The sequence below is a fragment of the Campylobacter sp. genome, assembly GCF_019423325.1.
GTDB lineage: Bacteria > Campylobacterota > Campylobacteria > Campylobacterales > Campylobacteraceae > Campylobacter_B.
Genome location: NZ_JAHZBQ010000005.1, coordinates 1 through 45,370 on the forward strand (window position 1 = coordinate 1; position 45,370 = coordinate 45,370).

Annotated in this window: 42 protein-coding genes and 1 pseudogene; 27 read left to right on the top strand and 16 right to left on the bottom strand. The window is 44.3% G+C overall.

Annotation, left to right across the window (positions count from 1 at the left end):
• From QZ367_RS10140 to QZ367_RS10185, 10 genes are all read left to right on the top strand, one after another.
• The coding region (locus QZ367_RS10140) for a hypothetical protein (RefSeq protein ID WP_291940314.1) at positions 1–1,100 on the top strand (1,100 nt) is incomplete at its 5' end.
• Position 1,101: 1 nt separating this feature from the next.
• Positions 1,102–1,461, top strand: a complete 360-nt coding sequence (locus tag QZ367_RS10145; RefSeq protein ID WP_291940316.1) for a hypothetical protein — start codon at positions 1,102–1,104, stop codon at positions 1,459–1,461.
• Between the two features lie 79 nt (positions 1,462–1,540).
• Positions 1,541–1,960 (top strand): hypothetical protein, encoded by a 420-nt coding sequence (locus QZ367_RS10150; protein ID WP_291940318.1) that lies wholly within the window; start codon positions 1,541–1,543, stop codon positions 1,958–1,960.
• Between the two features lie 62 nt (positions 1,961–2,022).
• Positions 2,023–2,370 carry a hypothetical protein gene (locus tag QZ367_RS10155; RefSeq protein WP_291940320.1) on the top strand — a complete coding sequence of 116 codons (348 nt, stop codon included), beginning with the start codon at positions 2,023–2,025 and terminating at the stop codon, positions 2,368–2,370.
• 3 nt (positions 2,371–2,373) lie between these two features.
• Positions 2,374–2,688 (top strand): hypothetical protein, encoded by a 315-nt coding sequence (locus QZ367_RS10160; protein WP_291940322.1) that lies wholly within the window; start codon positions 2,374–2,376, stop codon positions 2,686–2,688.
• Positions 2,689–3,081: 393 nt separating this feature from the next.
• A complete protein-coding gene (locus QZ367_RS10165; RefSeq protein ID WP_291940324.1) occupies positions 3,082–3,471 on the top strand; it encodes a phytanoyl-CoA dioxygenase in 390 nt (129 codons plus the stop codon).
• A 210-nt stretch (positions 3,472–3,681) separates the two neighbouring features.
• Positions 3,682–4,083, top strand: coding sequence for a hypothetical protein (locus tag QZ367_RS10170; protein WP_291940326.1), 402 nt, complete (start codon positions 3,682–3,684; stop codon positions 4,081–4,083).
• A 207-nt stretch (positions 4,084–4,290) separates the two neighbouring features.
• Complete coding sequence (gene trpB / locus QZ367_RS10175; protein WP_291940328.1) at positions 4,291–5,472, top strand: tryptophan synthase subunit beta; 1,182 nt, start codon at positions 4,291–4,293, stop codon at positions 5,470–5,472.
• Positions 5,465–6,211 carry a tryptophan synthase subunit alpha gene (gene trpA, locus QZ367_RS10180; protein WP_291940330.1) on the top strand — a complete coding sequence of 249 codons (747 nt, stop codon included), beginning with the start codon at positions 5,465–5,467 and terminating at the stop codon, positions 6,209–6,211. Before trpB ends, trpA begins: the two co-directional genes overlap by 8 nt.
• A gap of 10 nt (positions 6,212–6,221) precedes the next feature.
• Entirely contained in the window at positions 6,222–7,373 is a 1,152-nt protein-coding gene (locus QZ367_RS10185) for a hypothetical protein (RefSeq protein ID WP_291940331.1), read from the top strand.
• 219 nt (positions 7,374–7,592) lie between these two features.
• On the opposite strand, the gene QZ367_RS10190 is transcribed toward QZ367_RS10185, so the two are convergent.
• Positions 7,593–9,683: a TonB-dependent receptor gene (locus tag QZ367_RS10190; protein WP_291940333.1), complete on the bottom strand. Its 2,091-nt coding sequence runs from the start codon at positions 9,681–9,683 to the stop codon at positions 7,593–7,595.
• 420 nt (positions 9,684–10,103) lie between these two features.
• Between QZ367_RS10190 and yedE the strand changes: the two genes are divergently transcribed.
• Positions 10,104–11,165: a YedE family putative selenium transporter gene (yedE, locus tag QZ367_RS10195; RefSeq protein ID WP_291940335.1), complete on the top strand. Its 1,062-nt coding sequence runs from the start codon at positions 10,104–10,106 to the stop codon at positions 11,163–11,165.
• Positions 11,166–11,477: 312 nt separating this feature from the next.
• Here the strand turns inward: yedE and QZ367_RS10200 are convergent, their stop codons facing one another.
• The 6 genes from QZ367_RS10200 to QZ367_RS10225 all read right to left on the bottom strand — a co-directional run bounded on the left by QZ367_RS10200 (position 11,478) and on the right by QZ367_RS10225 (position 19,774).
• A complete protein-coding gene (locus QZ367_RS10200; protein WP_291940337.1) occupies positions 11,478–12,371 on the bottom strand; it encodes a hypothetical protein in 894 nt (297 codons plus the stop codon).
• Positions 12,372–12,388: 17 nt separating this feature from the next.
• On the bottom strand, positions 12,389–13,261 hold the full coding sequence (locus QZ367_RS10205; RefSeq protein WP_291940339.1) for a hypothetical protein: 873 nt from the start codon (positions 13,259–13,261) through the stop codon (positions 12,389–12,391).
• Between the two features lie 62 nt (positions 13,262–13,323).
• Positions 13,324–15,099, bottom strand: a complete 1,776-nt coding sequence (locus QZ367_RS10210) for a hypothetical protein (RefSeq protein ID WP_291940341.1) — start codon at positions 15,097–15,099, stop codon at positions 13,324–13,326.
• Positions 15,083–16,204, bottom strand: a complete 1,122-nt coding sequence (locus QZ367_RS10215) for a DNA adenine methylase (protein ID WP_291940343.1) — start codon at positions 16,202–16,204, stop codon at positions 15,083–15,085. The genes QZ367_RS10210 and QZ367_RS10215 overlap by 17 nt, the downstream gene beginning before the upstream one ends.
• On the bottom strand, positions 16,205–17,818 hold the full coding sequence (trpD, locus tag QZ367_RS10220) for an anthranilate phosphoribosyltransferase (protein ID WP_291940345.1): 1,614 nt from the start codon (positions 17,816–17,818) through the stop codon (positions 16,205–16,207).
• Positions 17,819–18,127: 309 nt separating this feature from the next.
• Entirely contained in the window at positions 18,128–19,774 is a 1,647-nt protein-coding gene (locus tag QZ367_RS10225) for an anthranilate synthase component I family protein (protein WP_291940347.1), read from the bottom strand.
• Between the two features lie 127 nt (positions 19,775–19,901).
• Between QZ367_RS10225 and QZ367_RS10230 the strand changes: the two genes are divergently transcribed.
• Positions 19,902–20,633, top strand: coding sequence for a YaaA family protein (locus tag QZ367_RS10230; protein ID WP_291940348.1), 732 nt, complete (start codon positions 19,902–19,904; stop codon positions 20,631–20,633).
• Positions 20,634–20,809: 176 nt separating this feature from the next.
• Here the strand turns inward: QZ367_RS10230 and QZ367_RS10235 are convergent, their stop codons facing one another.
• Positions 20,810–20,956, bottom strand: coding sequence for a hypothetical protein (locus QZ367_RS10235; protein WP_291940350.1), 147 nt, complete (start codon positions 20,954–20,956; stop codon positions 20,810–20,812).
• A gap of 637 nt (positions 20,957–21,593) precedes the next feature.
• On the opposite strand from QZ367_RS10235, the gene QZ367_RS10240 reads away from it, so the two are divergent.
• Both QZ367_RS10240 and QZ367_RS10245 read left to right on the top strand, forming a co-directional pair.
• A complete protein-coding gene (locus QZ367_RS10240; protein WP_291940352.1) occupies positions 21,594–22,325 on the top strand; it encodes a sulfite exporter TauE/SafE family protein in 732 nt (243 codons plus the stop codon).
• Between the two features lie 383 nt (positions 22,326–22,708).
• The gene (locus tag QZ367_RS10245) at positions 22,709–23,089 is read left to right on the top strand and encodes a CrcB family protein (protein ID WP_291940354.1); all 381 of its coding nucleotides are present in this window, start codon (positions 22,709–22,711) and stop codon (positions 23,087–23,089) included.
• Positions 23,090–23,668: 579 nt separating this feature from the next.
• On the opposite strand, the gene QZ367_RS10250 is transcribed toward QZ367_RS10245, so the two are convergent.
• From QZ367_RS10250 to QZ367_RS10270, 5 genes are all read right to left on the bottom strand, one after another.
• Positions 23,669–24,826 (bottom strand): hypothetical protein, encoded by a 1,158-nt coding sequence (locus QZ367_RS10250; protein ID WP_291940357.1) that lies wholly within the window; start codon positions 24,824–24,826, stop codon positions 23,669–23,671.
• A gap of 68 nt (positions 24,827–24,894) precedes the next feature.
• Positions 24,895–25,884: a glycosyl hydrolase gene (locus QZ367_RS10255; RefSeq protein WP_291940359.1), complete on the bottom strand. Its 990-nt coding sequence runs from the start codon at positions 25,882–25,884 to the stop codon at positions 24,895–24,897.
• Positions 25,885–25,960: 76 nt separating this feature from the next.
• Positions 25,961–26,554, bottom strand: coding sequence for a hypothetical protein (locus QZ367_RS10260; protein WP_291940361.1), 594 nt, complete (start codon positions 26,552–26,554; stop codon positions 25,961–25,963).
• Positions 26,555–26,824: 270 nt separating this feature from the next.
• Positions 26,825–27,037 (bottom strand): 30S ribosomal protein S21, encoded by a 213-nt coding sequence (gene rpsU / locus QZ367_RS10265; protein ID WP_005869392.1) that lies wholly within the window; start codon positions 27,035–27,037, stop codon positions 26,825–26,827.
• Between the two features lie 51 nt (positions 27,038–27,088).
• Complete coding sequence (locus tag QZ367_RS10270; protein ID WP_291940364.1) at positions 27,089–27,721, bottom strand: hypothetical protein; 633 nt, start codon at positions 27,719–27,721, stop codon at positions 27,089–27,091.
• Positions 27,722–27,892: 171 nt separating this feature from the next.
• Between QZ367_RS10270 and QZ367_RS10275 the strand changes: the two are divergent.
• The 9 genes and pseudogenes from QZ367_RS10275 to QZ367_RS10315 all read left to right on the top strand — a co-directional run bounded on the left by QZ367_RS10275 (position 27,893) and on the right by QZ367_RS10315 (position 39,172).
• A pseudogene (locus QZ367_RS10275) lies at positions 27,893–30,205 on the top strand (ribonucleoside triphosphate reductase).
• A 17-nt stretch (positions 30,206–30,222) separates the two neighbouring features.
• The gene (locus tag QZ367_RS10280; protein ID WP_291940365.1) at positions 30,223–30,945 is read left to right on the top strand and encodes an anaerobic ribonucleoside-triphosphate reductase activating protein; all 723 of its coding nucleotides are present in this window, start codon (positions 30,223–30,225) and stop codon (positions 30,943–30,945) included.
• A 438-nt stretch (positions 30,946–31,383) separates the two neighbouring features.
• Positions 31,384–32,406 carry a ribonucleotide-diphosphate reductase subunit beta gene (locus tag QZ367_RS10285; RefSeq protein WP_177387058.1) on the top strand — a complete coding sequence of 341 codons (1,023 nt, stop codon included), beginning with the start codon at positions 31,384–31,386 and terminating at the stop codon, positions 32,404–32,406.
• A 279-nt stretch (positions 32,407–32,685) separates the two neighbouring features.
• Positions 32,686–33,321 carry a protein-L-isoaspartate(D-aspartate) O-methyltransferase gene (locus QZ367_RS10290; protein WP_291940369.1) on the top strand — a complete coding sequence of 212 codons (636 nt, stop codon included), beginning with the start codon at positions 32,686–32,688 and terminating at the stop codon, positions 33,319–33,321.
• 155 nt (positions 33,322–33,476) lie between these two features.
• A complete protein-coding gene (locus tag QZ367_RS10295) occupies positions 33,477–35,279 on the top strand; it encodes a hypothetical protein (RefSeq protein WP_291940370.1) in 1,803 nt (600 codons plus the stop codon).
• A 127-nt stretch (positions 35,280–35,406) separates the two neighbouring features.
• Positions 35,407–36,360 carry a hypothetical protein gene (locus QZ367_RS10300; RefSeq protein WP_291940372.1) on the top strand — a complete coding sequence of 318 codons (954 nt, stop codon included), beginning with the start codon at positions 35,407–35,409 and terminating at the stop codon, positions 36,358–36,360.
• A 19-nt stretch (positions 36,361–36,379) separates the two neighbouring features.
• Complete coding sequence (locus QZ367_RS10305) at positions 36,380–37,525, top strand: FAD-dependent oxidoreductase (protein WP_291940374.1); 1,146 nt, start codon at positions 36,380–36,382, stop codon at positions 37,523–37,525.
• 8 nt (positions 37,526–37,533) lie between these two features.
• The gene (locus QZ367_RS10310; RefSeq protein WP_291940376.1) at positions 37,534–38,268 is read left to right on the top strand and encodes a glycosyltransferase; all 735 of its coding nucleotides are present in this window, start codon (positions 37,534–37,536) and stop codon (positions 38,266–38,268) included.
• Positions 38,258–39,172, top strand: a complete 915-nt coding sequence (locus tag QZ367_RS10315; RefSeq protein WP_291940378.1) for an aldo/keto reductase — start codon at positions 38,258–38,260, stop codon at positions 39,170–39,172. The genes QZ367_RS10310 and QZ367_RS10315 overlap by 11 nt, the downstream gene beginning before the upstream one ends.
• 12 nt (positions 39,173–39,184) lie before the next feature.
• Here the strand turns inward: QZ367_RS10315 and QZ367_RS10320 are convergent, their stop codons facing one another.
• From QZ367_RS10320 to QZ367_RS10330, 3 genes are all read right to left on the bottom strand, one after another.
• Positions 39,185–40,474: a hypothetical protein gene (locus QZ367_RS10320; RefSeq protein ID WP_291940379.1), complete on the bottom strand. Its 1,290-nt coding sequence runs from the start codon at positions 40,472–40,474 to the stop codon at positions 39,185–39,187.
• Between the two features lie 87 nt (positions 40,475–40,561).
• Positions 40,562–41,071 carry a molybdenum cofactor biosynthesis protein MoaE gene (locus tag QZ367_RS10325; protein WP_291940381.1) on the bottom strand — a complete coding sequence of 170 codons (510 nt, stop codon included), beginning with the start codon at positions 41,069–41,071 and terminating at the stop codon, positions 40,562–40,564.
• Positions 41,072–41,086: 15 nt separating this feature from the next.
• Positions 41,087–41,308: a MoaD/ThiS family protein gene (locus QZ367_RS10330; protein ID WP_291940383.1), complete on the bottom strand. Its 222-nt coding sequence runs from the start codon at positions 41,306–41,308 to the stop codon at positions 41,087–41,089.
• Positions 41,309–41,395: 87 nt separating this feature from the next.
• Between QZ367_RS10330 and nspC the strand changes: the two genes are divergently transcribed.
• The 4 genes from nspC (at position 41,396) to selD (ending at position 45,306) form a co-directional block, all read left to right on the top strand.
• Positions 41,396–42,550 carry a carboxynorspermidine decarboxylase gene (gene nspC, locus QZ367_RS10335; protein WP_291940385.1) on the top strand — a complete coding sequence of 385 codons (1,155 nt, stop codon included), beginning with the start codon at positions 41,396–41,398 and terminating at the stop codon, positions 42,548–42,550.
• Between the two features lie 95 nt (positions 42,551–42,645).
• Positions 42,646–43,605, top strand: coding sequence for a formate dehydrogenase subunit gamma (locus QZ367_RS10340; protein WP_291940387.1), 960 nt, complete (start codon positions 42,646–42,648; stop codon positions 43,603–43,605).
• Positions 43,606–43,690: 85 nt separating this feature from the next.
• Complete coding sequence (gene yedF / locus QZ367_RS10345) at positions 43,691–44,287, top strand: sulfurtransferase-like selenium metabolism protein YedF (RefSeq protein WP_291940389.1); 597 nt, start codon at positions 43,691–43,693, stop codon at positions 44,285–44,287.
• The gene (gene selD, locus QZ367_RS10350) at positions 44,287–45,306 is read left to right on the top strand and encodes a selenide, water dikinase SelD (protein WP_291940391.1); all 1,020 of its coding nucleotides are present in this window, start codon (positions 44,287–44,289) and stop codon (positions 45,304–45,306) included. Before yedF ends, selD begins: the two co-directional genes overlap by 1 nt.
• Positions 45,307–45,370 lie beyond the last annotated feature (64 nt).

Genomic DNA, 45,370 nt, shown 5'->3' on the forward strand with positions numbered 1-45,370 from the left:
TAAACTCTAACGTCGATGCAAGCGTAGATATGAGGTTGTTTAGCGAAGGGGGAAGAAATGAGATAAAGGATGAGCTTAATAGGGGGAGTGCGATAGACGAAGCGATAAATTTAATAGCCACTACCGAGAATGCAAAAGTCTCTAAAATATTTGACTATATCGGAGGCTTTACTAGCGGATACGATAAAGATAGCATATCGCTTGCGGCAAATCTTGACGTGCTAAACGATCCTAGTGCCGATATATTTAAAAAGCAACGAGCCGCACAGGATATAGCAAATCAAATGGGGGTAAAAGTTAAATTTGCCAATCTAAACAAAGGAAGCGGAGGAGAATTTAACTCAGACGATCCGAATTCTGTATATATCAATACGAAGCACATTAGCAATGCAAAAGAATTTATGACATTCTTACGACACGAGCTCGTTCATCGCAGCGATAATAAACGAGGTACTTTCATACCTAAAGATCCCGCACAAAATCAATTCGCTACTAATTATGCCTTAGGCATGCTAAGCATGTCGGAAAAGGCTTTAAGATTAAACGGCAGAAGCCTTAACGACTATTCGCCCAAAGTAAATCCTAACGACAAAACTGTCATAGCCGATACCAAATACTTTTACTCGCTGGATCAGAGGAAGAGTGATGATGTTATAAATTATATGCTTCGGGATGAAGATGGTTCATGGGTATCTATTGCGCAGGTGCAAGGAGAATTAGTAGAATTTGTTAGCCGCGGAAGAACTTTATTTATAATAGCACATGGTGGAGCAGTTACTAGCGATGGATCAAAAAATATTATTGGAAGCCGTAGTCACGTTATTAGTAAAACAGCCGATGAAGTATATGGAGATATTATCAATGATAAAACTTGGCAATCTGGAAATGTAGAAGAGATTTATCTAGGTGTATGTTATTCTGCAAGACCTATTACATCTTCAGGTAAATCTTTTGCTGAGGAGTTGCACGATGTTATTAAAACCAATACGGGCAAATCCGTCAAAGTTAAAGGGTTTAGGGGGTCGTATTACTATCGTCCGTACGGTAACGGTCCAGAGAATAGAGATGATACTGTAGTTATAGGAGATAAGGAGAAGTGAAATGAAAAGAATACAAAAGCAAAATATTACTAAATTGAGACGATGTCTCTATGTGATAGTATTGAGCTCAATTCCAATACTATTAATAAGATGGTATATCTTATATCAGCAGAATTTGCCTTGCTCAATCGAGAATATTCATAGTATGAAATTAGAAAAATTTATAATATGCATAGACCATGCATCAAGCTACTCAAAAATGCACATAAGAAATGCATTAAGACGCTTCCCGCACATATCGGATGAGCTACAAACATTAGATGATAATCAAACAAAAATACTTAATGAAGGATTGAGAATACTCAATGATGATGATATGGAGAAAACTATAAGGGGCATGATGATTAATTCAAAGAAATAATAGTATGTATCTTTAAAGTATAAACGCGACGGGCGAATGATAGAAGCCCAGTAAATTTGTAAATTTATGAGGAGCATAAATGACTACTATGTATGTTGCTTTTTATTTATCGTCGGATAAATATAACTTTGATTTTTCGGACTTGATCCTAGATGAGAAGATCAATGAATATAAAATTAGTTATATAAAAAAATATAAAATCGGCGACATAGATGAAAGGCGCGGCAAGGTTAGAAATAGCTGTAGCTGGCTATGCTATACTGCCAAGAAAGAGCACGTATACACGGACGATGCGTTAAAAGATCTGTATGAAATTTTAAAAGCAAACTTTGGCGATATTAAAAAGAGGATATCGGCATTAAAGTTAAACGTTAACATCGATATAATGATAGACGCGGCGGAGAAGGACGATGTATATTCTATCGACTTTAGTAAAGAAATGCTAAAAATGTGCGCCGAACTAAATGCCGATGTGTGCGTAGATGGGATATATTATTAATTTGTGCAGGAATAAAGATAGCGTAGAAAATAAATTTCTAATACTCCACTCAAAAGGTAAAAATGAATAAATTTATAAAACGACTTTCTTTCTTTGTCCTTGTTCTTTTAACCGCCGCTCTCATCTTCCAGGGATCTGCCGCATACACACCAGAAGAATTGTATGAAAAATTTATAAAAAATGATAGTACCTGGAAAAAGGGGAGGATAATAGCTATCCATTCGGCTGCATGTAGCAGTGCAAATTATGCGCAGGAGCTTTCTAATTTAATCTATACAAAAACAGGAAGATCCGTCGTTGTATATGGAACAGGGGGGGGGGGGGGGGATATGGCTACAGCCCTATATTTTTTCCACCAAACATTGCCGACGAAGGCATGGAGAAATTTAAATCAAATATACAAGGAGTAAAAAATGAAAAATAGCTTTCAACAGGCGTTTTTGACGCTGGTAACTTTGATCGCCGGCGGTCTAATGTATTGGGCATTGGATTATCGGTTTTCTCAAGATGCCGAAAGGAAAGATCCTTGCTACTATGAATATTTTAAGGTTTATGATAATAATAAAAGCAGATTCGCTTATTGCATAAACAAAGAGCTAAGGAGGGCGGCTTCTCAGATAAAATATTACTTAAAATTTCTGCCCGAGGATATTAATTTTACATCAGAAGAAGAACACGTAATAGAAAAAGGCAGAATGTTTTCAAATTCGCTTAATGAATTGAAATAATATAGTAAAAGTAGATTTTATAGTAGACGGAAATGGCTTACACTAAATGTCAAGAAATTTAAAATGGCTGGTTAGACAGGAAACATCGACTAATGTAGGAGATTTTGCCAGCCTAACAGGCGCATCATTGAAGAGATATTCTCAAGAGCGCCGAAAGACTGGAAAGTAATGCTACAAAATGACGGTAAAGGAATAAAATTCGTTGATAAAGATGGTGTAGATAGAGTCAGAATACACGCGCCAGAAAATAATCCAAAATTCCCAAGCACCGCAAATACTAATAGTGGATGGATTTTAAGAATTCCGTTTAGTAGAAAAAATATTTTGATGATTCCGGTAAAATATTACCATATGATACTGATGAAACCCACATCCCAATAAAAGGAAACCCAAATGCAAATTAACGGAAAAGAGATATTTGAGAAAGGCGGTCTTGTGTTTAATTTAAGCCGAATGACTTCTTTGGAATACCAGGATAAATATTTAGTACATGCCACGGCAAAATATTATGAAGACCCCGTGGAGATGATAGATTTGTTATATGATAATTGCAAGAATGCTTTATTGGAGCAATTCGAATTTTGCTTCCTGCCATACGAGAGGGATGCGCTAAGAGAGCTTATGGAACTTATAGATAAATATACTGAAGACAATAGTATATTAAAGAGAGATACTTACGATTATCTAGTCTATCAGAACAAATCCTGGATAGAGGTCAGAGAGCTAGCCTTAAAGACTTTGTATACCTTCGGGTATGATTTGGAAGACTTCGACTATGATTAAACCCGGATTAGACCTGCTAGAATGAAATTTATCCTATATATCTTTAATCTGCTGCTATGCCTAAGTGCCTGGGCTTCTATAGATATTATAATGGTATAAGCGATAGCAAATCAAGCTCTATAGGGGCAGGCATAGGCATAAGCGGCAGTAAAAGACAAAAATCAAGGGTTTTTATCCGTAAAATTTAAAAATTCTAAATAAGGAAATAAGATGAAATTTTTAAAACGATACAAAAATATTATTCTATTACCATTTTTCCTGATTATTTCGTTTTTTGTTTTCCGTATGATTTATACGGAAATAATTAGTGAGTGCGCTCCAATGAGGCTTTTTTCAAAAAATTCTCTAAGCAATAGCGGTTATGTTGAGTTAAAAGCAAAATGTATAAAAAAGGCTTTGGAAAATGACGATAGTCACCTTATTATGCAGTATTTTAAAAGAGAAACGAGTGAGTGTCTTAAAATTATTGATGAACCGTCAAAGATCCCACATAATCTGATTAGAGTTAATAGCTTTGAAGAGTGGAAAAAATTAAGGCTTACAGATACTGACAATATAATTTGTCCTATCGGTAATTATAAAAAGAGCGATATTAGCAATGAAAGCAAATAAATTCACAAATCATTCAAATTTACGAAGCTAAGGCTACTCATCAAGCAAAATATTAGCTACAATTTTAAAATTTACTATCTTGCGCCGCGTGTTTTTTGCGGCCATATATCCGATAAATTTAGAAGAGCGCCGCAAAAGGTGCCGTCAAAAAAGCGAAATTTAACGCGAAATTTTATATAATCTTGCGATTTAATGCGAGGAGATAGGATGAATAAAAAGGCGTATTTCGGGAGTTTCGGCGGGCAGTTCGTGCCTGAGACGGCGATGTTTGCGCTCGAGGAGTTGGAGGATGCGTACAGCACCATAGCGCAGACGAAGGAATTCAAAGATGAGCTAGGTTGCTTGCTGCGCGAATATGCGGGGCGTCCGACGCCGCTGTATCACGCCGCGCGTCTTAGCGAGCACTACGGACATGAAATTTATCTAAAGCGCGAGGATCTTAACCATACGGGCGCTCATAAGATCAACAACGCCCTAGCGCAAGCGTTGCTCGCCAAAAAAATGGGCAAAAAAAAGATCATCGCAGAAACCGGCGCGGGCCAGCACGGCGTGGCGACGGCGACGGCAGCGGCGCTATTTGGGCTTGAATGCGACGTGTATATGGGCGAGACCGACGCTGCACGCCAGCAGCTCAACGCCTTTAGAATGCAGCTTCTGGGTGCAAATTTAATCAAAATCGACACCGGCCTTAAAACGCTCAAAGAGGCCACCACTGCGGCGATTCAGGCGTGGGTGAACGAGATCGAGAGCGTATTTTACGTCATCGGCTCGGCGGTCGGACCGCATCCGTATCCGAAGATGGTTAGGGATTTTCAAAGCGTCATCGGCGCCGAGACCAGATCGCAGCTCGCAAGCAAGGGGATCAAAGCCGACTACGTCCTAGCCTGCGTGGGCGGCGGAAGCAATGCGATAGGAATTTTTAGCGCGTTCGTGGATGATCCTAGCGTGCAACTCATCGGCGTCGAAGCGGGCGGCTTGGGCGCGCATACCCCTTATCATGCAGCGACCATTACCAATGGACGCGCGGGCATCATCCACGGCATGAAAACGATCGTATTGCAGGATAAATTCGGCATGATCGAGCCTGTTCACAGCATCTCGGCGGGGCTTGATTATCCCGGCGTAGGCCCGGAGCACGCGCATCTGCACGAGATAAGTCGCGCAAAATACGAAGCGGTAACCGACGATGAGTGTATCACGGCGCTTAAACTGCTCTGTAGGCTTGAGGGCATCATCCCCGCGATCGAAAGCGCGCACGCGTTAGCGTATTTGCAAAAGCTCTGTCCGCAGTTAAAAGGCAAAAAAACGATCGTCGTAAACGTAAGCGGCAGGGGCGATAAGGATATGGATACCGTGATGAATTACAAAAAAGGAACGATTTATGGATAAGATCAAGGCGGCCTTTGCCGGCAAAAAGGCAAACATCGGCTACATCGTGGCGGGCTACCCGAGCCCCGCGCACACGAAGGAGTTCTTGTCAAATTTAGACGAAAGCGTGATCGATCTGCTTGAGATCGGCATCCCGTATTCCGATCCGCTCGCAGACGGCCCCGAAATTTTTAAGGCGAGCTTTTCCGCGGTGCAAAACGGCGTAAACGCGGAGAAGGTATTTGAAATTTTAAAAGGGGTGCAAACGCGCAAGCCGCTTGTGTTTTTGGTCTATTACAACGTGATCTTTGCCTACGGCGCGCGCGAGTTTGTATCTAAGGCGGCGAGCTACGGCATCAGCGGGCTAATAATCCCCGATCTGCCGTATGAGGAAAATGAGGAAATTTTCGCGCTTTGTGAGGAGTTCGGTATCGCGCTCATTCCGCTTATTAGCGTTACGAGCGAGCACCGCGCCGCGCGAGTTTTGAGCCGTGCTCGAGGCTTCATCTACGGCGTGGGCGCTATCGGCGTGACAGGAAGCAAGCAAACTCCGATCTCGCGCCTAAAAAATATGGTCGCCGATCTTAAAAAAATGAGCGATCTGCCCGTAGCGATCGGCTTTGGTATTCGCAGCTCTAGCGACGTTCGCGCCACGAAAGAATACGCAGACGGCGCTATCATCGGCACTGCGATCGTAAATTTATGCGCAAACTATGGCGGGCGCGAGCTGCAAGACAAGATCGCCGAACTTTTTAACTAACGGAAAGAGCATGAAAAAGATATTTTTGATTTTAATCGCAAATTTTTGCCTCGGCGCCAATCTGATGCAATACGATCTTTTCAACCACGACGATAGCGTGGATATCGCCTTGGCGTTTGACTCCGCATACAAGCCAGACATCGTACGCCGCGTCGATGGGCAGTCGATGAGCCTTATTTTAAAAGGGCTCGGCGGCGATGAGAAATTTAACGAGATGCGCACCAACCAAAAGGTCTTAAAAAGCTTTACGATAGCGCCTAAGGGCAAGGATATCGAGATAAATTTCCCCACCGGAGCCGATCTGTCGGTCGATGCTCTTACTCAAGACGGCAATCTCAAGCTCATTTTGCGCGTAAAAAATCCTGCTTTCGATCAGAGCAAGATGAGCGTAAAGAGCGAGGCGAATGAAACGGCGCAAAGCAGCAGCAGCGGGGTTTCCGTGATGCCGATAATCGTAGCATTACTGCTTGCGGCTGCGGCTTTCGTCGGCGTACGAAAATTTTTATCGCATAAGCCGCAAAAAAGTATCGACGAGACATGGCGGGTTTTTGAAGACGACGCTAGCATAGAGGAGGCCGACGTGGACGAAGCGGGCATAGATGAAATTTTAAACGACTCCTCTTTTAAAAATCAGAGCGGATCAAAGAACGCAAATTTTACCAATTATTCTGACTCGCAGGAGTTTGCGAAGAAAGATGAAGCTTCTGCTTTAAATTTAAAAAATTCTAACGACTCGAAAAACGTAGATAGCGCAGATTTTTTAAGAGGCGAGAACGTGAGCGAAGAGAGTGCACACGATAAATTTTACGATGAAGTTGCGCGTGCCGAGCGTTCGGAAGCTACGGAGGCGGACGAAAGCTCTGAGAGCGCCGAGAATATAAGAGCAGAGGATAAAATTTCGCCGCTTAAAGTAGGCCCTGCCGAGAGTGGCACGATGGAATTTCGCGAGGGAGCAAAAGAAAGATCGGATGCAAAAGAGCCCAAGGTTTCGGCATTTAGAAGCATTTTAGAAAATGAGCTGCTTAGCTCGGATACCGCAATACCTAGCGACGTGCGAGTAGAGCTTGTGCGCGAGATCGACGAAAATAATGCTGCCGTAGTGCTAAGCTTCGCGGGCAAAAAACATCTAGTGGTGTTAAAAAGCTCCAACGCTATCGATTGATGAGACGAGAAATTTCGTAACTTGCGGGCTTTGCGACCCATAAAATTTTGCAGTTTGTTAAATTTTAAAAATTATGGAATTTTATAGCGCTAGAAATTTATGCCACATTTAAGCCTCATCGCCAAAAGGTCGCGATGGGGCTTAAATTTAAAAAGAAAGAGGACGCAAGCTCGGGTAAGTTTTAAAATTTAACCCGCGCTTCGCCCATATAAGCTTAATCTAAAATCTTACTTCCAAATCGACGTAGAAATTTCGTCCAGCACCCACCACCACAGTCTCGCGCGTGCGGTTTGCGTTGATATAATGCTTATCGAAAATATTATTTACGCCAAAGCTCACGTCCGCGCCGTCAAGGACTGGAATAACGCCGTTTTTGATCTTGTAGCTTCCTCTGAAATTTGCGATCGTGAAGGACTTATCTACATAAAAATACTCCCTCCCGCGTACAAAATAGGAAGCGGGTTTAGAATGAGGCTTAAAATAGTGGCTTACCTCAAAGCCTAAATTTAAATTGTGCAGAGGCGAGTAGAAAGCGTGCGCGCTTAACTTTTTGGCGTGATTGTTTATGTTTTCGTGCGTCTTTTTATTGTAAATTCTAAGTCGTTCGAAACTCGCGCCGAAATCAAAGTCCTGCGTTTGGTAGTTTGAGCTTAGCTCAAAACCATGCCTTTTGGCTTGATCGATATTTTGATACTGCCCGTATTGTTGCGAAAAGCCGCCCGGCGGTACGCCAAGATGCGGTAGCGGCTTAACGTCAATCATATCTTTGATATTGCCGTTAAAGTAGATAAATTTCATATTGAAGTGATCGTCCGTAAAAATTTCATCCTGTTTAAAACTAAATCCGACCTCGTACTCTTTGACGGTTTCAGGCTTTAGATCGGGATTTGGGATGTAATAATACATTCGGTTTATCGGTCCTGATTGCGATGTTTCGTGCGGCGTAGGCGCGCGGAAACTCTCGCTATATCCCGCTAAAAGAGTAAATTTATCAAAGAGAGTGTAGGCAATTGCCGCGCGTGGAGAAAATCTGGAATCTTTAAATTTCGCGGGTTTGCCTTTGATGTTGCGATCGAATCTATCGTATCTACCGCCCAAGGTAAGCTCTAAATCATCGTGCAAGCGGATCAGATCCTGTGCAAAAAGCCCGTAGCTATTGTATTCGTTCGGAAAGGAGGCGAAATCTCTTAGCGCTCCATTTTGGATAAAGATCGCATCCTCCTGCCTATTTTCGTAATCGCCGCCGAAAGCGAAGCTATGATTTAAAAAGCCCGTATCAAATTCCGAGATATTTTTGATCTCTAGCCCCTTACGATCGTCTTTGTTCGTGTAACTGCCGGTATCTGCGCCGCTGGTATAGCCGCGTTTATACTCAGCTCTGCTTTTATAGGCCTTAAAAGACATATCAACTAGCGGGCTTTGCGGCGTAAAGCTCCAATCAAAAACGTAATCTCTCTGGCTTAAATTTCCGCTTACGAAGAGATCTGCATCATTTTGCCATAGTGTCTGCCACATCGTGTGTAAATTTTCGTCGTAATCAAAGGCGCTGAAGCTTATGCGGTGATCGTCTAAATTTGCGCCGATCTTAAAAAATCCGGTATCGATATGCTCGTTATTAAAGCTCTTATCGTAGTCCGGGGCGTAGTGCGTGCCGCCGTCTGCGAACTTGATATTGCCGTAGCTTGCGCGCTTGCCGTAGAGTAAAACATCAATCGGAATCTCCTCGCCCTTGCCGTAGACCGCGCCGCGCGTGCTATGCATATTGTTTGATTCAAGCCTCTGTCCTAGCATCAAACCTACGCTTTTGCCCTCGCTTAGATAATCGCTCGCGCTTTTGGTCTGCATATTTACGATACCGCCGATCGCGCCTGAACCGTGAAGCACGGACGAGGCGCCCTTTATGACCTCGACGCGCTTTAAAATGTCGCTATCGGTGCGAAAGGATGAGATCATATTTGAGTACATCCCCGCGCTTCTGCGCACGCCGTCTTGCTTGATGATGACGCGCTCGTCGCTTTGATATCCGAATCCGCGGATCTGAAACTGCCTGCCGATCTGACGCCCCATATCCATGCTGCCATCAACGCCCGGTATCTGCATGATCGAATCGATCACGTTGGTTTTGGCTTTCATATCCTTGGGGGTTAAAATTCCGGCCGAGCCCGCGTATTTTAGGTTATCGACCGCGCTTACCGTCGCTTGTACGACGATTTGGCCTAGATCCTGCGACTTCGTGGCGTTATTTTCGGCCGCATTCGCTCCGCCTATTGTGCCTATCGCAAGCGGCACCAATAAAATTTGCTTTTTCATGCCTCGACCTTTGAAATAAAATTGAAATACATTATTATATATCTACACACTTAAATAAGGTTGAAATTTAATTTCAAAAACATTTGAAATTTGTTTTTATTGGCGGTAAGTATGCGCTCTTTCTGAGCTACTTCTGCGTTTTGACTGCGTCTTGTCCGCACCCTGTCCGCGCCGCTCCTGCACTGTTTCCGCACCTTGCCTGCGCCGTATTTGGACGGATAAATTTGGCGTTTTTATCTCAACAAAGAGTCTAAATTTAAACATCAGCGATTCGTTTACGTCTAAATTTAGCAATTGCCCGAGCGACTTAAATTTCTTGCTTTTCATAAATTTAGATCGAAATTTATTAACTTTTTATTTTACAAAGGATAAAATCGCGCCTAAGAGATCGGTCGATCTAGATTATTTCAGGATTTTTTCATGAATAACGTTAAATGGTACATCATCGCAGGCGCCGTGCTAGGCGTGCTGGGTGCGACGCTGGTGCATTTCGGAAACCCGGGCAATATGGGCGTTTGCGTCGCTTGCTTTTTACGCGATACCACGGGCGCGCTGGGCTTTCACCGAGCTGCCGCGGTGCAATACATCCGCCCGGAGATCATAGGGCTTGTGTTCGGCGGCTTTTTAGCAAGCGTATTTTGGACGCGCGAGTTTGCGCCGGTTACCGGCAGTTCGCCGTTTGCGAAATTTTTCCTAGGGATTTTCGCGATGATCGGTTGCCTCGTATTTTTGGGATGCCCTTGGCGCGCGTTTTTGCGCCTAGGCGGCGGCGATTTGACCGCGCTAGCCGGATTAGCGGGTCTGATCTGCGGCGTACTCATTGGGTTTTTGCTTAAAAAGCGCGGCTATGAGGCGAGTAAAGAGGCAAGGCTTAGCGGCGCGATCGGAATTTTGCCCGTGCTACTGGGCGCTGCGCTGCTTGCGGCCTTGATTTTCGGACTCAAAACGGGCGAGGGCGGCGCGCTTTTTATCTCCGCTAAAGGCCCTGGTTCGCAACACGCTGCGGTAGGCATCTCGCTGGCTGCGGGCATTATCGTGGGTGCGGTGATGCATAGAAGCAAATTTTGCAGCGTCGGCGCGTTCGGTAGAATTTTTCGCGGCGATTTCTCGATGTTTTGGGGCGTGCTAAGCGTCATCGCGTTTGCAAGCATCGCAAATATCGCATTCGGACAATACAAACTCGGCTTTGACGACCAGCCTATCGCACACAACGATTTTGTTTGGAATTTCTTAGGCATGGTGCTCGCAGGTCTTTGCTTCAGCCTCAGCGAAGGCTGCCCGGGCAAGCATCTGGTGCAGGCCGGCACGGGAAATTTAAGCTCGGGCATATTCGTCATCGGCATGGCGGCTGGCGCTGCAATCGCGCACAATTTCTTGCTCGCAAGTTCGGCTAAAGGCATCACCGAGTTCGCTCCTTACGCGGTTGCGATCGGTTTTGTTTTTGCGCTTTACGTGGGGATTTTTCAAAGACGCGGCGCTTAAGGCTGATATTTAATCTCAGAGATCAATCTATACAGAGGCGGTGTATCTAGTCAAGCTCTGGCGGCGTACTTATAAAGAAATACGCTGCCGGAGCGGAGTGCTCGCTGCAAGACTGGCGCAAGCAGCTAGAGATGGAATTTAAGAATTTGTAGCCGTATTCATAACGCGATAAAGCAAATGATAAAATAGATTCTGCGCAAGAAAGATTACGATCAATTTTTAAGAGTCGCTCCTTTAAATTTTAAAATTTAAAGGCTTTGCCGTTTGAGGCTTTTTTCATTTAAAACTCTTTAATTATTAATTAAAATCCAGTCATACGTGGCGCTGAGTCTTATCCAAATCAATGTCTTTTGTCCTCATAAAAAATTCTTTTATCCTGGCGTAATCGTCCATAGTTTCTATCGTAAAGGCGATATCTTTATCCTTGCCTCGAATTATTATATTATCGTAGAATATAAGTCTAAGACGGAATTTAAAAACTAAAAAATATATAAATTTTAAGATGAATAAAAACAAAAACGTCAATATTAATATAAAAATTACTTTGGAACTACCTGTTTCTATATATTTTCTTACGCCGATAGCTAATACCAATATGCAGATCAATAAAAAAGCGATTATCGTAGCATACGGATCAAATTTTAAGAAAAATCTATAAAAAGCGCCTTGCCTCCTAAGCCACTCATTATCTCTTGCAAAATAGGCTCTTTTTACATCCTTAAGATCATCTAAGAATATAGTTTTTTCGGGCATTTTATTTGTATAATAAGTAACTCGATCATTATAAATTTTTACAAATTTCTTATTATAAAAATTTGTAAAATATTCCATTATGATAGGCAATCCGAAAAATGGAAATACTATAAAAAGCTGATTATATCTAGTTTGATTGGGTTCGTATGAATACATAAAAATCATAATCGCAAGCGTGCATACCGTAGCAAGAACTATATAAAAATTCGTCCTATCTTTGAGCACTAAAGGCTCTTTATTATAATCACTAGCGCAACTCGGATTTTGTCTGAACTTAGTAAGACTTATGCTTTCGTTTGAATTTATAGCGGAGCCATTCGTGAGTTTTTCAAATTTAAAATTTTTACTGTCAGAATTTTCGGCATCAGAATTCCTCTTCGAGCTCTGCTCTAAATTTTGACGCCGTTCATTTAAAATTTTATTTAGCTTCTCAAGCCTCTGTTTTTTATTCATCTTTTATTCTTTATAGTCTACACAAAAATTTGCGGCGGGATTTTATCTAAATTTTTCCCTATTTTGAGTAGAAAATAGGCTTTTAGCTCTTTGTATTCTTTACTTGTTAATATGCTTACTTCGATATAATTACCATTGCTCATAAAAATAAGGCTGTCGTTTCCTATGTCAAATCCCAAATTTTTCTTAAATCTAAATATGATTAAGGGCGCAAACGCTAAAAATAAGGAGATCGGCACAATTAAAATTCCATAAGAAATTTTATTTTTAAAAGTTACTACCAAAGATAAAAGGATTATCCACACGAACGCGACAAAAAATGTTGAAATTTTACCTTTTTTCGTCATTTTAAAAGTAGACGGTCCAAAGGTGCGTTTTATCGCAATTATTTCGGATAAATTTATAGAGTATAGAGTCGCCTTCTTTTTCTCTGAATAATATTCGATAACTGAATTTTTAAATTTCATATAGCAGGTGCTAAATTTATCCGAAAGTTCTAGCCAGCGTTTAACGGATCTTGGCGAGTCTTGCCTTGTTCCAAAATCTATGAAATTAAGAAAATACAGAAATGGCGAATAAAATTTAATCATCTCTATTGAATTATCTTTTATGATTATCGGCTCTTTATCGTAATCCCTTGCTTGAGTTTTATAATTTCGCAAGGGCGTATCAGCGGCGCAAGAGAGATCGCTTTGCGATTTTTGTTCAACGGCATTCGTAAAATTTCGTTCGCTGACATTTATAGAATTTCGCCTGCCATCGCTCGTAAATTTTAGCCCACCACCCGCCAAATTTCGCTTATCGCAATTTTTATTTTGCAAGAAGTCCTTTATATTTTCATCATACCGCGTTTTGCTTATGCCAAACCTAGCAATTTCGTCATTACGCATTTGGTTCCTCCTTATACGCGCTTGATTTAGATATAACTATCGCGCGAGTTTGCACGCAGAGATCAGCCTTGCGCATTTTTTAAAATTTGCAAAATTTCGCTTATCTTTTGCGGATCTTTGATGCCTCGCGCATCCTCCACCCGGCTGTTTAGATCGATAGCGTAAGGGCGCAGCGCGAGCGCTTCAAGGATATTTTGCGCACCGATGCCGCCTGCAAGAATAAAAGAGATCGCGTCGCCTTTGGAAGCGGTGCTACACTTATCCGCGCTATCATCCTTTGCGGCACCCAACTTGCCCACCTCACTGCCGTCATTCGTAATATTTGGCGCGCTCGCCTCATAGTCGTTTACACCTTGATTATTGACGCCTTCGCTTGTGGGTCTTACACCACTCAGCCGAGCGGTAGCACACGCACTAAATTTGCACTCATCGTCATTTTTTTCGGCGCGACGATCGGCGTTCGTTTCTTGTTTCGTATTGCTCGATCGAACAATATCATGTGTGCGTTCGCTCACTTCATTGCTATTAGAGGCACGGCAGACGTCGCTTACTATCTCGAGCTTTAAATTTCCGTTTTCGTTATGCTCCGCGCAAGAATTGCCGCAGCTGCCGTTTTTATCGCGCTTTAAATTCCCCTCGCTATATCCGTTACAGATCGCGCTATGTTTAAGATAGCTCCTTGCGCTGTCTGAGCCTTGAGCCGTGCCTGCTGCATAGCATTTTTCGTCACTTGTTGCGTTATTTTGCGTATCGCAGTGCCCGCTAGCCGAGTCGTATTTTGTGTCGTCTGTATTTTGAGCCGTGCTGCCCGCGCAGTATTTTTTACTGTTCGCCCCGTCGTATTGTTCTTCGTAGCCAAGCCCTGCGCGTCGCAACAGATACCAGTCGAAGCTCACGCCGTTGCCGCCCAGGCTCACTCCTTTGGCATCGAATAATATCCGATCGAAGCTCAAACCCTCAAGCGGCGGCATCTCAGCGCCGATACTTAGCACCTGCCACGCCTCGATGCCCGCCGCGTTAAGCCGCGCTTTAAAATTCGCGCTTATGCGTCCATAAATCTGAGCGCAATCCAGCTCGCAAAGGCTGCAAATTTTTAAAATTTGCTCTTCGCTTAGGGTTTCCGCATCTAAAATTTCAGAATTTAGATCTTTTACCGAGGCGGACACAACGCAGTTTGCGTTTAAATTTACGCTCAAATACTCGCGCTCGTTTTCGTAAAATTTTAAGCCGCCGCTCTTGCTCACGTAAATTTTATCTTTGCAAATTTCATCGCTGCAGGCTTTGCCTCTAAAATTTTCGCTCGCGGCGACGCTGTGTTTTTCGGAGCTCAAAGCAAAAACTCCGACGCACTTTGCGCCGTTTTCATGCGCAATACGCGCGATCTCGCGCGCTGTCTCTATACTCACGCGGCGCTTAGAGCTTGATACGAATATCACGCCTAAAAATTCCGCCCGCAAGCTCGAGCCGTCGCCATGGCTTCGTAAACCGATATCGAAATTTTTATCGCAATCGGAATTTTGCTCAGACGTAAAATTTGCATGATTTTGCGCACGGCAGGTAAAATTCTCGCCGCCCTGATTAAAATTTTGTGCGAAATTTTGGCCGTCAGAATTGAAATTTCGCGTAGCATTCTCGGCATCCGAATTAAAATTCCGCCCAGAATTTTTGCCGCAAAAATTAGAATTTTTTATTGAGCTCTCGCCGCCTGATCGCGGTAAATTTTTAGCGTCGTCCGCGCTCTCTAAATTTACGCATAAAGCCGAGCTGCACGCCAGCACCGCACGGGCTTCTGCGGCGCTTTTGATGCCGCAAATTTTGATCTTACTTCTGTACGACATATAAAAATTCCGTCACGTAAAGCTCGCGCGCGTTTAAATTTCTGCTCGCGCGGTAGGTCGGATAGCGGATCTCTATCGTGCGCACGGAGCCGATTTGCGCGAGGTTTTTTAAAAATTCCGCCTTCGAGATAAAGCCCTCGGAATTAAAAGAGATTATTAAAAATTTCGCCGGAAATTTCGCCAGCAGCGCGAAAAATTCCTCAGCAGAGCTTGATTTTTTGTTGTAGGCAGAGCGGTTCCAGTCCGCGGGAATCCCAGAGACCTTGCTAAGCCCCACAGCATTTGGGCGCTTACCCTCGTTTATAAAATCCGTGATCAAATTTAGCATAAAATAGTTCGAGCCGTAGGGGTGCTGATTGTAGGGCGGATCAAAATACGCGACGTCAAGCTGCGAAAAGCACTCGCGCGCGCTCTGTGCAAAGCACGCGGCATCCTCTTTAAAGACCGCGCTTTCGCAGACGAAGCTTGAAAGCACGGGCAGGCGCAAAGAAATCTCGCCCATTATGCGAGCTAGCGCGTTTTCGCCGCTGCCGCCGAACTTGCCTACGCCCGCTTTGTCCTTGTAAAAGCCCTTAAAAACGCCGCCCGTGTTTGAGTGGATACTCGCCTCGCTAAGCAGCGGCGCGGTGAAAAAATCGCGAAATTCTTGCGGGATTTTACCGATCTGCTCGCAAAGCCCGCCCAAAATCAGGGCGTTTCGGCGCGTGTAAAAAGCGCGCTCGCCCACTTTAATATCCTCATCGTCCTTCGGCGCGTACAGCTCGCTAAAAAAGCTCTCCTTCGGCGTAAAATTTCTTAAAATTTCAGCGTGCAGCTCGTTTAAATCCCGCCACAGTTCGTCGCTAAAATTTGAAAGATAGCAGGAGTTTATCGCGCGCGAGTAGCCCTCCAGATCGTTTGCGATCACGAGGTTTGAGTGCGCTTTGGCCAGGCGCGCGACGATGCCGCTGCCGCTAAAGACGTCTGCGAAGCTGATCTTGCCCTGCCCAAGCTCCGCTTTGATTTCGTAGATCGCCCGCTCTATCGGCGCTAGCAGCGAGCGCTTGTTGCCCAGATAGCTGATGAGCTGCTCGCTTAAAAACTCCCTCTTTTCGCCGCTAGCCATCTAAGCTCTCGCTCCTACGTAGTTTTCGTAAAATTTCCACGTCTTGCCCGATTTGATCGCCTCTAAAATGAGCGGCTTAGCCTCCGCAGGGCTTGAAACGACATCCGCGCAGTATAGCGCAAACATCGCATTTAGCACGACGATGTCAAATTTTGGCCCGCTCAGCTCGCCTTTTAAAATTTGCTTTAAAATCTTGGCATTAGCCTCGCCATCGCCGCCTTCGATATCGCTGTGAAATGCCCGAGCGAAGCCGAACTGCTCGGGACTTACGCGGTATTCTAAAATTTTGCCGTCCTTGACCTCGTGGATTAGCGTCTCGTCGCACAGGCTGATCTCATCCATGCCGTCCATGCCGTGTACCACCAGAGCGTGCTTGCGCCCCAAAATCATCAGCGTTTCGGCGATGAGCCCGTTTACTTCCTCCAGATAATTTCCTACGATCTGATTGCTTAGGCTTAAATTCGGATTTAAAAGCGGCCCCATTATATTAAAGACGGTGCCGATTTTTAGGCGGTTGCGCACCTCTTTGACCTCGGCGGTGATCTTGTGAAAAAACGGCGCGTGAAAAAACGCTAGCCCGGTGTGATCTAGCAGCGCTCTAATCTGCGCCAGATCGCTAAGTAGCGGCACGCCCAGAGCGTCCAGCGCATCGGAGCTTCCCGATCTGCTAGTAATCGCGCGGTTACCGTGCTTGGCGACGCGCACGCCGAAGCTTGCCGCGATAAAGGCCACGGTCGTAGAGATATTGATCGTCTTTAGTCTATCGCCGCCCGTGCCTACGATGTCAAACATCGGGCTCGGATCGTCGTAGGTGATCGAGTATTTTAATATACTGCGCACGAGCGCCGTAAGGCTGCTTGGATAGAGCGATTTTTCGCTGATTAGCACGAGCAGCCCCGCAAGCTGCACGATGTCGTAATCCTGCTCGTAAAGCGCCTTGCAAATGACGGCGTAATCGTCGCTGTCTAACGGGAAGCCCTTTTGTAGCTTCAACATAAACGGGGCGAAATTTACCACGAGTTTCTCCTTTAAAATTATCTTTTTGCCGTAATTGATGAAATTTTCGATGATCTTTTTGCCGTATTGCGTAAAAAAGCTCTCGGGATGAAATTGGATGCCTAAAACCGGCTTACTTCGGTGTTTCATCGCCATTATAATGCCGTCATTTTCGCTCTTTGCTAAAATTTCAAACTCGCTCGGCAACGTCGCTTCGTCCACATAAAGCGAGTGGTAGCGCATCACTTCAAATTTACGCGGCAGCCCGCTAAAAAGTACGCCGTCACTAAAAATTTCGATCGCCGAGCTCTTGCCGTGCAGCGGCACCTCCAGCTGCTTTATCTCCGCGCCCGCCGCATATCCGATCGCCTGATGCCCCAAACACACGCCCAAAATCGGCACGTCCAAATCCGCGCGCAAAATATCCAGGCAGACGCCGCTGTCTTTTGGATGATTTGGTCCGGGACTTAGGATTATGTGCGACGGGGCAAGTTCGCGCACCCGCTGCAGCGTTATCTCGTCGTTGCGGAAGTAACGCACCTCCTCACCCGTGAGCTCCAAAATGTATTGATAAATATTAAAAACGAAGCTGTCGTAATTATCTATCATTAAAATCAAAATTTTATCCTTTTTTAGGGCGTTTGCGCCTCTTTCAAATTCTAAATAGTTTAAATTTAACCGCTTTGCGGCAGGTAAATTTAGCGCCGTTTTAGCGCCGCTGCGGGCTAAATTTAAATTCCGCCCGCGCCCGCGGCATTACTGAGTCGCGACCTTGTGCTGCTTTGCAGCCGATATGTATCTCGGCTTTGCGGCGCTTGATGAAGCTAGCCGTAAATTTTAACGCTCTCGCAGCGATCACGCTTTAAATTTAGCCGAATCAAACTCGCACCGAAAAGCGGCGCGCCCGGATGGTTAAATTTAAAACGTCTAAACTTCCTCGCATAGCTCCTCGATCGCCTTAAGCGGGCTTTTGCGCTTTTTGCAGATCTCCGCGTATTCGCTCTTTGGTGAGCTGTCGTAAACGATACCCGCGCCCGCGCCGATAAATACGAGATTGTTTAGCCCTTCGCAGCCGAAATTCTCCGCGCTAAATTTAGCGACCTCAAACCGCATCGCGCGGCTAAAGCTCGGCTCGCTTTCTAAATTTAGCGCCCCGCCGCTGCCCTTTTGCGCCGCGACACCGCAAAGCTCCGTCGTCTCGGGATTTTCGCCGTCGCAAAGTTCCGTCGCTTGGGAATTTATCCAGCCGCAAGTAGCGTCTAAATTTAAACCGGAATTTCGTTTAAAATCCTCGTCCGAGCAGGAATCTTGCGCGTCGCGATTTAAAAAGATCGCCGAGCGGATCAAGATCGCCTGCATCACGTCGCCGCTAAAGCGCCAAAACCCGATTCCGCCGCCGTATATACCGCGCTCGTAGCGCTCCAGCTCGTTTATGATCTGCATCGCGCGGATCTTCGGGCTACCGCTTAGCGTGCCCGCAGGAAAGATCGTGCTAAGCACCTCAAACGCGCTCACCCCGCGCGGCTTGGTGCCGTAGACCTCGCTTACGATGTGCATCACGCTTTCGTAGCGCACGACGCGCATCGCATTTTGCACCCGCACCGAGGCTGGCGCGGCGAATTTGCCGATGTCGTTGCGAGCTAGATCGATCAGCATCCGATGCTCCGCAAGCTCCTTTTCGTCACTTAAAAGCTCGCGCTCAAGCGCCGCGTCCGCTTCGGCATTTGCGCCTCTGCTACGGGTGCCCGCAATGGGAGCGACGAAAATTTCGTCCTTTTTGATCTCCATAATGAGCTCGGGACTGGAGCCCGCGACGCAGCCGTAGGGCGTCGGGAAGTGAAACATATAGGGACTCGGATTGTTCTTTTTGAGTCGCTCGTAAAACTCCAGGCTACCGAGATTCGTGCCGATTTTTAAAATTTCACCCAGCACGACCTGAAACACGTCGCCGCTTTTTATCTTTTCTTTCGCTTCTTCGACCATCTCGCTAAAATGAGACTCCTCGGCGCTAAGATCGGTTAAAATTTTAAATTTAAGCTCTCTTTTCTGCGGCGCGGGCTTCGCTACGTTTTGCGATTTTGAGCCGCCCTTTATAGCGGCGTCCGCTCTTGCAGCACTCTGGGACGCAGCTGCTGTTTCGACGGCGACCTGTTGTGAAGCCTGCGAGCTAAGCCCGCGCAGGCTTTCGTAAATTTGGGCGTCTTTGCCGTAAAAATCGTAAATTTTGCTGATTTTATCGTAGTGCAGGTAGTTTGCGGCGTCGGCGTAAAAAAACGGCGGGAAGTCATACAGCGCCTGCTTCGGCGCGCCGATATTTTCGAATGTGCGCACGATGTCGTAGCCCAAAACGCCGAAAAGCCCGGCAAAGCTCGCGTTTTTAAACTCGCTCGCGCCCTCTTTTGCGCCCTTTACCTCATCAAATTTAAGCCTCAAAGCCTCAAAACTCATCTTAAATCCGTCGAAATAATCGCAATCGATGCCGATGATGACCTGAGTGTCGTCCTCTGCGAGGTAGCTTTGCGGATGCGTCTTTAAAATTTCGCGGTAGTAAAACAGCGGCTCTTCTAAAAGCATTTTCGTCCTTGGAATTTTTAGCGCCATTATACGCTGCTTAGCTTAAATTTGAGCGGGCGGCGCGAGCTCAGGCTGGCTTGAATGCAAGCAAAATTTTAGTAAAATTAGCAAATTTCAAGGAGAACGTATGAAGATTTTATTTTCCCCAAGCGAGATGAAAAGCGAGCAAAGCGGCGACACGCGCATTTGCAAGCGAAATTTCATCTTTGCAGATCTTTACGAAAAGCGCCTGCAGATGCTGCACGCTTATGCGGATTTTGTGGATAAAGCAAGCGAGGCGGAGCTTTGCAAGCTTTTCGGGCTGAAAAAATGGGATGCGGCCCTGCGCGAAAATATCTTTGAAAAAGGCTGCGCGAAGGCGCTTTTGCGCTACACGGGCACTGCGTATCGCGCTTTAGGCTACGCGTCGCTAAGCCCCGGCGCACAGGAGTTTGCAGAGCGAAACACGATAATTTTTTCAAACCTTTTCGGCCCCGTGCTGGGCGGCGACGCGTTGCCGAACTACAAGCTCAAGCAGGGCGAGAAATTCGGCGACATAGACGCGGCGAAATTTTATCGCGATAGTTTCTCCGCCGCGCTGGATCGGTATCTGGCGGATGAGTGCGTCGTGGATCTGCGCGCGGGATTTTACGAGAAATTTTATGAGATGAAGCACGAATATCTGAGTTTTAGTTTCATTAAAGACGGCAAGGTGCTGAGCCACTATGCCAAGGCTTGGCGCGGCAAGGTGTTGCGCGAAATCGCTCTTGCAGGCGCTTGCAGCGAGGCGGAGGTGCTTGCGCTGCGCTTAAACGGCGCCTCCGTGCTAGAGATCAAACAGATCGGGCTAAAAAAGGAGATCGTGCTGGAAATTTCATAAACGCAAAGAATTTCGTCCGGAGAAATTTACTATAAATTTTGCAGGTTTAATGCGGATTTTTGCGTAAATTTAGCCCGAACAATTTGCCGCAAGTTCAAATCCCGCCCCATCCAAAGCGATTTTACCGGGAGAAATTTGCGGGCGAAATTTCATCGCGAGGATTTTGCGGCGGCTTTTTAGTCTTTTTGCACTCTTTTGGCGGGCTTTGGACGGGCTTTGGACGGCGAAATTTTACCGTAAGGATTTTTCAGAGCAAAATTTATGCTCTTTGCGTTTGCCCGCTCCGCATAAAATTTTACGGCGATCTTGCCGTGACTTTGCACCGCTTTTGCGGCGATTTTTAGGATACGGAGCGCGGAAATTTCGCTGCAGAAATTTTATCTAAAATTTTACTTTGCGGAATTTCGCCGCGATAGAACCCTGTCGAAAATTTAATCGCGGCAAAAATACTGCGTCGCGATTAAAACGTAAAATTTTATCTAAAATTTACGCTAAACCGCCGCAGTCCAAGCGCAGAATTATGATCTAAAATTTATACTTGCCGCAACACAAACAAATGCAGATCGAGCCAGCTCCGTATAAAATTTCGAGCAGAAATTTATGGCTTGCGTTCTGTTGCGATAAAAATTTTGAGCCAAAATTTCACGCTTTGAAATTCCAAAAATCCGCAAACGCAGTAAAATACGCCGTCGCTACAAACTCTAGTAACCCAGCGCATAAAGTTCTTAGCCGAATTTCTGCAATTAAAATTCCGCGCTCTGAAATTTCATACTTTAAAATCCCGCAAATTTCCAAATTTCACAAATCCCACACATAAAATTTTAAGCCGAAATCCCACTATCAAAATTCCCCCGCCTCAAAATCCCGTAAATTTCCCGCTTCCAAATCCAAAATTCCGCAAATTTAGCAAGCTTTAAATTTTAAAGCTATAAACTTCGCTTCAAATTTTAAGGATCAAAAATGCTAGAACTCCCCTTTATCGGCATTGTCGTGGGCTTCATATCGGGCTTTTTCGGTATCGGTGGCGGCACGGTCGTAATGCCCGTGATGATGGCTCTAGGCTACGACGTCAAGACCGCCGCGGGCATCTCGGTGATGCAGATGTTCATCATCTCGCTTTTTGGCTCATATCTGAACTACCGCGCGGGCAAGCTTCGCCTAGATAGCGGCATCGCGGTGGGGCTCGGAGGGCTGTGCGGCGCGAGCATATCGGGCTTCATCGTAAAATACTCGCCAGAAATCGTGCTTGAGATCGGTCTTTTGCTGACGCTTGCGATCTCATTTCTTAAACTCTTTAGCACGAACGTAACAAGCGGCGGCAACGCCGATCCCCACGGCGCGGCGCTGTTTTTCATCGGCTTTGCTATCGGTGCGATCGCGCTTAGCATGGGCGTGGGCGGAGCGGTATTTTTGACGCCGATTTTGGTCGGATTTTTGGGCGTCGATATCAAAAGAGCGGTCTGTATGGGGCTGTTTTTCATCGTTTTCGGCTCATTTAGCGCGCTTTTAAGCCTTTTGTATAACGGCCATGTAGATTACGAACGCGGCGCGCTGCTAGCTGTGGGCGGGCTTTTGGGCGTGTATTTCGGTACCTCTCAGGCTCGCCGTGCAAAGCGCGAAACGCAGAAAAAATGGCTGCTCGTCCTCTACGTCGTGCTATTTGCGCTGGCGCTAAAAAAGGTGCTGCAGTAGCGTCTGCTGTAGTAGCACTGCGGACGATTTTACTGCGCTATGTTTTGCCTTGCCGTCGTTCCCCTACAAGCGCAGTTTAGGTGCCTGCTACGGGCACGTCAGAGCGGTTCTATGTGCGCTGTTTGCTACGCCGCCCTTTTGCGTCTCGTAGTTTTTGCCTTGCCGTCCTCTTACACTGCGCGCGTTTGGTCTCCATCTTGCGGCGGCGCGTAAAACGTCGCGTTTCGTCGCGCGAGTAAATTTTAAAACGAAATTTCAAAAAGCGCGAGCAAATTTTAAAAGAGAATTTTAACGTGCCGCGTTAAAATAGCGAGGTCGCACATCTTTCGTCCTATGGAGGCTAGATGGCGAAATAAAATTTACAAATTTTAAAAGGACTTGGATTGACGAACTTGATTTTAGCGGGGCTAGGCGGCTGTGTAGGCGCGATGGCGCGAGTAGGCTTAAGCGGAGCGATCGCGCGCGCAATGGATCGCGCCGGGTTTTGGAGCGCGTTTCCGATCGCTACTTTTTGCGTGAATGCGCTGGGAAGCCTGCTGATAGGGTTTTTGCTCGCACTAAATTTAACGCAGAGCCTGCGGGTATTTTTTATCGCAGGCGCGCTGGGCGGCTTTACGACATTTTCTACGTTCAGCTACGATACGCTGCAACTATTGCTGGCGCGAGAATTTGCTATCGGTGTGCTAAACGCGGTCTTAAGCGTATGCGTTTGTATGTTGTTTTGCTATGCTGGGCTGCTCGCTGGCAGAGCGCTTACAGGCTAGCCGTGGAGCACGTGAGCTTTAAATTTAAATCGCCTCTATGTTTGCGCTTTTAGATCAAAATTTTATTTAAAATACCTGCGCTACGGAATTTTATCGCGCGCATGTGCTGCAAAATCTGCGAGCGATGGGCACAATACGATATGCCGTGCAGTTTTGCGAAAGGGCGCGCAGTAGCTTCGGCAAAGTGCAATAGCCATCAAGACGAGCAAATCGTAAGACGAGCGGAAAGTAAAGCGAGCAAGAGGAATTGTGGCTAAATAATTGTGCTAGGCGTCTGGCGAGTGGGCAAAAAAATCCAGATAAATTTGAAATTTGCGTGCATTCTCTGCGTATCTTGTTTGCCGCAGCTTTGTGAAATTTTGCTATCTTGCGCCTAGTTATCGCGACGCCCTAAAAATTTCGCTGTCTTGGCGCGGATAAAATAAACCTAAGTCGCGCGATAAATTTTAAAAGCTCCGCGGGCAAATTTTAAAGCTTGAAGCTTAGAATTTTAAAATTCTCGCATAAATTTTAAAAGCTAAATTAAAGCGCGCCGAAATCACGATCTTATATGCCAAATCCTGCAGCGCTATCTTAGATTTATCGCAAGCGACTGCGAGCCCTCTTAATTTCGTTTCTGCAGATTTCATTGACCTGCTCGCCCTCGCTATTTCGCAAGATAACCTCGTAGTCCGTGATCTCGCGACCTTTGTTATACCCCTCGATATATCTGAATCTTGATAAAACTATTTTAAAGGATTCCACATCGTCTAAAGTATACTTATCGCCGAGCTTGACGTAGTTAAAATTCCTACTAGTAAGCGTATGAAAATTATTAAATTTTTGCTTTAAATTTAGCGTATAAATTTTCGTGGATGCAGCGCCGTTATCGCAGCTATTGATTTTGCTCTCATCAAAGGCAAGCGCGAGGCAAATTTCATCTCCGCAGATTACCTTTATGTCTTTAGCGCGACTGTTTATACGGATGGTCTGTCGCCAGCCCTCGCCCTCTATCTCAAAGACATTGCGAGCGAGCTTTTTAGCTATTTCATCTCCGACATAGCCTTTGGCTTCTGGTTTATCAGCCCAACCAAGCGCAGAGTAGTTCGGTTTTTGCGGAAAATCCGCAAGCGGAGTTTGAAGCTCGCTTATAGCGTTTAAATTTTCCTCGGTGCCTTGCGGAGCTGCAAAGGAGGTACCTCTCATAGAGTGTAGATTAAAGAAACCGATAAATTTCCTCACGACCTTATACGCCGTTTGAGAAAATATCTTGGCTTCATTTTTAAAAAGCGAAATATCGTAGATGCCGTAGCTATAATATCCAAGCTCTCTACTCACCCACCTTTCGTCCGGCGAACGATCGATCTCGTCGTATCCATAGTAGCGCTCTGGCATATCTTTTTGTAGCAAAAAGTCGTCGCTATCGCTGTCCTCATACCTAAGCCAGACCCCAAAATCGTCCTTAATGTATAGATAATCAAACTTCGCACCTCCTGCGAATTTTTTCTCGCCTAGCCAAAATACGGGTCTTTTTTCTAAGGGTGGCAGAGCGGCGACGGGAGGCAAATTTTGTAGCTCTTTTTCAAATTTTTCATTGATATAATCGCAAGCGCTAGTGGGCATACTAGGATCGCAACCCTCGGGCGTATCGGATGAAAAAAGCAAATTTAAAATCACAAATATATACAGCACAAAAAGCACGCATGCAACGCTCACGACCAAGGCGGTAATTTTTAAAATTTTTATAAAAGTTTTCATATCTAAATTTTACCTCATTACACCTAAAAAGCGTAAAATTTTGCTTTAAATTTGAAATCCTCCGCGCATTATCTGTACGCTTCGCCTATTGCTTCTCTTAGGCTTTTTAGTAGCTCGTCCGCGGTTTTCGCTTTATTGCGTGCGCTGCGATTTTTGCCGTTTAAAGTGCCGGATTCCGCGCCGCTTACGCAGTCTTGCACGAAATACCACCAAAAATACCCGCCCACGTAGTTTTTCGCGTAGTGCGGCATCGTATAATATCGCCTCATCATCGCCTTTCTGCTCGCCTGCGTAGCGTCCGACGCCGTGTTTCCGCACTCGCCGATGCCGAGCTTTGAAGCGGGGAAGGCGCTTTGCAGATTGGTAAAAATTTCGCTCCAATCAGGCTCAAAGCCCTCGTTGTCGTCCTCGTAATAGCTTACGAAAAGATAATCCAGCCCCTCTTTCATATCTTGCGGCACGAATTTTCGCAGCCACTCGCGCATCTGCGTTTTCTGCGCTCCGCTCGGCGTATAATACGCCGTAAGCGCCGTCTTGGCGCCTTTTTTGTGAATGAGCTCGAAGGCCGCGATCATCTTAGCGGCGATGAAATTCGCATCATCCCCCAGCCAGCCCTCGCCGTTTATTTCGTTGCCGATCTCCCAGATCGCGACGTAGGGCGCGAGCGCAGCGAAGGCGTCCGCGAACCTCTTTTCGTAACTTTTCACGCTTTTGTACGAGCTCATCTCGTAGGAGTCCACGGGGCAGGCCATCACGTACGAAACCTCGCTAAGCCGCCTAAAAAGAGGCTCATACTCGCGCGAGCTAATTTCTTTTGACATCACGACGCGCACGGTGGGTTTTGCGGGTAGGGCTTGCAGGGCGCGCACGATGCTCTGCAGCTTCGCGCCCGAGGCGTCTTGCGCGTCCTCGTACCAGCCGTCGTCGATCGTAACGCCCCAGATGAAGTCAGATTTAGAATTTTGCTTTGAAATTTTATTTGGATTTTCGCCGTAAAGCGCGCCGCAAAACAGCGCCCCGCAAAATAGCGCGAGAAATATGTGTTTGAAATAGACCACGGCTTGTTCCTTGATTTGAAATTTTAAAAATTTAGCTCTCTGCTGGTCTTTCCACAACCGATCAAGCAATCAAAATTTATCTCTTGCCTCTAAGATCATAAGAATAATACGAACGAGAAAAACCCTCTACGCTGAACATAGCAAAAGCATTAAGTGCAAGTGCTGCTAAGCTGAGCAGCACCGTAGCAGGCAGTGAAAAACGCGCCAAAAATGCATTTGCAATAGCTGCAAGTACAAGCGCGATAAAGCAATATGAAAATATCGCGACGCCGCTAGTATCGGCAAGTTCCTGATAAAATCTATAAAAAAACAGAAACGATGCGATGAATCCCAATGCAAGTAGCATTTGAGCGATGATGCCGCCCGCTAAAAATATAAATAACAATACGCCTATAAATATCGCCGCAAAGGCAATGGCTACGTTGCGTAAAAGGCTGCGGCTTGCGGTAAGCTTGGAGATGTTATAAATGCTAAAGATAAAAAGCACGAATGCCGCTGCGCTTAGTAATACTCCCAATCCGCCGTAAATCCCTAATAGCAATAGCACTAGTTCGGCTATAGCTTTTAAGGCGCAGGCTGCGATGAAGGTGTATTTGATGAGTGCTACTTCTTTTTCTTGAGGGTTTGAGGGCTGCTGATCTTGAGTGTGGAGGTAGTCGTTTAAGTCCATGGTTGCTCCTTTAAAATTTAGCAAAAGTATATCTAAAAAACGAATAGGTAAAAATAAATTTCAAAATTTAACGGCTCGCAGGCGGATATGTTGTATAAAGCAGGCGCCGCATAAAGGCGGGTAAATTTAAGAGATAAATTTTAAAATTTAGATTGGAATTTCGGCGCTGACGCGGTGGATAAATTTTAAGCGGGCTATAAATTTAAAAAGATTTGAGATAAAATTTAGCGCAGATCTGCAAATTTAAAATCCGCAAATCCGCGCAAACTGCTACAAGCGGGACTCGTAGCGACGTAGCGTGTAAAGACGTTTAAGCATCTTTTTGCGAGCTGAAATTTTTTGCTTTTTGCGGACTTCCGTCATCGGCTCAAAAAATCGTCTCGCGCGAACCTCAGTAACGACTAAATTACGATCGGTTTGCTTCTTAAAGCGTCTGTAAGCTTCGTCGAATGATTCGTTCGGATATACCTTTACTCCAGGCACTTTCCTCACCGCCTTTCAAAAAAATGAATTATGAGTTTAGCGAAAAATTCCTTAAATTTGCTTTTGAAGCGCTTTTTTATACTTCCACACGCTTTTGTTGTTGCGAGTATCTATCATCGAAAGCTCTAAAAGTAGGCTCTCGCTTGCTTGTGCGGTAGAATTTTTGGCTGCAGAATTTAAGCTTTTTGATTTTTTAGATCCCGTCTTACCGTCGTTTGCCACAGCAGGGCTTTGCGGTAAAATTTTACCTACCAAGATGTAATCTGGCGCGTAGATCGAGCCGCTTTCTACGGCGTGATAGCCATGGCTTACGCCATCGTTGCTAAATACGAGTTCATCTTTACTTGGGGCGTCTGTGACGACTGCTTTGCCTGAATGCAGCAGCGAAATTCTAATTTTTTTGCTTAAAAATTCTGCATCTACGCCGTGCGCATTCGTTCCATCCAGTGGCTCGATGCCGACGACACTAAATCTACCGCCTTTCTTGCCGACAATACGCTTTGAGAGTAGATCAGCGATGCTTTCGCCTGCAATGCGCTCCAGATATGCGTTTGGATATCCTGCGTGATCTATGCCTCCGGTAAGCGCCGAATTATCCGTGCTTTTAGAGCCTTTAAGCGCAGCGCAGCCTGCTAAAAAGGCGCATAGTAAAATCACGAAAAAACTTATTTTAAAATTTTTCATAGCATTTCCAAATTTTATAAAATAAACTCTGCGATTATAGCGAGATTTGGTTAAATTTCGTTTTTTATAAGCAAAATTTGTAACGGATATTCCGCTCGTTCCTTTAATTTTGAGTTAAAGATTCCTTGATATACTTTCTGCCAATTTATTCAGAAAATTCTCGGGGTGCTTATGAAAAAAATCATTAAAAGAGACGGAAGTTTTCAAGAATTTCAATCCTACAAAATAAAAGATGCTATCAAAAAAGCCTACAAAAGCGTTGGTAGCGAGTTTGACGAAAAAGTCTTTGATAATGTAATGAGCGCGATCGTTTTTAAAGAGAAATTAAGCGTCGAAGATATCCAAGATCTTATCGAGAAAAAGCTCTTCGAAGCGGGCGATTTCGACGTTTTGAAAAGCTTTATGATCTACCGCCACACTCATAAGATGCAGCGCGAGCATATCCTGGGGCTTGAGGAGGATACGACCTATATCAACTGCACCCAGACGGTCAATGAATACATCAGCAAGCAGGATTGGCGAATTTTAGCAAATTCCAATACCAGCTACTCAAACGCAGGCCTGATCAATAACACTGCCGGCAAGGTCATCGCAAACTACTGGCTAGATAAAATTTACTCTCGAGAGGAGGGCGCAGCGCACCGAAACGGAGACTACCATATTCACGATCTGGACTGCCTTACGGCGTATTGCGCGGGCTGGAGCTTGCGTGTGCTTCTAAACGAGGGCTTTAACGGCGTACGCGGTCGCGTCGAGAGCAAGGCGCCGAAGCATTTCCGCGAAGCGCTGTATCAGATGGCGAATTTCCTTGGAATTTTACAGAGCGAGTGGGCGGGCGCACAGGCGTTTAGTAGCTTTGATACCTATCTGGCGCCATACGTTTTCCGCGATAAATTAAGCGACGATGAGGTCAAAAAGGCGATCACGAGCTTCGTGTTTAACCTAAACGTCCCGGCGCGCTGGGGCCAGAGCCCGTTTACCAACGTCACCATCGATATGACCTGCCCTGATGATCTAAAAACGCAGATCCCTACGCACAACAACGAACATCTATTTAAAAATTTACGCGACGAGGAGCTTTTGGCCGAGGCTAAAAGGCGCGGCAAGGGCTCGCTTGAGGCGATGACTTACGGCGATTTCGAGCCTGAGATGAACCGCATCGTGATCGCGTTTTACGAGGTTTTAACGACGGGCGATAAGTGCGGCCAGCCCTTTACCTTCCCGATTCCTACGGTAAATTTAACGGAGGAGTTTGATTGGGATACGCCTGCGGCCGATGCGGTATTTGAAAACACCGCCAAGGTAGGCTCGAGCTATTTTCAAAATTTCATCGGCTCGCAATATATCACGAACGAAAAAGGCGAGCGCGTACCCAATCCAAAGGCGTATAAGCCGGGCGCCGTACGCTCGATGTGCTGCCGCTTGCAGCTCGATCTGCGAGAGCTTCTTAAGCGCGGCGGAGGACTTTTCGGAAGCGCGGAGATGACGGGAAGCATCGGCGTCGTAACGATAAATTTAGCCCGCCTAGGCTATCTGTATAAAAATAACGAAGAGGCGCTGTATGCGAGGCTGGATGAGCTTTTAGAGCTTGCAAAATCGACGCTTGAAAAGAAGCGAAAATTTGTAACCGAGATGTTCGAGCGCGGCTTGTATCCATATACGAAGCGCTATCTGCCGGGCTTTAACAACCATTTCAGCACCATCGGTATCAACGGCGCAAACGAGATGATCCGAAATTTTAGTGGAAATAAAGAGGATATTACGACGGAATTCGGGCGTAAATTTGCCCTTAAAATGGTTGAGTATCTGCGCGAGAAGATCCGCTCGTTTCAGGAGCAGACGGGCAACCTGTACAATCTCGAAGCCACGCCTGCCGAGGGAACTACGTATCGCTTTGCCAAAGAGGATAAGAAGCGCTACGCAGATATCATTCAAGCGGGATTTGATAAAAATATATACTACACCAATTCGACGCAGCTTCCGGCAAATTTCGGAAGCGATCCGTTCGAAGCGCTGGCGATGCAAGATGAGCTGCAAAGCTCCTACACCGGCGGCACGGTGCTGCATCTGTATATGAAGGAGCGCATCAGCTCGGCTCAGGCGTGTAAGCAGCTCGTAAAGAGCGTAGTACAAAACTACAAGCTTCCTTATATCACGATCACGCCGATTTTTAGCGTCTGCCATAAGCACGGCTACATCAGCGGTGAGCATGAATACTGCCCGAAATGCGACGAGGAGCTGCTGGCGGAATACAAAGCCAAGCAGAGCAAGGGCGCCTAAATAGCGATTTAAATTTTAATCTTAATGAAAGGATGGAGAATGGAATTTCCAAAAGAGTTAGAAGCAAAACGCACAAAATGCGTCGTTTACACGAGAGTAATGGGCTATTTACGCCCAGTAGAGAGCTTTAATATCGGAAAGAAGGGCGAACACAAAGAGCGCGTCTTTTTTGAAGAGAAAAAAGACAAAAAGCAGATCGCCTAGTCGCCGCTACCGGCCAAATGCAACAAACGCATACGAAGCCGCCGCAAGCCTTAAACCTGCGTAACGCGCAGATTTACGAGATCACGCCGTTTACGATGCTTGATTTTCCTGATCACATCGCCGCGATTGCGTGGTTTTGCGGCTGCAATATGCGCTGCAATTACTGCTACAACCCACAAATCGTTACTTCACGGGGTAAAATTTCAAACGAAGAGTTTCTGCGCTTTTTGGATGCGCGCGCGGGCAAGCTTCAGGGCATCGTATTTAGCGGCGGCGAATGCACCTGTGCGAGCGATTTTATCCCGCTGGCGCACGAAGTTAAGCAGCGCGGCTTTTTGCTCAAGGTTGATACCAACGGCTCGAATCCGCAAAAGATCGAAGAGGCGCTAAGCCTAGGGCTGATCGATTATATAGCGCTTGATTTTAAGGCGCCGCGGCAGGATTTTGAGCTCATCACGAAGTCAAGCTTATACGATAAATTTCTGCAAACTCTTAGGCTTTTGCTGCGGCAAAATTTTAAATTTGAGGTGCGCACGACCGTGCATGCCGATTTTTTAAACGAAGCAAAGATCGAGCAGATGGCGCAAATTCTATACAGCGAGGGCTACCGCGGCGTTTATTATCTGCAAAACTTCCTGCCTACCGGCGATAATTTCGGCCATTTAGATGCGCCGCTTGCGAGCTTCGATCCGAGCAAAATCCGCACCGATCTAAAGATAGAGCTTCGAAATTTTGATTAAATTTGCGCTGTCGCGTGCGTCTTGCTGCGATGAATGCGATGAAATTTTATTTAGCGCGCCGCGCATTGTTTGGCGTATATTGAGCTGCGATAAAATTCGTCTCGCCGTTTGCCGCAGGCATTAGCACGAAGCAAATAAACGAAATCGCACCGTAGTTCCACCTTTAAAATTTCTTTTCAAAGCTCCGTCATAAAATTTTATCATAAAGCTTTGCCGTAAAATTCCATCTCGAAATTTCGACCGTTCAGCTAGCATAAAATTTCGCCTCACTCGGCTGGCTACGGAATTCCGCCATGTGCTCCTGCCGAGCTGTGCGCGTTTTATAAAATTCCGCGCAAATTTTACGGGTGAAATTTCACGCCTTTAAATTTTGCCCGCAAAGCCTTCAATAAGATTTTTTTCGTTACAATACGCCCTAAATTTTTAAAAAGGCAAAAAATGGATAGAAAAAAAATCTACAACCCCTTCTCCGACGAGACGCTTACCGATCGCAAGGTCTTCGGCGGCAATCCGCAGGGAATTTTAAATTTTACCAAGGCGAAATATCAATGGGCGCTGAAGCTTTGGGATCTGATGGAGGCCAACACCTGGTTTCCTAAAGAGGTCGATACCACCGACGACGTGCGCGATTATAACTTCAATCTCACAAGCGCCGAGAAGCGGATGTACGATCTCGTGTGGAGCCAGCTGATATCGATGGATAGCTTTCAGACCAACAATCTCGCCGATAATATCAACCCCTACATCACGGCTCCGGAGATCAACGCCGTGCTTGCTCGCCAAGCCTACGAGGAGGCCAACCACAGCAAATCCTACGCCGTCATGGTCGAGGCGATCTGTGAAAATACCGATCTGATTTACGAGATGGAGAAGCACGACGATATGCTTCGCAGGAAAAACGACTACATCTCGAGCGTCTATGAGGAGCTTGCGGGCGAGGTTAGCGACGATAAACTGCTGCTAGCGATGGTGGCGAATCAAATTTTAGAGGGGATCTACTTCTACAGCGGCTTTACCTCGATCTATGCGCTTGCTCGCGCGGGCAAGATGCTAGGCAGCGCGCAGATGATCCGCTTCATACAGCGCGACGAGATCACGCATCTGCTGCTCTTTCAAAACATGATAAATTCCGTCCGCAAGGAGCGCGCCGATCTGTTTAATAAGCGCAACGTGGATAAAATTTACGAGATGTTCGAGACGGCGGGAAACTTAGAGATCGATTGGGGCAAATACATCACGGATAACCAAATAATGGGCTTTACGGACGATATCATCGAAGAATACATCCACTACCTAGTCGATCAGCGCCTGCTCGCCATCGGGCTTGAGAAACGATACGGCGCGAAACATCCGATAAAATGGGTCGATGATTTTTCTAAATTTAACGATCAAAAGAGCAACTTTTTCGAGAGCAAGGTCACGAACTACAGCAAAGGAAGCTTGAGTTTCGATGATTTTTAGCGGATTTTGCGGTTTGAAATTTTGCTCTGCCGCATCGCGGCACGAATACTTTGCAGATACTTGTCCGGCGTGGTTTGGATGCGCGATAAGCGCAGAAGGCGTATTACCTGCAAAATTTTTAAAATTTAGCCGCGCTATGTATCTAAAAAACGCAGCTTATGCTCTTTTGGCGCGGAGTGAACTTTCGGGCATTTTTAAAAATTTTAGCGGCTTGGAATTTAGACGGGGCGAAAGCTTTCGCGGCTTTAAATTTAACGCCTGGTCGGGCGGGAGCGCGTTATGGTCTCGCTAGAGCGGCTTCGCTGCGAAAAGATGGCGAACGACATCGCCGAGCAGGTTAGCTTAAATCCTGCGCTTTTTGAGGCGTTTTGTAGCGTCGCTAGAAGCGAGTTTGCCCCGCTCGGCGCGCACGCTTTCAGCCTTAACGCACAGCCCATTTTGGCCAGCCAGTGGATTAGCTCGCCGCTGACGGTCGCGCGCATGACGATGGCGCTAAGCGTCGATCCGAAGGTCGAGAAAATTTTAGAGATCGGCTGCGGTAGCGGCTATCAAGCGGCGATTTTAAGCAGGATGGTTCACCGCGTTTTTGCCGTCGAGCGCGTCGAGCGGCTGGTGGGCGAGGCGAAAAGGCACTTTGCAAATCTCGGGATTTCAAACATCAGCCTGCGCCACGACGACGGCAATGCCGGGTGGAAAAATTTCGCCCCTTTCGATAGGATCTTGCTCTCCGCGTGCGCCGAGCGGATCGACGAGCGGCTGTTTGCGCAGCTGGCAATCGGCGGAATTTTGGTCGCTCCGATGAATAGGGACGGCTCGCAAAAGATCGTTAGATTTAATAAAATTTCGCCGAGCGAGATCAAGGAAGAGGAACTCGGCGCCTGCGAATTCGTCCCGTTGGTGCAGGGTCGCGGATAGATCTAGCGCGCAGTAAATTTTAAAATTTCCTACCGCCGCGGGCGCGTAAATTTAATAAAATTTTGCTGTCGCGCTTCGCCCTGAGATCAGAGTTTTATTAATTATTTATTTAAATTTAAGTACAATACGCAATTTTAATCTTACAAGGATGAGTCATGCAAGATTTTAGCAAGGAAAAGATAGAGTCGCTGGTCGTCAGCTGGAAAAATCACAACAAAAACCAATTCTGGCTCAAAAAACAAACCGCGATCTCAAAGTATTTAGGCGAGATAAAGCGCTGCTTGGCGAGCTTTGATGAGACCGAGAGCGAGTTTTTGCAAACTTTATATATAAATCTCAGCGACGGCAATCTTAGAAGCTGCAAAATTTTATCTTTGGGCGAGAAGTTCGCGCACGCCGAGTATTTCTTTATGGATCAGTTTTTTGATTCCAATATCAGCGCGTTTTATTACGATTTCGCTTTCAAAGACCGCATCGTCGGCAAAAAGGAGTTGTTTCCTAAAAATGCCGTAAAAAGCGTAGATAGCGTGCTTAGCGGCGAGGATAAAAATATCGTCTCGCTTTATGTTTTTATCGAAAATATCGTCAAAAATTTCAATAGCTATTCGCAGGAGCGCACCGCTCGCGATATTTTCAAACAAAAGCTAGTCAATTTTTACGACGAGCTTTACAGACTTCTTACGGCGGTGGATAGCGCTTTGGCGATCGATTTTTTCGACGTCGCGCTACATAATCAGCCCTTCGTGCTGATGGAATTTTTAAAATCTGCGATAAATGCCGATAATTTCTATCTGATCGACAGCTACCTAAGCGACGACGGGATGCTAAATTTAGGGCTTGCCGAGGACGGCGATTTTGCGCAAATTTCGCGCGAGAAGCTCTATCTGCTAGCTAGTATATTTGCGCAGTGTAACGACGAGTTTCCGACGCTCGTTTATCGCGATGAAACCGCGCAAATTCTATCCTTGCTCTACGACGAAAAGGTTGAAATTTTTGAAGAATTTTACGAAGTAAGCTCGCGATTTATCGCAGAATTTACCCCGTATCCGCAGGACGTCGTGGGCGCGGCTAGGATCGTGTATTCGTCGCTGTTTTTCGAATACGTCAAAAATTACAAGAGCGAAGAGGTCGCGAAAAATACGATATTTTACGGCGCGATCGGTACCGGCAAAACCCGCAGGCTGCGATCTTTGATCACCGAAAAGAAACTTGCGACGAAAAATTTCCGCTACGTTTGCCTGCACGAAGGCTTTGAATACCGCGACTTCATCGACGGATTTTATGGCGAAAACTTCATTAGCGGCGAGTTTAAGGCGCTGTGCAAAGAGGCGCTAAACGATCCGAAGGGCGAGTATTATTTTTTGATCGACAATGCAAGTGCCGCGAGCTTGGATAAAATTTTTGGCGAGGCGGCGGTACTTTTGGATCGCCGCTACGACGAGGAAGACGAGCTTTCGCTTATCCGCACGAAAAACTCCCACGTAATCGACGGCTTTGAAGAGGGTGAGAAAGCGCGCGCCAGCGTCCTTTTAAAGGACGGCCGCTCATATTTTGCGGTGCCTAAAAATTTATACGTCCTATGCACTCTAAGTGAACATAAATGCGTTTCGCCGTCGATTGCAAAGGCGTTTAGATGGATCAGATGCGAGTGCGATTACGGTGCGCTTGAGGATTATTTAAGAGATCGCGAGATCGTAAATGCAAGCGCGGTCGTTGCGGTTTGCAAGGCGCTGAATAAGTTTATCACCGATGAGGCAAGCGGCCTCGGCACGATCGGACACGGCGTATTTATGGGGCTAGCTCGCTACCAAAACAACGCACAGATCATGCAGGAGGGGCTAAACGGCTTTTTCGCCGAAGTGCTTGAGCCGATTTTTAGGTGTGGTTATGCAAACGGATCTACTGATTTTGCAATATCCAAAGGGCTCGCAGAGATTAAAGATATTTTTAAATTTTAGAGTATTTTAAAATTTGCAATGTACTAGGATTTGAACAAGAAATAATTATGCGTAATTTATTTTTACGACTATTTATATTTTGCGTGCATATTAGATTATCAAAGTATTCTGATAAAAGGAATTTTGTATGAAAAAAGATAATTTCATATCAATAGGTATCGTTTTTTATGATGAGTCCGATGCAAGAAAGATAATAGAGCTTCATGATCTCATGGAGAGCAGTTATAATTATTTTGAAATTTTAATATTAGATTTTGCTATTGATGTAGAATGTAAAAAACGATGCGATGATCTAATAAAGAGCATAACCAATACGCGAATTATTAAATTATCAAATATCGTAGACATCGAAATAGCACATACGATTTTGATAGAAAATTGCATAGGAGATTTTTGCTGCATTGCTGATTTAGAGCATGAGGATATAAAAGATATAATTGGTATTCTTGACAAGGCAGAGACATTTGATATAACCATGGGTAGGCGCGAGCGGAAAGTGCAAACTATTTTTGAGTCAATGATGTCCAAATTGTTTTATAAAATAGTATCTATATTTACCGGCGTAAAATTGAATAGTATGCATAGCGATTTTTTTGTTATAAATAAAAAGGTTATAAATCATATAACAAAAAATGAAGATAAAGTAAAATTTCTGAGACTGATTAAATTAAACAACGGCTTTTCAAAATGCGATTATTTATATATGCCTATCGGTAAAGAAAACTATAAAAGAACATTTTTACAAAATGTAAATTTTACTATAGATATTATAGTAAATTATTCAAATAGATTAATTAGAACAGCAACCATATTATCGTTATTTGCATCTACTTTAAATTTATTTTATATTTTGTATGTATTGATAAGCTATATCTTAAATAAAAATGTAGCAAGCGGATGGACTTCTTCAAATTTGTATACTTCTTTTACTTTCTTTATACTTTTTTTGGTATTGGCTATTTTGGGAGAACATATAAGGATAATAATTCAAAATCAAAAAAATACTCCATTATATGAAATTTCAGATGAAAAAAGTAGTTTGACGTTATTTTCGTCTAAAAAAAATGTAGATAAAGAGTAAAATAGGGATTTTGAAGCATATGAAAAAATATGATTGTATCGTCATAGGCGGAGGCTTCTTCGGTTCAACGCTAGGGATGTTTTTGAAAGAATATTTTGATGATGTCGTCGTAATAGAACAAGAAGACGATATATTAAAGAGGGCTAGCTATGTAAATCAAGCAAGAGTTCATATGGGATACCATTATCCAAGAAGCTTGGTAACAGCCTTAAGATCAATGGCGAATTTCCCTAAATTTATAAGAGATTTTGCGAAAGCTATTAAAGATGACTTTGATAAATATTACGCAATTGCAAGAATCGGCTCCAAAGTAAATTCTAAACAGTTTTATGAAATGTATAAAAAGATAGGGGCTCCAATAAAAGTAGCCCCCGGCAGTATCAAGGCGATGTTTGACGATAGGCTTATAGAGGATGTCTTTAGAGTGAAAGAATTTGCATTTGACGCAAAAATTTTAAAAGAAATTATACAAGAAAAATATATTGAAACAAAATGCGAGCTGAGACTAAATACTACCGTTTATGGTATTGAAAATGGAAACGATGGATATATAAGCGTGAATTTAAAAGAAGATGAAAGCATCTGTGCAAAATTTGTATTTAATTGCACTTATTCGGGGCTGAATACTATTTTGCAACATTCCAATCTGCCGTTGTTAAATTTAAAACATGAAATCACGGAGATGTCTCTTATAGAGATGCCGGATGAGTTGAAAAATTTTTCTATTACCGTTATGGACGGTCCATTTTTTTCAATCATGCCGTTTCCTTCAAAAGGATTAAATACATTTAGCCATGTAAGATATACCCCGCACGGTAGCTGGACTGATCGCGAGGAATACCATAATGGATATGATGTTCTTAACTCGTATCATAAGAGATCAAATTTTAAATATATGATTAACGATGCAAAAAGATATATTCCGATGCTTGAAGATGTGATTTATAAAGATAGTATATTTGAAGTAAAGACCGTATTGGTTAAAAATGAGATGAATGACGGAAGGCCTATTTTATTTACCAAGGACTACGGGATAAAAAATTTTTCAAATATAATGGGCGGAAAGATAGATAATATTTATGATATACTCGATACTATAAAAGAAGCCAAAGATTTTTTGGGTGTTAAAAAAAGAAATTTTTGGAATATTTTTTCAAATATTTAAGATAGATCATGTTTGTACCCGATATAGAAATAACGATACCCGTTTTAAACGAAGAAAAGACTTTAAAAAATCAAATTCTGAAAATAATAGAATTTTTAGATAAGGATTGCGGTCACTATGGACAAATAGGGCTTGTTATATCGGATAATGGTTCAAATGATAGAACAAGCTATATAGCGCAGGAATTTCAAGAAAATGACCCTAGGATAAGATATTTAAGGCTTGAAGAAAAGGGTGTCGGTAGGGCATTAAAAGCTTCGTGGCTAAGTAGTAAGGCCGGTATAATAGGTTACATGGATCTTGATCTGTCTACGGATATTGAGCATTTGCATCAGGTGTTTGATGCGCTTTTAAGCGATAAATACGATATGGTTGCAGGAACGAGGCTCGCAAAAGAATCCGTCGTTACGGGAAGGTCGATCATTAGAAATTTTACGAGTAGAATTTTTAATGAAATTATAAGTTTAAGCTTTCGTGGAAATTTTACGGACGGAATGTGCGGGTTTAAATTTTTAAAAAGAGATATATTGGAAGTTTTAATAGAGAATGGGGTGGATAATAATGGCTGGTTTTTCTCTACGGAGCTTTTGGTCGTTGCCGACTACAAGAAATTTAGAATTTTAGATCTACCTATTAGGTGGACGGACGATCCAAACTCTAAAGTAAAAATTATTAAACTATCCATAGAATATCTTAAAGCGATTTTTAATTTAAAAAAAAGATTAAAACAAAATGAAGTCTAAAAAGCTTATTTTAGGGACTGCTTTATGGGGGTGGGCTGTTTCTAAATCCGAAGCATTTTTAATTTTAGACAAATTTGTAGAAGCTGGAAACTATCATATAGATTGCGCTACTAACTATCCAATTAATGGAAATATAAAAGATTTTGGTTTGGCTTTAAAATGGCTATTGCAATGGTGTAATCTTAATAAAAATGCTATTTCGCTATTGGTCAAAATAGGATCTATCAATAACCTAGGAACTTCTTTTGTAGATTTGAGTAAAGATCATATTTTAAAAACCTATGATAAATTATTATCAGATTTTAATGATTCATTGGGGTGTATAGCTATCCATTGGGACAATAGAGACAATCGGATTTCAATCAAAGAAACAATATCTGCTTTAAACGAATTAAAAAAGCAAGGTATTGATATTGGTTTATCCGGGATAAAAAATCCTAGGATTTATTATGAATTAATGCCGATATTAGCTGATAGTTGGATTATTCAATGCAAGGAAAATTTGCTAACGAACGAAGCGAGGATAAAATATCAAAAATTTTTTTCGAATGCAACCTACTATGCTTATGGAATCAATATAGGTGGGTTGAAAATTTTATATAACGATAGTATATCGGCAAGAATTAGAAAAATAAAATATCCTATGAAGTTGAAAGAAGCTTTTTTTGATGCTTTAAATACTGATAATATTTTATCTGACATCGGACTTATAAGCATAAATGATATTAATATGTCTTTTATTTATACGAATCTTGCATATGATGGGATAATTATAGGTCCAAGAAATTTAGAACAATTGAATTCAACCCTTAAAACTTTTAATACTTTAAAGTCGTTGGGATTGGGCGATAGGGATAGTCTTGTAAAATTTTTAAAAGAACTACAAGATACTATAAAAGCATAAAAAAATGGTATCTTAAATTTTGATTATTTCCTTAGTAGCATTTTTAGCTGATACAATTGACTTACAAATTATAAAAATAATTATGCTAAACAGTAAAAGAGGATTCATCAAAACCTCCAATGAAGCCCCCAGTTTAAAGATGTAATTTTTTGGTACTAATAAAAAGACGCTTGCAATAATTATCGGCATAAAGAATTTTGACTTTATATCAAATCGTAATGAAAGAAGCAGAAATATAAAAAATATTGTCATATAATACGTTGCAAAGATTGATGATATAAGAACATATAGCGAAGAAATTAAAAATATAAAGTCAAAGCTGGTGATTCTGCGTTTAATAAATAGATATATAGATAAAATACCAATAAAACTTAAAGAGATAAAAATTATTTTATTAATAACTTCTATATTGTTAAATTTTAGAATTTTAAATATCCCAAGTAGAGAGTTATTAAAGTTTATATCTTGATTCCCTAAAACGGATAATTTATAATAAATTTTAATCCCTTTCTTAAAATTTTCAAAAGTATAGTCGGAATATAAATAATTTGCAAAATTTAAAAAAGTGCCAAATAATAAAATAGCAACTAAGCCTGAAAATATAATTCCTATCAAGCCTTTTTTAAATCCGTATATAAAAAACAATAAGCCTAGAAAAAATGCATTGGGGCGCATATTAAACATTATTGCCATAAGCATTATTGGTATAATTATAGAATTTTTTCTAAAAACATTATAAAGGAAAAATATCGTCGTAAAATTTGTTACAATCGAATATATATGACCGCGGGTGAGGGTAAAAAGCATAGGATAACTAAACAAAACCACTATAAGTAAAAGTGGTCGCTCTTTCTTATCTTTACCAAAAAAGAACGCCAATATATATATTGAACTAAATGTTATTATATAAAATAATGCCAGTAATAAATTAGGATCGTTATGCTTTATAATTCTTGCGTTTATAAGTGATATAATAGTTGCGAGTGGGGGAAGATGGAAATGGGTAAGTTCTCCCGACTGCAATTTGTCTAAGGATCCGTAAGGATTGTCTGTATAATAGCTTTGAAAAAGTTGAGACCATTGACGATAATCTATGTTTTCATTTTGAAGGTAGCTTAGCGCGACTTTGATTAAGTCCGCGTGTAGATCTTGCGGAGTGAATAAAAAAGTGGTATACGGATAGCTTTCTGCATAAGATACTGATAAAAAGTTGAAAAAGGCATTTAAAAAAGTAAAAAGCACAATCATGTAAAACCATACGTTTGCTTTATTAAAATCCAGTTCGATAGTAAATTTATTCATTACTTATTTCCTTCATTCATCGCGCTAATTAATTTCGATGAATGATTGGTTTGATTGATTAAAAAGAACATAAGCACATAGGACCTATTAGCCCAAAAGCCCCGCGCCTTTTACCTTCTGCGAGCGATCCGCTGCGTAGATCCTCTTCCCGCCTACTACTTTGCCGCCCTCGATTTTGCCGCCCTTTACGTCGTATTTCCAGATCGGCGCGGCCGCCTTGAAATCCTCCACAAACTCGTTTATTAGCGCCAGAGCGACCTTGCGCTGCGGGCTTACGACGCCTGCGACGTAGGAGCTTTCGTGGATAGGCACGCCCCCGTTTGAATGCGCAAAAAGCACGAATGCGCCCTGTGTCGCGGCCTTTTGCTGCCACACTTCGAACCAAGTTCGCAAAATCGGCTCGTATATATCGAAGCTAAGCGCGCAGATGCCGCCCTCGTCGCGCACGATGCCTACGAAAGTAATGAACGCGCCGCAATTTGCGTCCTTAAATTTAGCGTACCAGCGCGATAAAATCGCATCTACGTTCAGGCTACCCTCATAAATTTCAGGCCCGATCCCACTTAAAATTTCCGGATTAAATTTAGCCTCGCTCATCGCCGCCTCCTAAGCTTAGCCGCCGCAAACGGGAGGTAGAAGGCTCACGCGATCGCCGGATTTAAGCGCAAAATTCGCATCATAAATCATCTTATCATTTACCGCCACGGCGCAGTTTGCAAGCCACTCCCGCAGACTTTCGTCCTTTTGCAGCTCCGCTTTTACCTCTTGCAAGGAGTTTGCGTTTAGGTGCAGGGACTCGCGTCCGATCGGCCCTAAAAATTCTATCTCTACCATTTTTATCCTTTTTTAAAGATTGGGCGATTTTAACCAAAAATTCATAAAATTTTATATAATTGCGTAAAAATTTAATGAGGAAAAACGATGAAAATCGATGAAATTTCGACCCCCGCCTACGTGTGCGAGGAGCAAAAACTGGTAAAAAATTTAGAAATTTTACGCGGCGTAGGCGAGCGAAGCGGCGCAAAAATTCTATGCGCACTAAAAGGCTTTGCGTTTAGCTTCGCGATGCCTTACATTGACAGATACCTCTGGGGTGCGACTTGCAGCGGTCTGCATGAGGCGAAATTTGCCGCGGAATTTATCAAAAACGGCGAAATCCACACATACTCGCCCGCGTTTAAAGAGGATGATTTGGATGAAATTTTAAAAATTTCAAACCATGTCGTGTTCAATAGCGCCGCGCAGTGGCAAAAATACCGCGCAAAGGCGCTCTCTGCGGGAGCATCGTGTGGACTACGGCTAAATCCGCAAACTTCCTTCGCGCCCAAAGACGCTTACAATCCGTGCGGCAGCTTTAGCAGGCTCGGGATGAGGCTTGAAGCGCTGCAGCGGGCGATTTTGCAAGACGGCGAGTTTTTGCGCGGCATCTCGGGGCTGCATTTTCACGCGCTGTGCGAAGAGAGCGCACAGAGCCTAGGGCGGGTGCTTGAGGTTTTCGAGGCGAAATTTAGCAAGTATTTTAGAGCCCTAAAGTGGCTAAATTTCGGCGGCGGCCATCACATCACGCGCGCAGGCTACGATGTGGAGCTGCTAATAGATCTGATCAAAAAATTTCGCGAAAAATACGGGCTTGAAATTTATCTTGAGCCGGGCGAAGCGGTCGGCTGGGAGTGCGGATATTTAGTTGCTAGCGTGCTTGACATCGTAGAAAACGGCGCTAAAATCGCTATCTTAGACGCTTCTTCTGAAGCTCATATGCCCGATACCGTGCTGATGCCGTATCGTCCTGCGGTGCGCGGCGAGAGCAAGAGCGGTAAATTTAGCTATCGCTTCGGCGGAAATACCTGCCTCGCGGGCGACGTCGTAGGGCTTGAGAGCGGACAGCCCGAGTATAAATTTGACGCGCCGCTAAACATCGGCGATCGGGTGATTTTCGAGGATCAGATCCACTACACGATCGTGAAAAACACGACCTTTAACGGCATCAAGCTGCCCGATCTCGTCTTGGCGGACGAGTGCGGAGAGGTTTTGGCAATCAAAAAATTCGGCTACGACGAGTATGCGCGGCGAAACTAGCGCCGCACTTAATGCAAAAATGTAATTTTGCTTTGTAAGAAAATTTTTTGCAAAAAATGATATAATCGGCTTGAATTTTATATCTAAGGAAATCCATGAAAAGATTGTTTCTCGCGCTTTTTGCCTGTATTTATGCGCAGGCCGAAGAGAAAAAATATGCCGATATCGTGCAGGGAAATAGTGATGTTTGGGGCAATGCAAGGCTCGAAAACATCGATAGCTACGGCAACGGCTTCGGCCCGATTTTTCTGCAATTTCAAGGACATCTGCAAAGCTCGGGCTTTTTTGCTTGGTTGGCGCTGGGTGCGGTTTTGGGCGTAATCATAGCTTTTATTGGGCACTACGCGATCATAGGACCGAAGCACTTCGATCATCATGCGGGCAAGCCGATCTACGCATTTAATAAATTTGAGCGACTATACCATTTCGTAGCGGCCGTCGCATGGGCGATCTTGGTTCCGACAGGCTTGATTATGATGTTTGGCGAAGAATTCGGCGGCGGTGCTTTCGTGAGATTTTGTAAAAACGCTCACGGACTGGCTACGATAGCGTTTGCAATCTCCGTCGTGCCGATGTTCTTGCTGTGGTTTTGGCGTATGCTACCGCGAGCTTACGATATCAAATGGATGATGATCGTGGGCGGCTATTTAAGCAAAAAGAAGCGCACGATCCCTGCGGGTAAATTTAACGCAGGCCAAAAGGCGTGGTTTTGGGTCGCTACCTTAGGCGGTATAGTGATGATAGCGACGGGTGCGTCAATGTTTTTCCTAGACTACGATATCCCCGCAATGAGAAGTGCGCTAGGTATGAGTCAGATCGAAATTTTAAGAGCAAGCGCGATTATTCATAATTTTTTGGGCGCGGTCTGCGCCGTATTTTTGCTTGTGCATATCTATATGGCGGTCTTTGCGATCAGCGGTGCCATCCACTCGATGATCGACGGACACAAGCCGGAGGAGGAAGTTTACGTCCTTCACCACTACTGGTATCGCGAGCTGCTCGATAAAGGGCAGATCGCTAAATCGCAATTTGAAGCGAAGTACCCGCGCTTATAACTTGGGTAAATTTTATGCGGGCCTGCTTGCGTGCGGCTCGCATTAGCTTTGAGGTTCAAAGAATTTTATTTTTTAAGGATTACATATGCAACTAGATTGTCGCAATTTAAATTGCCCGGAACCGCTTTTGCGTACTAAAAAAGTCCTCGGCGAGCTAAAAATCGGAGAGAATTTAGAAATTTTAGTAAACGACGTAGCGCCGCGCGAAAACATAAAGCGTTTTTTGGCTAAAAACGGCTTTGAGGCGCAAATTTCACAAGCGGGCGCCGACACGCTTATAAAAACCGTAAAAACGGACGAGCTTAAAGATGAAAGTATCGACGATATTTATTGTGACGTCACGGCGCCAAAAAGAGGCAAGGTGATATTCCTAAACGAGGAGCAGTGCGGAAGCGGCTTGATCGGAAAGAGCTTGCTTGCTAAATTTTTAGGCGCGGCGCTAAGCTTAGACGAAAAGCCAGTGAAGGTCATCTGCGTAAACAATGCGGTGCTTATAACCACAAACCGCGGCCACGAATGCTTTGAGGCGATCAAAAAGCTAAACGAAGCGGGAGCTGAAATTTTAAGCTGCGGAAGCTGTCTGGAGAGCTACAAACTAGTCGATAAGCTCGCGATCGGCGAGATTTCAAATGCATACGAAATCATGGACGTCCTATCAAAATACGAAGTAATCAAACTATGATCTACAGAGATTTTAACCTCACGAAATTTATTGCAGCCGCCGGTTGAGCCGCCAAGCTTGACCCGGCGGGTCTAACCGAAAATCTTGGAAATTTAATCGAGCCCAATGTAAACCTGCTTTCGTCAACCTGCAGCAACGAAGATGCGAGCGTATTTCGCATAAGCGACGATCTTGCACTCGTGCAGACGCTCGATTTTATCACCCCTTTAGTGGACGATCCGTTTGTCTTCGGACAGATCGCGGCGGCAAACTCCCTAAGCGACGTATTTGCGATGGGCGGCGAAGTGATAAACGCCCTAAACATCGTGGGTTTTGACGATTGTCATTTCTCAAACGAAATTCTGCGCGAAATTCTGCGCGGCGGCAAAGACAAAATCAAAGAGTGCGGAGGGGTCTTGGTGGGCGGCCACACCATCTCTACCCCCGAAATTTATTACGGGCTTAGCGTCACGGGGCGCGTGAATCCGCGTAAATTTTGGAGCAATAATACTGCGCGCGAAGGCGACCTGCTGATCCTAACAAAACCTCTCGGTACGGGCATCATCGCTACGGCTATTAAGGCGAAATTTCTTAAATTTGAAGAATTTCGTGACGCGATAGAGAGCATGATTTTGTTAAATTTTTATGCCGTGGGCGCGCTAGCGGGTCTAAAAATACATGCCGCGACCGACGTGACGGGCTTCGGGTTGCTTGGACACGCCCTTGAAATGATCAATGAGAGCGTAAGTTTTAAAATTTATCCTAGCAAAATTCCGCTTCTAAAAAGCGTCAACAGATGCCTTGACGAGGGGCTAATCCCCGCCGGAAGCTATAAAAATTTAAAATTTATCGCGCCTGGTGTCGATTCCGAGCCGGACATAATGCTTTGCGACGCGCAAACCAGCGGCGGACTTCTGCTTGCCGTAGCGGAAAAGGACGCGGCGCGAGCGCTTGTAAATTTAAAAAACGCAGGCTACGCTAGTAGCGCTATCATCGGCGAAGTGGTAGCACATGCCGAACATAAAATTTATTTAGTTTAAAATCTTTTCTATTCAGCCCCCTTTAAGCATCGCTCTTGTATAATCACAATTCTGTTTCGCACCG

Coding starts and splice junctions, on each gene's coding strand:
- QZ367_RS10145 (WP_291940316.1), top strand. CDS start 1,102: ATGAAAAGAATACAAAAGCAAAATATTACTAAATTGAGACGATGTCTC.
- QZ367_RS10150 (WP_291940318.1), top strand. CDS start 1,541: ATGACTACTATGTATGTTGCTTTTTATTTATCGTCGGATAAATATAAC.
- QZ367_RS10155 (WP_291940320.1), top strand. CDS start 2,023: ATGAATAAATTTATAAAACGACTTTCTTTCTTTGTCCTTGTTCTTTTA.
- QZ367_RS10160 (WP_291940322.1), top strand. CDS start 2,374: ATGAAAAATAGCTTTCAACAGGCGTTTTTGACGCTGGTAACTTTGATC.
- QZ367_RS10165 (WP_291940324.1), top strand. CDS start 3,082: ATGCAAATTAACGGAAAAGAGATATTTGAGAAAGGCGGTCTTGTGTTT.
- QZ367_RS10170 (WP_291940326.1), top strand. CDS start 3,682: ATGAAATTTTTAAAACGATACAAAAATATTATTCTATTACCATTTTTC.
- trpB (WP_291940328.1), top strand. CDS start 4,291: ATGAATAAAAAGGCGTATTTCGGGAGTTTCGGCGGGCAGTTCGTGCCT.
- trpA (WP_291940330.1), top strand. CDS start 5,465: ATGGATAAGATCAAGGCGGCCTTTGCCGGCAAAAAGGCAAACATCGGC.
- QZ367_RS10185 (WP_291940331.1), top strand. CDS start 6,222: ATGAAAAAGATATTTTTGATTTTAATCGCAAATTTTTGCCTCGGCGCC.
- QZ367_RS10190 (WP_291940333.1), bottom strand. CDS start 9,683: ATGAAAAAGCAAATTTTATTGGTGCCGCTTGCGATAGGCACAATAGGC.
- yedE (WP_291940335.1), top strand. CDS start 10,104: ATGAATAACGTTAAATGGTACATCATCGCAGGCGCCGTGCTAGGCGTG.
- QZ367_RS10200 (WP_291940337.1), bottom strand. CDS start 12,371: ATGAATAAAAAACAGAGGCTTGAGAAGCTAAATAAAATTTTAAATGAA.
- QZ367_RS10205 (WP_291940339.1), bottom strand. CDS start 13,261: ATGCGTAATGACGAAATTGCTAGGTTTGGCATAAGCAAAACGCGGTAT.
- QZ367_RS10210 (WP_291940341.1), bottom strand. CDS start 15,099: ATGTCGTACAGAAGTAAGATCAAAATTTGCGGCATCAAAAGCGCCGCA.
- QZ367_RS10215 (WP_291940343.1), bottom strand. CDS start 16,204: ATGGCTAGCGGCGAAAAGAGGGAGTTTTTAAGCGAGCAGCTCATCAGC.
- QZ367_RS10225 (WP_291940347.1), bottom strand. CDS start 19,774: ATGCTTTTAGAAGAGCCGCTGTTTTACTACCGCGAAATTTTAAAGACG.
- QZ367_RS10230 (WP_291940348.1), top strand. CDS start 19,902: ATGAAGATTTTATTTTCCCCAAGCGAGATGAAAAGCGAGCAAAGCGGC.
- QZ367_RS10240 (WP_291940352.1), top strand. CDS start 21,594: ATGCTAGAACTCCCCTTTATCGGCATTGTCGTGGGCTTCATATCGGGC.
- QZ367_RS10250 (WP_291940357.1), bottom strand. CDS start 24,826: ATGAAAACTTTTATAAAAATTTTAAAAATTACCGCCTTGGTCGTGAGC.
- QZ367_RS10260 (WP_291940361.1), bottom strand. CDS start 26,554: ATGGACTTAAACGACTACCTCCACACTCAAGATCAGCAGCCCTCAAAC.
- QZ367_RS10270 (WP_291940364.1), bottom strand. CDS start 27,721: ATGAAAAATTTTAAAATAAGTTTTTTCGTGATTTTACTATGCGCCTTT.
- QZ367_RS10280 (WP_291940365.1), top strand. CDS start 30,223: ATGCAACAAACGCATACGAAGCCGCCGCAAGCCTTAAACCTGCGTAAC.
- QZ367_RS10285 (WP_177387058.1), top strand. CDS start 31,384: ATGGATAGAAAAAAAATCTACAACCCCTTCTCCGACGAGACGCTTACC.
- QZ367_RS10290 (WP_291940369.1), top strand. CDS start 32,686: ATGGTCTCGCTAGAGCGGCTTCGCTGCGAAAAGATGGCGAACGACATC.
- QZ367_RS10295 (WP_291940370.1), top strand. CDS start 33,477: ATGCAAGATTTTAGCAAGGAAAAGATAGAGTCGCTGGTCGTCAGCTGG.
- QZ367_RS10300 (WP_291940372.1), top strand. CDS start 35,407: ATGAAAAAAGATAATTTCATATCAATAGGTATCGTTTTTTATGATGAG.
- QZ367_RS10305 (WP_291940374.1), top strand. CDS start 36,380: ATGAAAAAATATGATTGTATCGTCATAGGCGGAGGCTTCTTCGGTTCA.
- QZ367_RS10310 (WP_291940376.1), top strand. CDS start 37,534: ATGTTTGTACCCGATATAGAAATAACGATACCCGTTTTAAACGAAGAA.
- QZ367_RS10315 (WP_291940378.1), top strand. CDS start 38,258: ATGAAGTCTAAAAAGCTTATTTTAGGGACTGCTTTATGGGGGTGGGCT.
- QZ367_RS10320 (WP_291940379.1), bottom strand. CDS start 40,474: ATGAATAAATTTACTATCGAACTGGATTTTAATAAAGCAAACGTATGG.
- QZ367_RS10325 (WP_291940381.1), bottom strand. CDS start 41,071: ATGAGCGAGGCTAAATTTAATCCGGAAATTTTAAGTGGGATCGGGCCT.
- QZ367_RS10330 (WP_291940383.1), bottom strand. CDS start 41,308: ATGGTAGAGATAGAATTTTTAGGGCCGATCGGACGCGAGTCCCTGCAC.
- nspC (WP_291940385.1), top strand. CDS start 41,396: ATGAAAATCGATGAAATTTCGACCCCCGCCTACGTGTGCGAGGAGCAA.
- QZ367_RS10340 (WP_291940387.1), top strand. CDS start 42,646: ATGAAAAGATTGTTTCTCGCGCTTTTTGCCTGTATTTATGCGCAGGCC.
- yedF (WP_291940389.1), top strand. CDS start 43,691: ATGCAACTAGATTGTCGCAATTTAAATTGCCCGGAACCGCTTTTGCGT.